General features: G+C 67.7%; 54 protein-coding genes and 2 tRNA genes (1 of these 56 cut by a window edge). 12 read left to right on the plus strand and 44 right to left on the minus strand.

From position 1 onward, the window contains the following. Positions 1 to 29 precede the first annotated feature (29 nt). Positions 30 to 704 (plus strand): CueP family metal-binding protein, encoded by a 675-nt coding sequence (locus AAY78_RS15710; protein WP_046749228.1) that lies wholly within the window; start codon positions 30 to 32, stop codon positions 702 to 704. Between the two features lie 103 nt (positions 705 to 807). Here AAY78_RS15710 and AAY78_RS15715 read toward each other — a convergent pair whose 3' ends face one another. The 8 genes from AAY78_RS15715 to AAY78_RS15750 all read right to left on the minus strand — a co-directional run bounded on the left by AAY78_RS15715 (position 808) and on the right by AAY78_RS15750 (position 9,054). Then, positions 808 to 1,092 (minus strand): hypothetical protein, encoded by a 285-nt coding sequence (locus AAY78_RS15715; RefSeq protein WP_046749229.1) that lies wholly within the window; start codon positions 1,090 to 1,092, stop codon positions 808 to 810. A 99-nt stretch (positions 1,093 to 1,191) separates the two neighbouring features. Continuing rightward, positions 1,192 to 2,226: an Lrp/AsnC family transcriptional regulator gene (locus tag AAY78_RS15720; RefSeq protein ID WP_046749418.1), complete on the minus strand. Its 1,035-nt coding sequence runs from the start codon at positions 2,224 to 2,226 to the stop codon at positions 1,192 to 1,194. Continuing rightward, complete coding sequence (locus tag AAY78_RS15725) at positions 2,223 to 3,122, minus strand: alpha/beta fold hydrolase (protein WP_046749230.1); 900 nt, start codon at positions 3,120 to 3,122, stop codon at positions 2,223 to 2,225. The genes AAY78_RS15720 and AAY78_RS15725 overlap by 4 nt, the downstream gene beginning before the upstream one ends. A gap of 28 nt (positions 3,123 to 3,150) precedes the next feature. Next, a complete protein-coding gene (locus tag AAY78_RS15730) occupies positions 3,151 to 4,329 on the minus strand; it encodes a M24 family metallopeptidase (protein WP_046749231.1) in 1,179 nt (392 codons plus the stop codon). Between the two features lie 9 nt (positions 4,330 to 4,338). Further along, positions 4,339 to 5,238 carry an ABC transporter permease gene (locus AAY78_RS15735; protein ID WP_171010996.1) on the minus strand — a complete coding sequence of 300 codons (900 nt, stop codon included), beginning with the start codon at positions 5,236 to 5,238 and terminating at the stop codon, positions 4,339 to 4,341. After that, entirely contained in the window at positions 5,235 to 6,197 is a 963-nt protein-coding gene (locus AAY78_RS15740; protein WP_046749232.1) for an ABC transporter permease, read from the minus strand. The genes AAY78_RS15735 and AAY78_RS15740 overlap by 4 nt, the downstream gene beginning before the upstream one ends. Before the next feature lie 32 nt (positions 6,198 to 6,229). Continuing rightward, complete coding sequence (locus AAY78_RS15745) at positions 6,230 to 7,849, minus strand: ABC transporter substrate-binding protein (protein WP_046749233.1); 1,620 nt, start codon at positions 7,847 to 7,849, stop codon at positions 6,230 to 6,232. Beyond that, positions 7,849 to 9,054 (minus strand): dipeptidase, encoded by a 1,206-nt coding sequence (locus AAY78_RS15750; protein ID WP_046749234.1) that lies wholly within the window; start codon positions 9,052 to 9,054, stop codon positions 7,849 to 7,851. The genes AAY78_RS15745 and AAY78_RS15750 overlap by 1 nt, the downstream gene beginning before the upstream one ends. Positions 9,055 to 9,223: 169 nt before the next feature. Between AAY78_RS15750 and AAY78_RS15755 the strand changes: the two genes are divergently transcribed. Beyond that, positions 9,224 to 10,879 carry a dipeptide ABC transporter ATP-binding protein gene (locus tag AAY78_RS15755; protein WP_046749420.1) on the plus strand — a complete coding sequence of 552 codons (1,656 nt, stop codon included), beginning with the start codon at positions 9,224 to 9,226 and terminating at the stop codon, positions 10,877 to 10,879. An 18-nt stretch (positions 10,880 to 10,897) separates the two neighbouring features. On the opposite strand, the gene AAY78_RS15760 is transcribed toward AAY78_RS15755, so the two are convergent. The 10 genes from AAY78_RS15760 to rplU form a co-directional block, all read right to left on the minus strand. Further along, positions 10,898 to 11,587 carry an SDR family oxidoreductase gene (locus AAY78_RS15760; RefSeq protein ID WP_046749235.1) on the minus strand — a complete coding sequence of 230 codons (690 nt, stop codon included), beginning with the start codon at positions 11,585 to 11,587 and terminating at the stop codon, positions 10,898 to 10,900. A gap of 1 nt (position 11,588) precedes the next feature. After that, positions 11,589 to 11,972, minus strand: coding sequence for a ribosome silencing factor (gene rsfS, locus AAY78_RS15765; RefSeq protein ID WP_046749236.1), 384 nt, complete (start codon positions 11,970 to 11,972; stop codon positions 11,589 to 11,591). Beyond that, positions 11,972 to 13,132, minus strand: coding sequence for a hypothetical protein (locus tag AAY78_RS15770; RefSeq protein WP_046749237.1), 1,161 nt, complete (start codon positions 13,130 to 13,132; stop codon positions 11,972 to 11,974). The genes rsfS and AAY78_RS15770 overlap by 1 nt, the downstream gene beginning before the upstream one ends. Further along, positions 13,129 to 13,734, minus strand: coding sequence for a nicotinate-nucleotide adenylyltransferase (gene nadD, locus AAY78_RS15775; RefSeq protein ID WP_021198523.1), 606 nt, complete (start codon positions 13,732 to 13,734; stop codon positions 13,129 to 13,131). The genes AAY78_RS15770 and nadD overlap by 4 nt, the downstream gene beginning before the upstream one ends. A gap of 6 nt (positions 13,735 to 13,740) precedes the next feature. Then, entirely contained in the window at positions 13,741 to 13,965 is a 225-nt protein-coding gene (locus tag AAY78_RS15780; protein ID WP_021198522.1) for a hypothetical protein, read from the minus strand. Between the two features lie 65 nt (positions 13,966 to 14,030). Next, the gene (locus tag AAY78_RS15785; RefSeq protein ID WP_046749238.1) at positions 14,031 to 15,284 is read right to left on the minus strand and encodes a glutamate-5-semialdehyde dehydrogenase; all 1,254 of its coding nucleotides are present in this window, start codon (positions 15,282 to 15,284) and stop codon (positions 14,031 to 14,033) included. Between the two features lie 9 nt (positions 15,285 to 15,293). Then, complete coding sequence (gene proB, locus AAY78_RS15790; RefSeq protein ID WP_046749239.1) at positions 15,294 to 16,079, minus strand: glutamate 5-kinase; 786 nt, start codon at positions 16,077 to 16,079, stop codon at positions 15,294 to 15,296. Then, on the minus strand, positions 16,076 to 17,575 hold the full coding sequence (gene obgE / locus AAY78_RS15795; RefSeq protein WP_046749240.1) for a GTPase ObgE: 1,500 nt from the start codon (positions 17,573 to 17,575) through the stop codon (positions 16,076 to 16,078). Before obgE ends, proB begins: the two co-directional genes overlap by 4 nt. 101 nt (positions 17,576 to 17,676) lie before the next feature. Beyond that, positions 17,677 to 17,934: a 50S ribosomal protein L27 gene (gene rpmA / locus AAY78_RS15800; protein ID WP_046749241.1), complete on the minus strand. Its 258-nt coding sequence runs from the start codon at positions 17,932 to 17,934 to the stop codon at positions 17,677 to 17,679. A gap of 18 nt (positions 17,935 to 17,952) precedes the next feature. Next, entirely contained in the window at positions 17,953 to 18,261 is a 309-nt protein-coding gene (gene rplU / locus AAY78_RS15805; protein ID WP_028501602.1) for a 50S ribosomal protein L21, read from the minus strand. Positions 18,262 to 18,507: 246 nt separating this feature from the next. Between rplU and AAY78_RS15810 the strand changes: the two genes are divergently transcribed. Beyond that, on the plus strand, positions 18,508 to 18,774 hold the full coding sequence (locus AAY78_RS15810) for a DUF4031 domain-containing protein (protein ID WP_046749242.1): 267 nt from the start codon (positions 18,508 to 18,510) through the stop codon (positions 18,772 to 18,774). Here the strand turns inward: AAY78_RS15810 and AAY78_RS15815 are convergent. Then, entirely contained in the window at positions 18,739 to 21,345 is a 2,607-nt protein-coding gene (locus AAY78_RS15815; RefSeq protein ID WP_046749243.1) for an Rne/Rng family ribonuclease, read from the minus strand. The two genes, AAY78_RS15810 and AAY78_RS15815, sit on opposite strands and share 36 nt — an antisense overlap. Positions 21,346 to 21,628: 283 nt before the next feature. Here AAY78_RS15815 and AAY78_RS15820 point away from each other — a divergent pair, with 283 nt between their 5' ends. Continuing rightward, positions 21,629 to 22,246, plus strand: a complete 618-nt coding sequence (locus tag AAY78_RS15820) for a vitamin K epoxide reductase family protein (protein WP_046749244.1) — start codon at positions 21,629 to 21,631, stop codon at positions 22,244 to 22,246. A gap of 68 nt (positions 22,247 to 22,314) precedes the next feature. On the opposite strand, the gene ndk is transcribed toward AAY78_RS15820, so the two are convergent. From ndk to ileS, 4 genes are read right to left on the minus strand one after another with little or no spacing between them, the layout of a single operon-like run. Further along, positions 22,315 to 22,731 carry a nucleoside-diphosphate kinase gene (ndk, locus tag AAY78_RS15825; RefSeq protein WP_017830321.1) on the minus strand — a complete coding sequence of 139 codons (417 nt, stop codon included), beginning with the start codon at positions 22,729 to 22,731 and terminating at the stop codon, positions 22,315 to 22,317. A gap of 1 nt (position 22,732) precedes the next feature. Continuing rightward, positions 22,733 to 23,164: a DUF4233 domain-containing protein gene (locus tag AAY78_RS15830; RefSeq protein WP_231589730.1), complete on the minus strand. Its 432-nt coding sequence runs from the start codon at positions 23,162 to 23,164 to the stop codon at positions 22,733 to 22,735. Continuing rightward, positions 23,161 to 24,513 (minus strand): bifunctional folylpolyglutamate synthase/dihydrofolate synthase, encoded by a 1,353-nt coding sequence (locus AAY78_RS15835; protein ID WP_046749246.1) that lies wholly within the window; start codon positions 24,511 to 24,513, stop codon positions 23,161 to 23,163. Before AAY78_RS15835 ends, AAY78_RS15830 begins: the two co-directional genes overlap by 4 nt. Then, positions 24,510 to 27,899: an isoleucine--tRNA ligase gene (gene ileS, locus AAY78_RS15840; protein WP_046749247.1), complete on the minus strand. Its 3,390-nt coding sequence runs from the start codon at positions 27,897 to 27,899 to the stop codon at positions 24,510 to 24,512. Before ileS ends, AAY78_RS15835 begins: the two co-directional genes overlap by 4 nt. 309 nt (positions 27,900 to 28,208) lie before the next feature. Between ileS and AAY78_RS15845 the strand changes: the two genes are divergently transcribed. Further along, a complete protein-coding gene (locus AAY78_RS15845) occupies positions 28,209 to 28,859 on the plus strand; it encodes a pentapeptide repeat-containing protein (RefSeq protein ID WP_046749248.1) in 651 nt (216 codons plus the stop codon). Here AAY78_RS15845 and AAY78_RS15850 read toward each other — a convergent pair. From AAY78_RS15850 to AAY78_RS15865, 4 genes are read right to left on the minus strand one after another with little or no spacing between them, the layout of a single operon-like run. Beyond that, positions 28,849 to 30,357, minus strand: a complete 1,509-nt coding sequence (locus AAY78_RS15850; protein WP_046749249.1) for an ATP-binding cassette domain-containing protein — start codon at positions 30,355 to 30,357, stop codon at positions 28,849 to 28,851. The two genes, AAY78_RS15845 and AAY78_RS15850, sit on opposite strands and share 11 nt — an antisense overlap. Continuing rightward, the gene (locus AAY78_RS15855; RefSeq protein ID WP_046749250.1) at positions 30,354 to 31,166 is read right to left on the minus strand and encodes an ABC transporter permease; all 813 of its coding nucleotides are present in this window, start codon (positions 31,164 to 31,166) and stop codon (positions 30,354 to 30,356) included. Before AAY78_RS15855 ends, AAY78_RS15850 begins: the two co-directional genes overlap by 4 nt. Then, the gene (locus tag AAY78_RS15860) at positions 31,163 to 32,107 is read right to left on the minus strand and encodes an ABC transporter permease (protein ID WP_046749251.1); all 945 of its coding nucleotides are present in this window, start codon (positions 32,105 to 32,107) and stop codon (positions 31,163 to 31,165) included. Before AAY78_RS15860 ends, AAY78_RS15855 begins: the two co-directional genes overlap by 4 nt. A 28-nt stretch (positions 32,108 to 32,135) precedes the next feature. Beyond that, positions 32,136 to 33,746 carry an ABC transporter substrate-binding protein gene (locus tag AAY78_RS15865; RefSeq protein ID WP_046749252.1) on the minus strand — a complete coding sequence of 537 codons (1,611 nt, stop codon included), beginning with the start codon at positions 33,744 to 33,746 and terminating at the stop codon, positions 32,136 to 32,138. Positions 33,747 to 33,916: 170 nt separating this feature from the next. On the opposite strand from AAY78_RS15865, the gene valS reads away from it, so the two are divergent. Beyond that, a complete protein-coding gene (gene valS, locus AAY78_RS15870; protein ID WP_046749253.1) occupies positions 33,917 to 36,532 on the plus strand; it encodes a valine--tRNA ligase in 2,616 nt (871 codons plus the stop codon). Further along, positions 36,532 to 36,747, plus strand: coding sequence for a hypothetical protein (locus tag AAY78_RS15875; RefSeq protein WP_046749254.1), 216 nt, complete (start codon positions 36,532 to 36,534; stop codon positions 36,745 to 36,747). The genes valS and AAY78_RS15875 overlap by 1 nt, the downstream gene beginning before the upstream one ends. A gap of 83 nt (positions 36,748 to 36,830) precedes the next feature. On the opposite strand, the gene AAY78_RS15880 is transcribed toward AAY78_RS15875, so the two are convergent. Genes AAY78_RS15880 through tdh form a run of 4 tightly spaced genes read right to left on the minus strand, consistent with a single transcriptional unit; the run spans position 36,831 to position 39,939 of the window. Further along, complete coding sequence (locus AAY78_RS15880; protein ID WP_046749255.1) at positions 36,831 to 37,049, minus strand: hypothetical protein; 219 nt, start codon at positions 37,047 to 37,049, stop codon at positions 36,831 to 36,833. Beyond that, the gene (locus AAY78_RS15885; RefSeq protein WP_046749256.1) at positions 37,046 to 37,663 is read right to left on the minus strand and encodes an ArsR/SmtB family transcription factor; all 618 of its coding nucleotides are present in this window, start codon (positions 37,661 to 37,663) and stop codon (positions 37,046 to 37,048) included. The genes AAY78_RS15880 and AAY78_RS15885 overlap by 4 nt, the downstream gene beginning before the upstream one ends. 54 nt (positions 37,664 to 37,717) lie before the next feature. After that, a complete protein-coding gene (locus tag AAY78_RS15890; RefSeq protein ID WP_046749257.1) occupies positions 37,718 to 38,896 on the minus strand; it encodes a glycine C-acetyltransferase in 1,179 nt (392 codons plus the stop codon). Continuing rightward, complete coding sequence (gene tdh, locus AAY78_RS15895) at positions 38,896 to 39,939, minus strand: L-threonine 3-dehydrogenase (RefSeq protein ID WP_046749258.1); 1,044 nt, start codon at positions 39,937 to 39,939, stop codon at positions 38,896 to 38,898. The genes AAY78_RS15890 and tdh overlap by 1 nt, the downstream gene beginning before the upstream one ends. Positions 39,940 to 40,038: 99 nt before the next feature. On the opposite strand from tdh, the gene AAY78_RS15900 reads away from it, so the two are divergent. The 3 genes from AAY78_RS15900 to AAY78_RS15910 are packed head-to-tail and all read left to right on the plus strand — an operon-like array spanning position 40,039 to position 43,556. Beyond that, positions 40,039 to 40,956, plus strand: coding sequence for a LysR family transcriptional regulator (locus AAY78_RS15900; RefSeq protein WP_046749259.1), 918 nt, complete (start codon positions 40,039 to 40,041; stop codon positions 40,954 to 40,956). A 31-nt stretch (positions 40,957 to 40,987) separates the two neighbouring features. Then, positions 40,988 to 43,039: a M3 family metallopeptidase gene (locus tag AAY78_RS15905; protein WP_046749260.1), complete on the plus strand. Its 2,052-nt coding sequence runs from the start codon at positions 40,988 to 40,990 to the stop codon at positions 43,037 to 43,039. 19 nt (positions 43,040 to 43,058) lie between these two features. After that, positions 43,059 to 43,556, plus strand: a complete 498-nt coding sequence (locus AAY78_RS15910) for a GyrI-like domain-containing protein (RefSeq protein ID WP_052748812.1) — start codon at positions 43,059 to 43,061, stop codon at positions 43,554 to 43,556. Positions 43,557 to 43,589: 33 nt separating this feature from the next. Here the strand turns inward: AAY78_RS15910 and AAY78_RS15915 are convergent, their stop codons facing one another. From AAY78_RS15915 to AAY78_RS15965, 11 genes are all read right to left on the minus strand, one after another. Further along, complete coding sequence (locus AAY78_RS15915; protein WP_046749261.1) at positions 43,590 to 44,126, minus strand: NUDIX hydrolase; 537 nt, start codon at positions 44,124 to 44,126, stop codon at positions 43,590 to 43,592. Then, positions 44,123 to 45,391: an ATP-dependent Clp protease ATP-binding subunit ClpX gene (clpX, locus tag AAY78_RS15920; RefSeq protein WP_046749262.1), complete on the minus strand. Its 1,269-nt coding sequence runs from the start codon at positions 45,389 to 45,391 to the stop codon at positions 44,123 to 44,125. Before clpX ends, AAY78_RS15915 begins: the two co-directional genes overlap by 4 nt. 176 nt (positions 45,392 to 45,567) lie before the next feature. Continuing rightward, positions 45,568 to 46,419: an aldehyde dehydrogenase family protein gene (locus AAY78_RS15925; RefSeq protein WP_046749263.1), complete on the minus strand. Its 852-nt coding sequence runs from the start codon at positions 46,417 to 46,419 to the stop codon at positions 45,568 to 45,570. Continuing rightward, positions 46,416 to 47,858: an aldehyde dehydrogenase family protein gene (locus AAY78_RS15930; RefSeq protein WP_046749264.1), complete on the minus strand. Its 1,443-nt coding sequence runs from the start codon at positions 47,856 to 47,858 to the stop codon at positions 46,416 to 46,418. Before AAY78_RS15930 ends, AAY78_RS15925 begins: the two co-directional genes overlap by 4 nt. Positions 47,859 to 47,871: 13 nt before the next feature. Next, positions 47,872 to 48,873, minus strand: a complete 1,002-nt coding sequence (gene deoC, locus AAY78_RS15935; RefSeq protein WP_141369326.1) for a deoxyribose-phosphate aldolase — start codon at positions 48,871 to 48,873, stop codon at positions 47,872 to 47,874. Continuing rightward, positions 48,870 to 49,805, minus strand: a complete 936-nt coding sequence (locus AAY78_RS15940; RefSeq protein ID WP_231589731.1) for a sugar-binding transcriptional regulator — start codon at positions 49,803 to 49,805, stop codon at positions 48,870 to 48,872. The genes deoC and AAY78_RS15940 overlap by 4 nt, the downstream gene beginning before the upstream one ends. Before the next feature lie 148 nt (positions 49,806 to 49,953). Beyond that, a complete protein-coding gene (locus tag AAY78_RS15945) occupies positions 49,954 to 50,595 on the minus strand; it encodes an ATP-dependent Clp protease proteolytic subunit (RefSeq protein WP_046749265.1) in 642 nt (213 codons plus the stop codon). A 20-nt stretch (positions 50,596 to 50,615) separates the two neighbouring features. Beyond that, a complete protein-coding gene (locus AAY78_RS15950) occupies positions 50,616 to 51,212 on the minus strand; it encodes an ATP-dependent Clp protease proteolytic subunit (RefSeq protein WP_017830295.1) in 597 nt (198 codons plus the stop codon). 81 nt (positions 51,213 to 51,293) lie between these two features. Continuing rightward, a complete protein-coding gene (locus AAY78_RS15955; protein ID WP_046749266.1) occupies positions 51,294 to 51,788 on the minus strand; it encodes a tetratricopeptide repeat protein in 495 nt (164 codons plus the stop codon). A gap of 72 nt (positions 51,789 to 51,860) precedes the next feature. Continuing rightward, positions 51,861 to 53,351, minus strand: coding sequence for a trigger factor (gene tig, locus AAY78_RS15960; protein ID WP_046749267.1), 1,491 nt, complete (start codon positions 53,349 to 53,351; stop codon positions 51,861 to 51,863). A 63-nt stretch (positions 53,352 to 53,414) separates the two neighbouring features. Then, positions 53,415 to 53,488: transfer RNA gene (locus AAY78_RS15965), tRNA-Pro, on the minus strand. Between the two features lie 109 nt (positions 53,489 to 53,597). Here AAY78_RS15965 and AAY78_RS15970 point away from each other — a divergent pair. Together AAY78_RS15970 and AAY78_RS19330 are read left to right on the plus strand one after the other, a co-directional pair. Continuing rightward, positions 53,598 to 53,671 (plus strand) — tRNA-Gly (locus AAY78_RS15970). Positions 53,672 to 53,780: 109 nt separating this feature from the next. Next, positions 53,781 to 54,983: a hypothetical protein gene (locus AAY78_RS19330; protein ID WP_052748813.1), complete on the plus strand. Its 1,203-nt coding sequence runs from the start codon at positions 53,781 to 53,783 to the stop codon at positions 54,981 to 54,983. Between the two features lie 67 nt (positions 54,984 to 55,050). Here the strand turns inward: AAY78_RS19330 and AAY78_RS15980 are convergent, their stop codons facing one another. Both AAY78_RS15980 and secG read right to left on the minus strand, forming a co-directional pair. After that, positions 55,051 to 55,404, minus strand: coding sequence for an RNA polymerase-binding protein RbpA (locus AAY78_RS15980; RefSeq protein ID WP_017830291.1), 354 nt, complete (start codon positions 55,402 to 55,404; stop codon positions 55,051 to 55,053). Beyond that, a protein-coding gene (gene secG / locus AAY78_RS15985) for a preprotein translocase subunit SecG (protein WP_017202783.1) crosses the window boundary here: on the minus strand, positions 55,404 to 55,608 show its 3' portion. The gene runs 44 nt beyond the window's last position; 205 of the gene's 249 nt are visible here — the last part of the coding sequence; its start codon lies off the right edge, out of view; its stop codon occupies positions 55,404 to 55,406. The genes AAY78_RS15980 and secG overlap by 1 nt, the downstream gene beginning before the upstream one ends.

Consider the following 55,608-nt stretch of genomic DNA (forward strand, 5'->3'; position numbering starts at 1 on the left):
GGCCCTCCTCCGCACGAAGGAACCACGCCATGAACCTCCCCACCATGCCCGCCGTCGTCCACACGCTCCAGCGGCGTCGGCTGTCCGTCACGCTCGCCGCCCTCGCTGCCACCGGTATCGCCCTGACCGGATGCTCGGCCGGCGTGCAGACGACGCCCTCGCAGACCTCACCCTCGCAATCGGCCTCCACGCCATCGACGGACGCCGGCTCGGCGGCAGTGGCACAAGAGCTGCTCGCCGTACACGATCTGGCGGCGCTCGACGTCCGCGAGGTGATCGCGCGGCTCGAGGCGACGGCCCTCGTGGATCGTCCTGATGACCTCCTCGCCTCGGTAGAGCCCGACACGCTCGTGCTTCGAGACGCCAGGGGCAGAGAGGGCAGACTTCCCCTGCCCGACGACGCCGTCTACGTCTCGATCGCGCCGTTCCGCGATCAGACCCACGAGTGCCACTTCCACAGCCTCACGACGTGCGTGGGCGAGCTCGCCGACACGGAGGTCCGTGTCACCCTGACGACCGACGACGGGAGCATTGTCGTCGACGAGACCCGACGAACCCAGGACAACGGCTTCGTCGGCGTATGGGTGCCCCGCGGCCTCGAGACGACGCTGACCGTCGAGAGCCAGGGGCTGACCGGCTCCGTGCCACTGTCGACGACCTCTCCCGACGACCGCACCTGCATCACGGATCTCCAGCTGCGGTGAGCCGACCGACGACGCTCTGAGCTCGTCCTGCCGCCGCGTGGCATGAAGAAGCGCACCCCTCCGTGTACGGAGGGGTGCGCTTCTGCTGTCGACGTGCGGCCTGCTAGGTCGCGAGCAGCGGCGGCACGTGCGAGATCGAGATCGGACGCGTGGCCCTGCTCGACCCGCGCATCCTCTCGACGTCCTCCAGCACTTCGAAGGCCGTACCGTATCGGGACGCGAGGGGAAGGTCGCGAAGCCACGTGACCTCGACCTCGGTCTCGGCCAGTTCGTACACGCACGCCACCACATGGCGCGGATCGTTCGGCGAGTAACGGAGGTCGTTGATCACCCACTCCGACGCGGTGATGCGATTCAGTATGAAACGTGGATCCGGAAGTTCAGACATGTGCGGGCCCTCCAGGACTCTCTCTTCCTCAAAGAGTGCGCCACGGTTCGGCTCACGCAAAGCCCCTTGACACTGCTCGCGAAGGATGCCGCCGCGGGGTCAGGAGGCGTTCTCGGCGGCCTCGGCCGAGGCGACCTGCGCGCGCCACCAGGGTGTCTCGATGAATCCTCGCTTCATGAACACCAGTTCCATGGCCGCGTTCCATCCTCTGACTCCCTTGAGGTGCGCGATGGTCCCGGTGAGGAAGTCGTGGAGCGTCTCGGTGCTCGGCAGGATGATCTCGCAGTAGAGGGAGTTCTCCTCGAGCGCTGCGGCCAGGAAGCGCACCGAGACGTGCTGGGCGAGGGTGCGTGCCACCGAGGCGATCCGAGAGGGTTCCACCCGAAGGATGAGAAGTGTCTCGGCGCTCATGCCGAGTGCGGACGCCGGAACCATGGTCACGGTCGTCAAGCACCCGCCGTTGCGCATGCGTTCGTACCGGCGACGGACGCTGCTCTCGTTCATGTCCAGCTTGTCGCCGATCGACTGGAAGGAGGCACGACCGTTGTGTCGAAGCTCCTCGACGATCGCGCGGTCCGCGTCATCGAAGTGCGTGGGATCGCAGGTGTTCGGCGCGGGCATGTACGACTGCGGATCGCTCGCGGCTTCGGCGTGCGCGTCGTAGAGCTGCCTCCCCCAGTCGAAGCTCACCTTGTAGGTGTGCACGACCAGGTCGCTGCGCCAACGCTCGACACCCGGTATCGCCTGCAGGTCCGTGAGGACGTGCGCGTAGGTGGCGGAATCCCCCGGGATGACGACCTCGGCGAACACGTCGAACTTGCCGGTGACCAGCGTCACGAACCGCACGTAGGGCGAACCGATCAGAGCCTGCGCGACGCTCAGCTGGGAACCGGGCGTGCAGTTGATCCGGACGAAGAAGGTCTCGACATGGCCTTCACTGCCCAGCGTCGGAACGATCCCGACCCGCACCAGCCCCTCGGCGAGCAGCTGCTGTCCGCGTCGGGTGACCGTGGAGACGGCGGCTCCGGCGAACTCGGCGATCGACGTCCAACTCGCTCGGCCGTCCTGCTGCAGCGCGACGACGATCCGTCGGTCGAGGTCGCTCACTTCCCTCGTGAGATCGACGCTGCTCATCGGGTCGGCGGGTACACCCGGTGCAGGAACGTGCGCACGGTCTTCGTCCACGCCTCTGCCTCCTCGATCTGCGGGGAGTGCCCCGACTTCTCGAACACCACCATCTCGGAGTCCGGGATGAGATCGGCGATCGTCTGGCTACACGATACTGGCGTGATCCAGTCCGTCCGGCCCACGGTGATGAGTGTCGGCACACCGATCTCGGGCAGGCGCGGTTTGAGGTCGTAGTTCGGGAGGTTCACAGAGAAGGCGTAGTTGTGCGCGCGATAGCGGTACGGCGTCGCCTGCACCTTGCGCTCGGTCGCTTCCGGGTCGTACACGAAGTCGTACAGGGGCAGGATCTCGCGCCAGCAGTCCTTCAGGTCCTCGTCGTCGTGGACCTGTCCGACGTCGATGCGGTCGAACTTCTCCATGTCGATCGTGACACGGTCCGAGGCGAGGGCGTTCTCACGCGCCAGGTGCGCGTTGGAGTTGTCCGGAGAGGTGTCGCGCAGCACGATCGCCCGCACGCGCTCCGGGTATCGCAGTGCGTACTCCATGGCCATGAAACCGCCGTACGAGCCACCGGCGATCACGATCCTCTCCGCACCGATCCACTCCCGCAGACCGTCGATGTCCGCCGCCCACTGCTCGTGGCTGTAGGTGCCGAGGCCCTCGCTCGCTCCGCTGCCGCGCGCATCGAACACCACGACGCGGTATTCGTCGGCGAGTCGACCGAAACTGGCTCGCGGTTCGGCGCGGGACCCGAGGCCGGGGGCTCCGTGATGGGTGATGATGACCGGAGCGCCCTCGGGACCGAGGACCTCGACGGCCAGGTGGTTCCCGTTGATCTCGACCCATTCGTGGTCACTGGTGGCTGCGGCGAACTCCGGGGATACCGGCGGGGTGGATGTCATGTTCTCTGCTTCTCTGGGATTCCGTGGGTCAGAGCGCGATCGTGCACTCGTCGAGGCTGCGCGGGAAGGTGGTCAGGGGTTCGGCGCCGGTGGCCGTCACGAGCATGCTGTCGCTGATCCGGTAGCCGGCGTGGCCCGGCACATAGATACCGGGTTCATTCGAGACGACCATTCCCGCCTCGAGCTGCGTGGCGTCTCCGTCTTCCAGCCATGGCGCCTCGTGCATGCCGAGACCGATGCCGTGCCCCTGCCGGTGCCGGATGTACTCTCCGAGTCCGGCGTCGCGGATCACATCGAGGCACAGGCGGTTGGCCTCACGGCACTCGAGCCCCGCACGGATGGTCTCGCGACCGCGCAGCTGTGCCGCGTGGATCGCGTCGTGGTACCGCCGCTGCTGCGCAGTGGGTTCGCCCAGCACGAAGGTGCGCTCCCCCTCGATGAACCGACCGCCGACCGCGCAGCCCAGGGAGAGCATGAAGGTGTCGCCGGCCTTGAGACGGTTCACCGAGGGGAGCCCGTGCGGGAAGGCGGAATTGGGCCCTGAATAGACCAGTCCCCCGGCCAGCAGTGACGCGACGACGACATTGCGGTGCTCGGCGTACATGATGCCGGTGCCGGTCGCGGTGACGTGTCGCTCGAGCTCGGCCTCGGTCGGAAGATCTCCCCCGGCCGCGACCGCCGCCTGCACCAGCTGCACGCCGGCGTCGAGCATCCGGTCGGTGACACGGGCCGCTTCACGGTGCAGCTCCACCTCCTCGGGGAACTTCACGTAGCGGGCACGGGTGAGCAGCCCCGAGGCGACGAGATCGGCATCGGGCATCGCCTCCCTCGCCGCAGACAGGCGGGCGGACGGCATCGACGCCGCGAACCCGACCCGCCCGCGAGGTGAGACCGCACGGGCGAGCACTTCGAAGGGCGCGACGACGCCGGGATACTCGAAGAACGCGACCAGTTCCGCACGGGAAGACTGCGATTCGGCGTACTCGCGTTCCAGCTCGGGCAGCAGCATGACCACGCGGCCTCCCGCCTCGAGCCAGATCGCCACCGGACGCTCGGACGGGTGGTGGAAGAAACCGGTGAGGTACGCGATGTCCTCGGGGTGATCGGTGAGGAAGGCATCGAAACCCGCTTCGGCCATCCGCTCGCGCACCCTGGTCTGTACCCGGTCGAAGAACTCGGGCGCGAGACGCTGGTCGAACTCGGTCATCACGGACTCCTATCGGGCGAGGTGGCGCGGGTTGCGCGCGTCGTTGTAGGCGATCGAGAGCAGTGTCGCGGAGAGCACCAGGATGAGGATCGCGATCGAGGGGAAGAGCGTCAGCCACCAGGCGCTGACCATCGCACCGGCCTGCTGCGCCTCGTAGAGGATGCGCCCCCAGGACCAGGTCGTCGGGTCGCCGAGGCCGAGGAAGGCCAGTCCCGCGGCCGAGAGCACAGCCCGTGAGGCCGTCACCACCACGGAGACGACGACCACCGGGGTCACAGCGGGCAGCACGTGCTTGGTGATGATCCACACCGGAGACGTGGTCATCAGCCGCGACGCGTCGACGTAGGGCAGACCGACCACCGTGAGCGCTTGAGAACGCACGAGGCGGGTGACCTCCGGCCAGGAGAACGCAGCGACCACGAAGATGATGGTCGATGTGCTCGGCCCCACCAACGCGGCGATCAGGATCATGAGCGGCAGCACGGGGAGCGAGAGCGTCATGTCGACGATCACGCTGATGAAGCTGTCGAGCTTGCGGAAGTACGCTCCGAGGACCGCGATGATCGTGCCGAAGACGATCGCGATCAGCGAGGCCGCCACGGCCACCAGCACACTCTGCTGCGTGCCCCAGATCACCTCGGAGAACACGTCCCGCCCGAGAGCATCGGTGCCGAACCAGTGGTCACCGCTCGGCGGACGCAGTACGTCGGGTCCGTAGCTGGCCGGATACGGAGCGATCAGAGGCGCGGCGAGAGCCACGATCACGAGCAGGACCAGCAGTCCGAGGGAGATCATGCCGAGCGGGTCACGGCGGAACGCACGCCAGGTGTGGGCGCTCGCCCGCTCGCTGCCTGCAGCGGTCGGCTCACTCGGGGTCAGGGCCTCTGCGGAGGGCATCGGAGCGGTCATGAGGTCTTCACTCTCGGGTCCAGGTAGCCGTAGATGATGTCGGTGATGGTGTTCGCCACGACCACCGTGACGGCGAGCATGAGGAACGCACCCTGCAGGACGGGGAAGTCGAGCTGGGTGACTGCTTCGTAGATGCCACGGCCGATGCCGGGGTAGGCGAACACCGTCTCCGTGAGCACGGCGCCGCCGACCAGGAAGCCGAGCTGCAGTCCGATCAGGGTGGTGGTCGGGAGCAGGGCGTTGCGCAACGCATGCTTCCAGAGGATGCGGCTGCCGCGGATGCCGTTCGCCTTGGCGAGGAGGATGTAGTCCTCGCCGAGCGTCTCGATCAACGTCGATCGCATCGTCAGGACGTAGGAGCCCACCTGGATCAGCATGAGCGACACCGCCGGCAGGACCAGGTGCTGCGCGACGCTCAGATACCACTCGAAGCCGTAGGTGTTGTTGGTGTAGGCCCCACCGATCGGGAACCACCCCAGATTCAGACCGAACACGAACAGCAGCAGGATCGCGACGCTCGGCACGAACAGCGACTGCCCGGTGACTCCGAGCACCTGCACCGCCCTATCGACGAACCGTCCCTTGTGGGAAGCCGCGGCCACACCCAGCGGTACTCCGATGAGGATCGTGAGCACCAGCGCCGTGATGGTCAGCAGGAGCGTCCACGGCAGCCGCTGCAGCAGGACGTCCGTGACCGGGATCGACTGCGTGAAAGAGATGCCGAGGTTCCCCTGCAGCAACTGCCACATGTAGAGCCCGTACTGCACGATCAGGGGCTGGTCCAGACCGTACTGCTCGAGGATGGTCGCCCGGATGTCGTCCGTCATGTTCGGACTCGCCAGCGCCAGCGCCGGGTCACCGGGAAGCAGACGCAGCAGCAGGAACGTCACGGTCACGGCGAACCAGATCGTGAGCAGACCGCGACCGGCGCGACGGAGAATGAACGATGCTCGGGACACCCGGGCGACCTTCCTCGAGATTTCGGTGGTTGTTACTCGACCGGGTGCGCGCTCGCGAGCGAGAGCGGGTTCACGATCGAGAGCAGCTCGCTCGGCTTCGCGATGAAGCCGGCCCACTCGTCGCTGGCTGCGAAGAACAGGTTCTGCGTGTACATGATGTTGTCGTAGACCTGCTCATGGACGATCTTGTTCGCCTTGCGCATGATCGAGATCTTCTCGTCCTGGTCGAAGGTGACCATTCCCTCCTCGATCAGGGCGTTGAGGTCGGGATCGTCCACGTGCGTGTAGTTGATCGCCCCGCCGGGGAGATACGACAGCGAGAAGTTCGTCACCGGGTCGTCCATGATGGCGAAGTTGCCCGCATAGATGTCGTAGTCGCCCTCGCTTGTCATGGAGAGGTAGGTGTTGCGCTCGGTGCCCTGCAGCTCGATCGTGATGCCGGCTTCTGCCGCGCTGTCCTTCACCATCTGGGCCCACTGGCTGGTGACGCTGTCCTGCAGCGAGTAGATCAGCCGGAACGAGACCGGGAACTTCCCGCTCGCGTCCGCCGCGTAGCCGGCCTTCTCCATGAGCGAGCGCGACTTCTCGGGGTCGAACTCGTACTCCTTGACCGACTTGTCGTAGTACTTCGCGAGCACCGGCATCAGCGCACTGGAGCCCGTCGAGACGGCCTGCCCTTGCAGCACGACAGTGCGGATCGCGTCGTAGTCGACGGCATGGGCGAGTGCCTGACGGACCTCGGTCTTCGCGAGGTCCGGCCTGTCCATGTTGTAGACCAGGTGGGCGTAGCCGAGCCCCGGAGCCTCGATGACCTGCAGACCGTCGGTGTTGCCGAGCTGCTCGACCTGTGCCGGCGGCAGCGCGTTCGCGATCACATCGATCTCGCCGCTCTGCAGTGCCAGGATCTCGGTGTTCACGTCCGGATACACGCGATACACGACCTCGGCGGGTCCAGGGACGCCGCCCTTGACGAGCGGGTAGTCCTCGACGCGCTTCAGCGTGTAGTGCTGACCCACCTGGAAGTCGCTCATGATGAACGGGCCCATGCCCACCCATCCCCCGTCGCTGCCGTCGTTCGCGAACTCGGCGATCGATCCCTTCGGCTCGAAGACGTGCTGCGGGACGACGACACCCCAGAACCCGATCTCCTCGACGATGGACGAGTCCGGCTGGGTGAGAGTGAGCTCGACACGGGTGTCCGACACGGCTGTCGCGGTGTCGAGGTTGCCGAGCTGTCCGTAGAACGTGCCGGGGGCCTGATCGCGCTTGACCGCGTTCAGGGTCCACGCCACGTCTTCGGCGGTGAGGGGCTCGCCGTCGCTCCAGGTGAGGTCGTCGCGGATCTCGTAGAAGCCCGTGGTGTCATCCACGTAGCCCCAATCCGTGGCCACGTGGGCTTCCTTGCTGCCGTCATCGCTGATGCTCAGCAGGTGCGGATACATCAGGTTCGTGATCCACGAATCCGTTCTGCTGTTGCCGAGCACCGGGTTGAAGTTCACGACATCCGTCGTCGTGCCGATGCTGATCGTCTCGTCGCTCGGACCGGCGGAGCCGGACGACTCCCCCGGTTCCGGCGCGGACGGGGCGCACGCGGCGAGACCGACGGCGAGAGCCGCGGCCGCACCGAGGGCGAGGAACTTGCTGTACTTCATCAGACCCAGACCTCCTCGAGTACGCGCATGGTGTTCCCTCCGACGACGGCGCGAATCTCGTCGTCGGAGTAGTCGTGCTTCACAAGCCAGCCGATGATGTTGTAGAAGGCTTCGGCCGGGTTCTCGATGCCGTCGACGTACGGCTGCTTCTCGTAGTCGACGTTGGCGTGCGCCTGCCCCAGCGACAGGTTCGACGAGAACGCGTCGTGAAGGCCGACATGGTCCCCGAACAGCGTGTCCGGTCCGAAGCTCACGTGCTCCAGGCCCACCAGGTCGACGCAGTACTGGAAGTGATCCATCACTGACTCCAGCGAGTGCTTCGGGTGCTGGGGCGAGATGGTGGTGTGCGGAGCCGCCTCGATGCCGATCACACCGCCGCGCTTGGCGCACTCGATGATCGTCTCGTCGGTCTTCATGCGGTTGGTCGGCCACAGCCCACGAGCACCGGCGTGCGTGATGAAGACCGGCTTCGTCGAGTGGGCGATCACATCGAGGCACGTCTGGTCCCCGGAGTGGGAGATGTCGATCGCGATGCCGAGCTTGTTCATCCGCTCGACCGCGCGCTCGCCGAAGTATGTCAGTCCGCCGTCGCCCCGCTCCTTCAGTCCGCCTCCGAGCATGTTGGCCTCGGAGTAGGCGATGCCCATCTGACGCACGCCGAAGCCGTACAGCACGTCGAGGCGGTCGACCTCGTTCTCGATCATGGTCGACGCCTCGAGCGCGAAGATGTGCGCGACTCGGCCGGTCTCCGCCGCGTGGCGGATGTCCTTGATCGACTCGGCCTTGATCACGAAGTCCTGGTGCGCGAGGTCGGCCATGCGAACACCGAGGTCGAACAGCACGTCCTGGTACTTCCACCCTGCGTCGCTCGAGATGCAGCAGGTGCCGTCCATACCGTTGTCGAACACGGCCGTGAGTCCGGAACGGGCGAGACCCTGGTAGCCGGTGGGTTCGCGACCCTGGCGGATGTGGTCGCGTAGCTCGCCCATGTCCTCGGGGAAGACCTGCACATGCTCGTGCAGGGAGATCACGGTCTCCTCGCGGAGCAGGCGCTCGGTGCGTTCGCGCTGCGCATCGCTCAGGCCGAGATCGTAAGCCGGGACGCGGCCGATCTGCTTGGCGTAGCGGAATTCGCGGTAGTCCTTGCCGGCTTCCAGATAGTCGTACGCGGTGTAGCCGGTGTACCGGCCAGCTTGTTCAAGCACGGATGCGCTCCTTCGGTTCGATGATGCGGGTGTCCCACTCGGTCACCAAGCGGGAGTTTCCTCGAATCTGGAGGATTTCGGCATAGATGTCAACCTCTGTGATTATTTCCAGACGAAATGTTTCCTGTTCGAAACAATTCAGAGGCTGGAAGCTGGCATGATGGCACCCATGGAGAACGCACCCGCCCCCCGGAACACCGTCGTCCTGGACGTCAAGAGACTCACCGTCACCCTCACCGGCGAAGGCCGGCGCAACCGCGTGGTCGATGGCATCGACATCACCGTGCGCCGGGGCGAGGTCTTCGCGCTGCTGGGCGAGTCCGGATCAGGAAAGTCCATGACCGCCCGCGCGATCATGGGCCTCATCGACAACGGGGATGTGGAGGCGGACACCCTGACGCTCAGCGGGACCGATCTCCTCTCCCTCTCCGCCGAACAGCACAGGCGCCTGCGGGGTGTGCACGTCAGCCTGGTCATGCAGGACGCCCTTTCCGCGTTGAATCCGGTCCTCAGCATCGGCGATCAGATCATCGATCTGATCCGTGCTCACCGCAGCATCGGCCGGAGCGCCGCCCAGGCGCGCGCGGTCGAGCTGCTGGCCCTCGTCGGTATCCCCTCCCCCGACAAGCGTGTGCACGATTACCCGCACCAGTTCTCCGGCGGCCAGCGCCAGCGCATCCTGATCGCCATGGCGATCGCGCTGGACCCTGATCTCATCATCGCGGATGAGCCGACGACCGCGCTCGATGTGACGGTGCAGGCCCAGATCCTCGATCTGCTGCTCTCTCTGCGTGATCGACTCGGAATGGGGATCCTGCTCATCACGCACGACCTCGGTGTCGTGATGGAGGTCGCGGATCAGGTCGCCGTCATGCGCACCGGTCGCATCGTCGAAACGGGATCCGCCGACGTCGTGCTCACCGAGCCGCAGCATCCGTACACGGTGCAGCTGCTGAACTCGATGCCGCGAGATGTGAGCCCGGCGGCGCAGGATGCCGACACCCCGCCGATCCTGGAGGGACGCGGCCTCGAGCGCACCTTCCGTTCGGGAAGCGGGCGCCGTGCGCACCGGGTCGCCGCGGTAGCCGACGTCGACCTCGACCTCCGCCAGGGCGAGATCCTGGCGATCGTCGGCGAGTCCGGAAGCGGCAAGTCGACTCTGGCGCGGATGCTGGTCGGGCTCGACTCCCCCGATGCGGGAACCCTGCGCTACCGCGACCAGGATGTGACGAGAGGGCGGCTCCGCGATCGGAAGATCCTGCGGCGTGGGGTGCAGATGGTGTTCCAGGACCCCTACATGTCACTCAACCCTCGGATGACCGTGCAGCAGATCATCGCCGAACCGCTCGCCGCGACGCACTCGGGAACGCCGTCGAGCAGGCGCGAGCGCGTCGCCGAGCTGCTGGAACTCGTCGGCCTCACCGCCGAGATGGGTTCGCGTTTCCCGCACCAGTTCTCCGGCGGACAGCGTCAGCGCATCGGCATCGCTCGGGCACTCGCACTCGACCCGGACGTTCTCGTGTGCGACGAACCCGTCTCGGCGCTGGATGTGTCGATCCGCGCACAGATCATCGACCTGCTGTGCGAGCTGCGGGAGCGACTGGGAATGTCGATCGTCTTCATCGCGCACGATCTCTCCCTCGTGCGGCACATCGCCGACCGCGTCGCGGTCATGTACCTGGGCGAGATGGTCGAGATCGGTGAGACCGAAGACGTCTACCTTCGCGCAGATCACCCCTACACCCGGTCGTTGCTCTCGGCCATTCCTCCCCAGACACGCGCCGACCGGGGCATGCTCGCGCGCCGCACCCGAATGAGCGCGTGAACGCGGAGCAGCGCGGAGTCAGCGCCCCGGTCGCACCGTGAGGTCGGTGATCTCCGCATCGCGTGGAAGATCGAGCGCCGTGAGGATGGTCGTGGCGACCGCGTCCGGCGTGATGAACCGCTCGGCGTCGTAGTCCTGGCCCTCCTGCTGGTGCACGCGCTCCTGCATGGGAGTGGCTGTGCGGCCGGGATAGATCGACGTCACCCGCACTCCGTGCGCGGCCTCCTCGGCGCGCAGCGCATCGGCAAGCGCACGGAGACCGTGCTTCGACGCCGCATACGCCGACCACCCGGCGTTGGCGCGGAGGCCCGCTCCCGAGTTGACGAACACGATCTGCCCCTGTGACACGCGCAGGACGGGCAGAAGCAGGCGCGTGAGCTCGGCAGGGGCGATGAGATTCACGGCGAGCTGCTGCTCCCACAGCGCGGGAGCGAGATCAGCCACATCGCCGAGGTCGACGACGCCGGCGACGTGGACGAGCGCATCGATCCGGTCGGGCAGCTGCTGCTTCGACAGCGCCCACGACAGTCGCCCCGGCTGGGAGAGGTCTCCGACGAGGACAGAAGCTCCGGGAAGCGTCTCCGCGATCTGCCTGGCACGCCCGGCATCGCGGGCGAGCGCCACGACGTCGTCGCCGCGATCCAGGAGCCGCCCAGCGAGAACAGCCCCTATGCCGGAACCCGCACCGGTGACGAGGTGCGTTGACACGTCAGCCCTGGTCGGTGGCGGCAGGCACCGCCACGTCGATCGGAACGACGGGGCAGTCCTTCCACAGACGCTCCAGCCCGTAGTACACGCGCTCCTCCTGGTGGAACACGTGCACGATCAGGTCACCGAAATCGAGCAGCACCCAGCGAGCCTCCGCCCGACCCTCTCGGCGGACGCGCTTGTGCCCGGACTCGATCAGGCGGTCTTCGATCTCGTCGGCGATCGCGGCGACATTGCGCTCGCTGTTTCCGGTGACGAGCAGGAAGATGTCGACGAGCGGAAGCGGCTCGGAGACGTTGAGTGCGACGAGATCCTCTCCGCCCTTGTCGACGGCGGCCTGTGCTGCCAGACGCAGCATCTCTTCGGCGGTTTCAGGTGATTGCATCAGAACACATTCGTGGTGATGGCGATGATGACGACGACACCGACAGCGAGGGCAAGCCCTCCGGCGACGATCGCCAGGGTGATCATCAGCCGGTTGCCCTTCTCAGGCGCCGGCGGACGGATCACCTCGCCGGCGGGCTTGATGGTGCTGACCGCCGAGCTGGCGGCGATCGGCGTAGGCGACGACGCGGGGGGAAGCTCGCCGTCGATGAGAACGGCGTCGACATCCTTGCCGTCGGTGGTGCCGAGTGCGTGGCCCTGCGAACCCATGCCCTGCGGCAGTTCGTACGACCCCGTCACGAGGATCTCGCCGGTCGATGCGACGGGACCGGAGAGCGATCCCTCTCCGGGAGAGGGTGTGAAGATCAGCGCATTCGGCGCGGAGTGCTGGGAGCCGGTCGAGTCGCCGACCGTGAGCAGCTCATCGAAAGACGGGCGGAAGGGCGCGTGCGGGTCGGGAGCGTCTGCGAGCAGCCCCTCGCCGAAAGCGGAGTTGACGGTCGGGCGTGCGTCGCCGACGACCTCATCCCCGGCGTCGTCGACATCGGCGAGCACGTCGTCGGGATCCTGCTCGCCGGCGTCCTCTGCCTGGGCGGGAAGCCCGAGGGCCGCAGCCACATCGTCCTCATCGCCCGTGGACGCCGCCGTGGTCTCCAGCGGGACCTCGCCCACCGCGTCTGCGGCGACCGATGCCCGGACGGGCTCGACGGCGACGTCATCATCATCGTCGTCGTCGGCATCGCCCGGCTCTTCGTTGCGGGTGAAGTCAGGAACGCCAGACACGATCTCCGCGGGCGCGGCGGCGGCGTCGGAGGGGCCCGCTTCGGCGGGCTGCTCCGCTTCCCCGTCGCCGGCAGCAGCGACGCCGTCTTCCGAGGTGCCTTCCGGTGTGACCACCGGCACGGAGGCCGTGCGGACCTTCTCGAGCTCGCGCACCTGACGACGCGTGAGCGGTGCGTCACCGTTCGCGGCGTCGACGACCGGTGCCGGTGCGACCTCCACGGGGTCGGCGGCCCGAGGCAGCGGCGGCGCGGGGGGCGCGGCTTCCGCCGCGGCGGCGGCCTCCTCGCTGGTGATGACGGGGGTCGAACCCGTCAGACGGATCTCCCGTAGCTGCTTGCGCGTCAGCGGACCCTGCTCCTGGCGATCCGATGTACTCATGCCTTGCTCCGATACAGATGATGCTTCGCTATGTACTGAACGACCCCATCAGGGACCAGATACCAGACCGGCTGATCGTCGCGAACGCGTTCACGGCAGTCCGTCGATGAGATCGACAGCGCCGGCACTTCCAGTTGGCTGACGTTGTCGCTCGGGAGGCCGTCGGTGCTCAGGACATGTCCCGGGCGCGAGACCGCGACGAAGTGGGCCAACTCCCACAACTCATCATGGTCCCTCCAACTGAGAATTTGCGCCACGGCGTCGGCTCCGGTGATGAAGAAGAGGTCCGCATCCGGGCGATCACGCTTCAGATCGCGCAGCGTGTCGATCGTGTAGGTGGGCCCCTCACGGTCGATGTCGACCCGGCTCACGGTGAACTGCGGATTCGACGCGGTGGCGATCACCGTCATGAGGTACCGATGCTCGCTCGGCGAGACGCCCGACTTCTGCCACGGGTGACCGGTGGGAACGAACACCACCTCGTCGAGGCCGAAGGAGTTCGCCACCTCGCTGGCTGCGACCAGGTGGCCATGGTGGATGGGGTCGAACGTGCCGCCCATCACACCTATGCGCGGGGGGCGCGTGGTCGCAGCGTCGTTCATGGGGGCCTAGTGGCCGTGTCCCGCCTCGTGGCCGTCCTTGCCGTGCTGTGCGGCCCAGGCCTCGGCCTTGGCCGAGTGGCGGTTGGCGACGTTCTTGTAGGAGAAGGTCACCAGTCCGAGGAAGGCGAACACGACCGCAGCGATGGCTCCGAAGATCACCGTTTCGAGCGCGACGTTGCCGTGGTGCTCTGTTTCGGCAGCGGCCATCGCGATCTGTGCGACGAGGTTCATCCTGACTCCGTTTCGTGGCGTGCTGTTCGGGATCCTGTGAGGTACAGCGTCCCCCAGTCTAGCCCTCAGCTGCGGGTCTGCCCCGACCCACGCGCGAGCCATTTCGTGCTGGTCAGCTCTGCGACGCCCATCGGCCCTCGAGCGTGCAGCTTCTGGGTCGAGATGCCGACCTCCGCGCCGAAGCCGAACTCGCCGCCGTCCGTGAAGCGGGTGGACGTGTTCACCATCACGACGGCGGAATCCACCTCGGCCAGGAAGCGCTCCGCATTGCGCGTGTCGGTCGTGATGATCGACTCCGTGTGACCCGTGCTGTAGCGGCGGATGTGGTCGAGCGCCTCGTCCAGGGACTCCACGACCTTGATCGCGATGTCGAGGCTGAGGTACTCGGTCTTCCAGTCCTCCTCCGTGGCGGGGATCACGTTCGACATGAGGCCGACGACCATGTCATCGCCGTGGATCGCGACGCCCTCGCTCTGCAGCGCGCTGGCCACCAGCGGGATCAGACGCGGTGCCGCCTGTCGATGCACGAGCACGGTCTCCACCGCATTGCACACGCTCGGCCGCTGCACCTTGGCGTTCACGACGATGTCGCTCGCCCAGTCGTCCGGGGCGGTCTCATCCAGGAAGATGTGAACGTTGCCTGCCCCGGTCTCGATCACAGGCACGGTCGATTCGGTGACGACGGTCTCGATGAGGCCGGCACTTCCCCGCGGCACCAGGACGTCGATGAACCCTCGCCCGTGCATGAGCGCCTTCGCGCCGTCCCGGCCGAAGTCGTCAACCGTCTGGATCGCCTCGGCTGTGAGCCCTGCACTCTCCACCGCCCGCCGCATCACGTCGACGAGCACGGTGTTCGACTCACGGGCGGCGCTCCCGCCACGCAGCACGACGGCGTTGCCCGACTGCAGCGCCAGAGCGGCGATGTCGACCGTCACGTTGGGCCGGGCTTCGTAGATCGCGCCGACGACGCCGAAAGGTACGCGCACCTGCTCGAGGGCGACACCGTTGGGCATCCGGTGGCCGCCGACGACGCGCCCGACCGGGTCACCGAGAGCGGCGACCTCACGCACGGCGGCCGCCAGTGCCGCGACACGCTTCTCGTCGAGACGCAACCGATCGATGAGTGACTCCCCGATGCCCTCCGCGCGTCCGCGGGCGATGTCACGACCGTTCGCCTCGATGATCTGCACAGCGGAATCGCTCAGCGCCACAGCGATCGCTTCGAGCACTCGCGCCTTCTCATCGCTCGTGAGCGCAGCCGTGGCGCGAGAGGCCTCTTTGGCGCGCTCCAGGCGCACCTGCGGGGTCTGGTCGGTCATCCGCCCAGTTTATGAGGTGGCCGGCTCGAACCAGGTCCCTATTTCGGCGCCGGCCAGGGCCTGCGCTACGAGGTCGGCGCTGGTGACCAGCACACCGATGCCAGATGCCGCGGCAAGACGGGCGGCGGAGACCTTGGTCGCCGCTCCCCCGGTGCCCACGCTGTTGACGACGGTCGCCCCGAACTCCAGGCCGGTGAGATCGGCGTTCGGCGCGACCACGTCGATCGGCTCGGCGCCGGGATCGGTCGGAGGCTTCGTGTACAGCGACTCGATGTCGCTGAGCAGGATGAGGGCGTCCGCCTCGATCAGCTGAGCGACCAGCGCACCGAGTCGGTCGTTGTCACCGAAGCGGATCTCCTGTGTCGCGACCGTGTCGTTCTCGTTGACGATCGGAAGCGTGCGCAGGCCGAGCAGGCGCTCCATCGCGCGACGGGCGTTGGAACGCGACGTCGGGTTCTCGAGGTCACCGGTCGTCAAGAGCACCTGGCCCGCGACGATGTCGAACGGACGAAGTGACTCCTGATAGCGGTACATCAGGATGTTCTGGCCGACGGCGGCCGCGGCCTGCTGGGTCGCGAGGTCGGTCGGACGAGCATCCAGCCGCAGGAAGGGGATGCCGGACGCGATGGCACCCGACGACACCAGCACGACCTCGATCCCCCGCGCGTGCGCCGCAGCCAGGGCTTCGACGATGACGGGGATCCGCCATGAGGAGTCCCCGCTGATCGAGGACGACCCGACCTTGACGACGATGCGGGACGCGGTGGCGAGGTCCGCGCGGGTGCGTGCTGTCACTCGCCGTCCTCGCGGTACGCGGCGAGACGCTGCGTCTCCACCTCGGCGCGGGCTTCGGCCTTCGCGTCCATGCGCTCGTAGTACTGCTCACGGCGCTCGGAGGTGGTCCGGCGTGCGTTCGGAGCCAGACGCGGGTCGGTTCCGCGCGGCGCGGCCATCGCCTCGGCGGCGGACGTCATGGTGGGCTCCCAGTCGAACACGATGCTGTCGCCCTCGCCGATCACGACGGTCGACCCCTGCACGGCGCCGAGTCGGAACAGCTCGTCCTCCACGCCGAGCTTCTCGAGTCGATCCGCGAGGTAGCCCACGGCCTCCTCGTTCTGGAAGTCGGTCTGCTGCACCCAGCGGACCGGCTTCTCGCCAAGGATGCGATACACGTTGCCGTAGGTGCCGCCCTCGACCCGGATGGTGAAGTCCTTCTTGGAACCACGCGGGCGGATCACGACGCGCTCCGGCGGTGTCTCGAGCGCCGCTTCGGCGCGGGCCTTCTCCACCAGCTCACCCAGTGCGAAGGTGAGCGGGCGCAGCCCCTCGTGCGAGACGGTGGAGATCTCGAACACGCGGAACCCACGAGCCTCGAGATCGGGGCGGACGAGGTCGGCGAGGTCGCGCGCCTCCGGCACATCGATCTTGTTCAGCGCGATGAGCTGCGGGCGCTCGAGCAGCGGAGTCTGTCCCTCGGGGACCTCGTACGCGCCGAGCTCGGCGAGGATGACGTCGAGATCGGAGATCGGATCGCGCCCCGGCTCGAGAGTCGCGCAGTCGAGCACGTGCAGCAGTGCGGAGCAGCGCTCGACGTGGCGGAGGAACTCGAGACCGAGCCCGCGGCCCTCGCTGGCGCCCTCGATGAGACCGGGCACGTCCGCGACGGTGTAGCGGAAGTCGCCCTGCTGAACGACGCCGAGGTTCGGGTGCAGGGTCGTGAAGGGGTAGTCGGCGATCTTGGGCCGCGCGGCCGAGATCGCGCCGATCAGGCTCGACTTGCCGGCGGACGGGTAGCCGACGAGAGCGATATCGGCGACCGTCTTCAGTTCGAGGACCACGTCGCCCTCGTATCCGGGCGTGCCGAGCAGGGCGAAGCCCGGTGCTTTGCGCTTGGGGGTGGCGAGAGCGGCGTTGCCCAGCCCGCCCATCCCGCCCTTCGCGACGACGAACCGCTCACCAGGGATGATCATGTCGATGAGGACTTCACCCGCGGTGTTCTTCACCACGGTGCCGACCGGCACGGGGAGCTCGAGCGTCTCACCCAGGAAGCCGGAACGGTGATCGCCCATGCCGGGACCGCCGTTGCCGGAGGACCGGTGCGGCGAGTGATGGTACGACAGCAGCGTTCCGGTCTGCGGGTCCGCCACGAGGACGACGTCTCCGCCGTCGCCGCCGTTGCCCCCATCGGGACCACCCAGCGGCTTGAACTTCTCGCGGTGCACGGAAACGCAGCCGTTGCCGCCCTTACCCGCACGAAGGTGCAGTGTGACGGTGTCGACGAACGTGACCATGTGCGGATTCCCCTGTATGTGAGTGGTGTTTCGGTGTGCAGATACACGGACGGGGCGAGCCGAAGCCCGCCCCGAACCGGATAACTAGTGTCGCGCTGTGATCACTCAGCTGCGGCGACGATGTTGACGACCCTGCGGCCGCCCTTCGCGCCGAACTGGACCGCACCGGCGGCCAGAGCGAACAGCGTGTCGTCGCCGCCACGGCCGACGTTGACGCCGGGGTGGAAGTGCGTGCCGCGCTGGCGGACGATGATCTCGCCGGCGAGGACCTGCTGACCGCCGAAGCGCTTCACGCCGAGGCGCTGAGCGTTGGAGTCACGACCGTTACGGGTTGAGCTTGCGCCCTTTTTATGTGCCATGTCCTGGTCCCCTCTGGCTTACTTGATGCCGGTGATCTTGACGCGCGTGAGCTCCTGACGGTGGCCCTGGCGCTTCTTGTAGCCGGTCTTGTTCTTGTACTTCTGGATGATGATCTTCGGGCCGCGGAGGTTACCGATGACCTCAGCCGTGACCTTGACCTTGGCCAGCGAGTCAGCGTCGGTGGTCACCGTGGCGCCGTCGACGAGCAGCACAGCGGCCAGCTCGATCTTCTCGCCCTGGGCAGCCTTGACACGGTCGAGCTGAACGATCGTGCCGACCTCGACCTTCTCCTGCCGCCCACCGGCGCGCACTACTGCGTAAACCACTTCATACCTGTTTCGTTGGGGAGCTCGCGGCTCCGAGATCTCACGGGAAGACTGTTGCTTGCATGCACCGTGGAACGGCGGGCGCGAACGCAAGGCTCTCCGCTTCGACCGACGAGGACGACGCGGCATACGCACCAAGGGACTACTTTACCGGATGCGGGTCGGTGTCGCAAAGCGAGGTGGGTCCGTGCATCGCGGCTCGCTCCATCAGCCCCTGCCCCACCGGCGCGGACCTAGGCTGAAAGGGTGACCGTACTCGTCGACGACCCGCTCTGGCCCGCCCACGGACGCCTGTGGGCGCACCTCGTGAGCGACGAGAGCCTCGACGAGCTGCACGCGTTCGCGCGCGAGAACGACGTCGCCGCACGCGCTTTCGATCTCGACCACTACGACGTGCCGGAGGAGATCATCCCCCGGCTCGTCGCCGCCGGCGCCCAGCACGTCGCGGGCAAGGAGCTGGTGCGCCGGCTGATCGCCTCAGGACTCCGAGTCCGCAGCCGCGACCGGCGCTGACGGCTCGTTGTTCACCGAGACGGGCGTGCCGGTGAGCGCCGCTGTGCTCACCCGACGACGTCCTCGTCCCTGACCCGGCGCCTTCGGCTCCGGGAGAGCGTCGAGGACGGAGTCGAGCAGCGCCTCGGCGGGAGACTTCGGGCCCTTGCGGTCGCCGCCTCGCTTCTTGCGAGCCTTCTTCGGACGATCGGCACCTGCGGACGCTTCCGACGTGACGTCGGCCGCCTCGGCTTCCGGCGCCCCATCCGCCGCCGGAGCGATGGTGGAGGCGGCGATCTGCGCGAGGGCCGACTTCGCCCCCTCCGTGATGCTGTGGGTGACCGCGGAGGCAGCCGGAGCGCTCTGGTTCTGACCGTTCCCGTTGCCACCGCCGCCGCGCTGACGACGCCCGCTCTGCCCGTTGCCGCCGTTGCCGCCGCCGTTGTTGTTGCCGTTGGAGCGGTGCTTCACGACCGGGTCGTGGTGCACGATGACGCCGCGGCCGGCGCAGACCTCGCAGGCCTCGCTGAAGGTCTCGAGCAGGCCGAGCCCCAGCTTCTTGCGCGTCATCTGCACGAGCCCGAGCGAGGTGACCTCGGCGACCTGGTGCTTGGTCCGGTCGCGGCTCAGGCATTCGATCAGGCGCCGCAGCACGAGATCGCGGTTGGACTCCAGGACCATGTCGATGAAGTCGACGACGATGATGCCGCCGATGTCGCGCAGGCGCAGCTGGCGGACGATCTCCTCCGCTGCCTCGAGGTTGTTCTTGGTGACCGTCTCCTCGAGGTTTCCGCCCGAGCCGACGAACTTGCCGGTGTTGACGTCGACGACCGTCATGGCCTCGGTGCGGTCGATCACGAGCGAGCCACCAGAGGGCAGCCACACCTTGCGATCGAGAGCCTTCTCGATCTGCTCCGTGATGCGGAACGCATCGAACGGATCGGTCTCGTCCTCATACGCCTCGACGCGCTCGAGCAGGTCGGGAGCCACGCTCTCCAGGTAGGCGCGGATGGTCTGCTGCGCATCCTCGCCCTGGATGAGCATCTTGGTGAAGTCCTCGTTGAAGACGTCGCGGACGATCTTCACGAGAAGGTCGGGCTCCGCGTGCAGGAGCGCGGGCGCCTGCTGGTTCTCGACCTGCTTCTGGATGTGCTCCCACTGCGAGGTGAGACGCTGCACGTCACGCGTGAGCTGGTCCTCGGTGGCACCCTCGGCCGCCGTGCGGACGATCACCCCGGAGGACTCCGGCAGCACCTCCTTGAGGATGCGCTTGAGGCGTGCCCGCTCGTTGTCGGGAAGCTTGCGGCTGATGCCGTTCATGGAACCGCCCGGCACGTAGACCAGGTAGCGGCCGGGCAGGGAGATCTGGCTGGTGAGACGAGCACCCTTGTGGCCGACCGGGTCCTTGGTGACCTGGACGAGCACGCGATCGCCGGGCTTGAGCGCCAGTTCAATGCGGCGCGGCTGGTTGCCCGTCTCGACGCCGTCCCAGTCGACCTCGCCGGAGTACAGCACGGCGTTGCGTCCACGACCGATGTCGACGAACGCGGCCTCCATGCTGGGAAGCACGTTCTGCACGCGTCCGAGGTAGACGTTGCCGATCAACGACGCGTCCTGGTTCCGGGCGACGTAGTGCTCGACCAGCACGCCGTCTTCGAGGACACCGATCTGCGTGCGGCCGTTCTTGGAGCGCACGACCATCTTGCGGTCGACGGACTCGCGACGTGCGAGGAACTCGGCCTCGGTCACGACGGGGCGACGACGACCAGCGTCACGCCCGTCCCGGCGACGCTGCTTCTTCGCCTCGAGGCGGGTGGATCCCTTGATGGCCTTCGGCTCGGTGATGTACTCGACGACGCGCTGACGCTGACGCGGCTCTTCGCGCTGGTCGTCACCCTCGGAACCGCCACGGCGGCGACGGCCGCGGCCACGACCCGCAGGCTCGTCCTGCGACTGCTCGCGCTCGGCGATCCGGTCGAAGATGCGCTCGCGCCCCGGCTGCGCGGGGAGCGGGACGATCTCAGGCGCGTAGAAGTGCAGCTGTGTGGAGACCTGCGAGACGAACACCTCGGGAAGCAGACCGAGCGACACAGCAGTCACCGGACCCGGAGCTTCGGGAGCGGCCGGAGCTTCCTCCTCGGTGACGGTCGCCTCGACGGCGGTCGTCGACTGCGCGACCGACTCCTCTGCGGTGGCTTCCTCGACGACTCCGGCTTCCGAGAGCTTCTCCGCGACGGCGGACTCCCTCTCCGGCACCTCGAGCGCCTCAGCAGCAGCCTGGGCCTCGGCAGCCGCTTCCGCGTCAGCGGCAGCTTCGGCTTCCGCCTCAGCCACGGCATCAGCGACGGAATCGGCCGCAGCAGCGGCATCGTCGGCAGCAGCCGCGGCATCGTCCGCTGCGGCGTAGCCGGCGGCGACAGCATCGGCAGCGGCGTCCTCGGCCCGTTCAGCGGCGTCGGAGTTCTCGTCACCCTCGATCGACGGCTCTGCAGGGCCGTCGACATCCGGAGCGGTGGGCTCCGTCAGCTCTCCCGCGGCGTCAGCCGGGAAGTCGAGGGTGGGGGCGTTGTTGTCATTGTTCTCATCGGCCATCTCTGGCTTACTCCCTGCACGGGACACTCGGTGCCCCGTGAAATCTCATGCGGTACCCGCGGGTTCCGCGAACTCACTCGGTCTGCGACCGGCTCATGGCTCTGATCGCGTGGGGCATTGGACCCCGAAGTCTTCTCGACGCGTGTCGCGGCAAACGCCGTTCATCGCATCACAGGCCATTATCGCACCAAGTGGGTCGGTTCGCGGCATCCCGTCGTCCGCAGCGAGTTTTGTCCGGCCTGTTCTCGCCCCATCCATAGCAGTCGCTGGGATAATCCCCAGTATGAGCGAGCAGCGCACCCGCCCCGTCGTCTACGCCGTCTGGCTGATCATCGCGAGTGTGGTGGGCTGGTTCGCCGCATTCCAGCTGACGGTCGAGAAGTTCGTCCTCGCGGCCAATCCCGACGCCGTGCTGAGCTGCAACGTCAGCGTGATGATCCAGTGCGGGAAGAACCTCGAGTCGTGGCAGGGAGAGGTCTTCGGCTTCCCCAACCCGATCCTCGGTATCGCGGGGTGGATGGCACCCCTCTTCGTCGGCGTCGCGCTGCTCGCCGGCTCACGGTTCCCCCGGTGGTTCTGGCTGACCTTCGGCGCCGGCGTGACCTTCGCCTTCGGCCTCGTCTGCTGGCTGATCTGGCAGAGCATCTACGCCCCCAACCTCGGCGTGCTCTGCCCGTGGTGCATGCTCACCTGGTCCGTCACCATCCCGACGTTCTTCGCGACCATGCTGCACCTGACACGCAATGGCAGCTTCACCGGCAACGAGAAGGTGCAGGAGCGCGCGAATCGGTTGATGGCCTGGGTTCCGCTCGCCACGATCCTCGCGTACGCCGTCGTGATCCTCCTCGCTCAGCTGCGCGGCCTCGACCTCCTCGGCGAGGTCATCGGCATGATCTTCTGAGGCCGCAGCACGGAAAGAGCCCGTCCACCGAGATTCGGTGAACGGGCTCTTTCCATGTGGGCGGGTTCTCAGTCGAACCAGATTCCCAGCTCGCGCGCGGCGGACTCGGGGCTGTCGGAGCCGTGCACCAGGTTCTGCTGCACCTTGAGGCCCCAGTCGCGACCGAAGTCGCCACGGATCGTGCCCGGTGCGGCGGTCGTCGGGTCAGTCGTGCCTGCGAGAGAGCGGAAGCCCTCGATCACGCGGTTGCCCGCGAGCCGGATCGCGACAGACGGGCCGGAGAGCATGAACTCGAGCAGCGGCTCGTAGAACGGCTTGCCCTCGTGCTCGGCATAGTGCTCGGCGAGCAGGTCACGGTCGGGCTCCACGAGGCGGATGTCGACGAGGGCGTAGCCCTTCGCCTCGATGCGGGCGAGGATCGCGCCGGTGAGGCCGCGAGCGACGCCATCGGGCTTGACGAGGACGAGGGTTTCTTCGGTGGCCATGTCATTCACTCTCTGTGTCTGAGATCTGCGTGGTCTGAGTCTCGGTCATGGGCTCGGCGGGGCGTCGTGCGTCCAGTCGGGCCCCTCCGATGGTCGCATACGCCCACATCCCGCCGAAAATCAGGACGACGAGCAGGATGGAGGGGACGAAGAACGCCGACAGCGCGACGAGAGCCTGGACGACCCACCCGGCGGTGAGTGCCCAGGGCTTCGTGATCATCCCCGCGATCACGATGCACGCGAGGGCGAGCACCGCCCCTGCGACGATCGCCCACCACTGCTCGACGCCATCGGGGAGCTGACGCAGCCCGAAGATCGTGAGTCCGACGAGGAAGACCACGATCGCCTCGAACCCCAGCACGACGGGTGCGAGCTTCTGCACGAGGGTGCGCGGCGGGCGCGGACGACGCACTGGTGCGGCATCGTCGCTCATGCGCGCCATCCCGCCTTCCAGTCCTCGTCCTGCGACAGCGCGATCGCCTCTCCGGCGAGCACCACCGAGCCCGCGATGATCACCGCGCGGCGGTCGGAGGAGGCGGCCCACTCGCGCGCGGCGTCGGCGGCGTCGGCGAGAGAGTGGTGCACGGTCGCCCGCTGGCCGCTCTGCTCCACGAGATCGGCGATCGCATCAGCATCGCTCGCTCGATCCGAATCCGGAGCGGTGGCGAAGACGTGTGCCGCCCTCGGGGCCAGCTCGGCGACGATGCCCGCGGCATCCTTGTCGGCGAGCACACCGAGCACCAGACCCCACTCGTCGAAGTCGAAGCTGTCGTCCAGTGCCTGCGCGAGCGCCTTGGCGCCGTGCGGGTTGTGCGCCGCGTCGACGATCACGGTCGGCGCGATGCCGAGCAGCTGCAGTCGGCCGGGAGAAGTGCTCTCCTGCAGGCCCGCGGTGACGATGTCGGCCGCGATGCGCTGCGTGGCGCCCCCGATCAGCGACTCCACCGCGGCGACAGCGAGGGCGGCGTTGTGCCCCTGATGCGCCCCGTACAGCGGGAGGTACTCCTCGGTGTAGTCCCCCGCCAGGCCACGGATCGTGAGCAGTTGCCCACCGACCGCGAGTTTCTGCTCGGTGAGACCGAACTTCTCGCCCTCGAAGGCGATGGTGGCGTTGCGCTCCGCAGCCACCCGGCGCAGCACCTCGGCGGCCTCAGCGGGCTGCTGAGCGGACACCACGGCGGCGCCCTCCTTGATGATGCCCGCCTTGACCTCGGCGATCTCGGCGATCGTACTGCCGAGGCGGTCGGCGTGGTCGATGTCGATCGGCGCGAACACCGCGACGTCGCCGTCGGCGGTGTTCGTGGAATCCCATTCGCCGCCCATGCCCACCTCGAGCACGAGCACATCGATCGGCGCGTCGGCGACCGCGACGAATGCCAGCACGGTCAGCAGTTCGAAGAAGGTCAGCGGAGCGTCACCGGCTGCCTCGAGCTCGGCGTCGACGATGTCCACGAACGGCTCGATCTCATCCCACGCGTCCGCGACGGCCTCGTCGGCGATGGGCTCGCCGTCGATCATGATGCGCTCGGTGAAGCGCTCCAGGTGCGGACTGGTGAACAGTCCGGTGCGCAGATCGTGCGCACGCAGAAGGCTCTCGATCATCCGGGCCGTCGACGTCTTTCCGTTGGTGCCCGTGATGTGCACGACGCGGTACGTGCGCTGCGGGTCGTCGAGGAAGGCAAGGATCCGGGCGGTGCGCTCCTTGCGCGGCTGCACCCAGCGCTCTCCCGCTCGGCTCAGCAGTGCCTCGTAGACGGCATCCGCCCTGTCAGCAGCACTCATGCTCCCGCTTCCATCCTGGTCACGTCGATCGTGAAGTCGCCGATGTTCGCATACGTCCCGGCGGAGATCACAGCGGAGAACTCCGGCGTCGCGCTTCCCGCACCGGCGAGGACCGCACCGTGACCGAAGATCGAGTCGCCCTGCGCATCGATCACGAAGTACTCCTCGGCGAGGGTCTCCGCAGCGATGCCTGCCAGCTCGAACGCCGAGACCACGGCCGCGGTGTCCGCATCGTCCTGGAATCGGAGCACCAGCCGGATGCGGTCGCTCACGTCGAAGTCGGCGTTCTTGCGCGTCTCCTGCACGGCGCGGATCACATCTCGAGCGAGCCCCTCCGCCTCGAGCTCGGGGGTCGTCCTGGTGTCCAGCAGCACGAAGCCGCCGCTCGGCACGATGGCCAGAGCCTCCCCCTCCGGGCGGCCGGTCGTCTCGAGCACGAGCTCGTACTCCGACGGCTCCAGCGCGATGCCGCCGGCTGTGATGACGCCGGCTTCCTCGGTCCAGTCGCCCGCGCGTGCGGCCTGGATCGCCTTCTGCACGTCCTTACCCAGACGCGGACCGGCCGCGCGGGCGTTGACGCTGAGGCGGTGCGCGATGCCGTACTCCGCTGCGGTGTCATCGGCGAGCGCGACGAGTTCGACCGACTTCACGTTGAGCTCCTCGCGGAGGATGTCCTCGAACTGCCCGAGCGACGCCGCGAGAGGCGAGACCACGGTGAAGCGGGCGAGCGGGAGACGCACACGCAGCTTCTCCTTCTTGCGCAGTGCGTTGCCCACGCTCGACAGCTCGCGCACGGCGTCCATGGCGTCGCGGATCTCGTCCGCTGCGGGGAACTGCGCCTCGTCCGGCCAGTCGGTCAGGTGCACGCTGCGTCCACCGGTCAGACCCTGCCACACGCGCTCGCTGATGAGGGGCACGAGAGGCGCTGCGACGCGGGTGAGCGTCTCGAGCACGGTGTAGAGGGTGTCGAACGCCTCACGGCTCTTCGGGTCTTCCGTCACGCCCGTCCAGAAGCGATCGCGCGAACGTCGGATATACCAGTTCGTCAGCACCTCGGCGAAGTCGCGCAACCGCGCGGACGCCGTCGTGGAGTCGAGACCCTCCAGGTCGGCACGCACCTCGCGGACGAGGTCACCGAGACGAGCGAGGATGTAGCGATCGAGCACATCGGTGGAATCGGTGCTCCACTGCGCCTCGTAGCCGTCAGCTCCCGATGCATTCGCGTAGGTCGCGAAGAAGTACCACGAGTTCCACAGCGGCAGCAGGAACTCGCGGACCCCGGAGCGGATGCCCTCCTCCGTGACGATGAGGTTCCCTCCGCGCAGCACGGAGCTCGAGATCAGGAACCAGCGCATCGCATCGGAGCCGTCGCGGTCGAGCACTTCCGATACATCCGGGTAGTTGCGCAGCGACTTCGACATCTTGTAGCCGTCGCTGCCCAGGACGATGCCATGGCAGCTGGCCCCCGTGAACGCGGGACGATCGAACAGCGCGGTCGAGAGCACGTGCATGACGTAGAACCAGCCGCGGGTCTGGTTGATGTACTCGACGATGAAGTCAGCCGGCGCGTGAGTATCGAACCATTCCTGGTTCTCGAACGGGTAGTGCACCTGGGCGAATGGCATCGAACCCGAGTCGAACCACACGTCGAAGACGTCTTCGATGCGGCGCATCGAGCTCTTACCGGTGGGGTCGTCGGGATTCGGCCGGGTGAGATCATCGATGTATGGCCGGTGCAGGTCGACCTCACCCTGTGCGTTGCGCGGCAGGGCGCCGAAATCGCGCTCCAGCTCCTCCAGCGAGCCGTAGGTGTCGACGCGCGGGTACTCGGGGTCGTCGCTCTTCCAGACCGGGATCGGCGATCCCCAGTAGCGGTTGCGGCTGATCGACCAGTCGCGTGCGCCCTCGAGCCACTTGCCGAACTGTCCGTGCTTGACGTTCTCCGGCACCCAGGTGATCTGCTCGTTGTTGGCGAGCATGTCGTCCTTGATGTCCGTGACGCGGATGAACCAGCTCGACACCGCCTTGTAGATCAGCGGGTTCCGGCAGCGCCAGCAGTGCGGGTACGAGTGCTCGTAGCTCTGCAGGCGGATCAGACGGCCGTTCTCGCGGATCAGCCGTACGAGGGGCGTGTTCGCGTCCATCCACAGCTGGCCGGCGACGTCGGTGACGTTCGGGAAGAAGCGCCCGCCATCGTCGAGCGACAGAATCGTCGGGATCCCCGCAGCACCGGCGACCCGCTGGTCGTCCTCGCCGTAGGCCGGAGCCTGGTGGACGATGCCGGTTCCATCGCTGACGGTGACGTAGTCGTCCACCAGGATGCGCCAGGCGTTCTCGGTCCCGTAGGTCTCGGCGTCGGCGTAGTAGTCGAACAGCCGGTCGTAGGTCACGTCCTGCAGGTCGGCACCGCGCACCGTCGCATCGACGGCGGCCAGCGCGTCATCGGCACTCTCGTAACCGAGGTCCTTGGCATAGCCTCCGATGAGCTGCTTCGCGAGCAGGTATCGGTGGGCCGACGCCTCGACAGCGGCATCCGTCGTCCCCGCGGCCTGATGCACGTCCGCCGCGCCGTGAGGTCCGGCTGGCAGCACCACGTACTCGATGTCGGGACCGACGGCGAGCGCGAGGTTGGTCGGGAGAGTCCAGGGCGTGGTGGTCCATGCGAGGGCACGGACGCCGGTGAGCCCGAGCGATTCTGCCTTGGCTCCGGTCAGCGGGAAGGTCACCGTGACCGAAGGGTCCTGGCGCATCTGGTAGACGTCGTCGTCCATGCGCAGCTCGTGTGCGCTGAGCGGGGTCTCATCGCGCCAGCAGTACGGGAGCACCCGGTATCCCTCATAGGCGAGGCCCTTGTCGTACAGCGTCTTGAACGCCCAGAGCACGCTCTCCATGTAGCCCAGGTCGAGCGTCTTGTAGCCACGGTCGAAGTCCACCCACCGCGCCTGACGGGTGACGTAGTCCTGCCACTCGTGCGTGTAAGCCAGGACCGAGCTCCTCGCCTTCGCGTTGAAGACATCGATGCCCATCTCCTCGATCTCGGCCTTCTCGGTGATGCCGAGCTGCTTCATCGCCTCGAGCTCGGCGGGAAGCCCGTGCGTGTCCCACCCGAAGACACGATCGACCTTGTGGCCGGTCATCGTCTGGAAGCGCGGGAACACGTCCTTCGCGTACCCCGTGAGCAGGTGGCCGTAGTGCGGAAGGCCGTTCGCGAAGGGCGGGCCGTCGTAGAACACCCACTCCGGCGACCCCTCGCGCTGCGCGATCGACGCGCGGAAGGTGTCGTCCGCTTCCCAGAACGTGAGCACCTCCTCCTCGATCTGCGGGAAGCGAGGGCTGGGCGCGACGGAGTCGGCGGCGGGGCCGAAGGCGGAACGGGGGTATGTCATCGTGGCTCGCAGTGGTCGTCGTGGCGGATGCTCATGCGAGGACGACCCTCACGGACCGCGGTACCACCTCGCGTGCCGCGCCCTGCGGCGCGACCACTCTCACTGCGGCTGTGACGGGCCTGCCCCGCTCGGTTCTACTGAGCGCGGCCCGAAGGTCACGCCGTTCTTCCGAGAGCTCCCCGGTGATGGCCGGATCGATGCTCGTCCCACCAGTGTACGCGTGCCCACCGCTCCCCGGCGCATCGCCTTCCCGGATGGCGACCGCGCACGGCCGCGCGCGATGTCGTCGGCCCGCCCTACGCTCGGAACATGGCCCGCACCTCCGACTCCCCCGCGTCTCCACGCGTCACGGCGCCCGATCTGCCGCCGGTGCTCGAACCGGCTCGGGCTGCCCGCAGTGCCGACCTCGTCGCCGCTCGACTCGATCTGGCCGGTACCGTCGACCTCGCCTATTCGACGGTCGAGCAGTGCGCCGTGAGCGCAGACGCCGATGCCGTCGACCTCACCGGGGCATCGGTCGTCGACGTCGACATGTCGGGGGTGCGCATCGCCTCGCTGCGCATGCGCGACGCGGGTGTGCGGCGAGTGCGGATCAACGGCGGCCGCATCGGGACCCTCGACCTCAGTGAGGCGCATGTCTCGGAGCTCGACCTGCGCGATGTGCGCATCGACTACCTCAACCTCGGTGCGGCGAAGGTCACCGATCTCGAGATCACAGGGTGCGCCATCCGCACGATCGACATGCCGCGGGCCGAGCTCACGCGAGTGCGCTTCACGTCCACATCGAGTGACGAGGTGGACTCGCGGGGCATGCGGGCGAAAGACCTCGATCTGCGCGGGCTCGACGCTCTCGGCTACCTCGACGCCAACAGCCTGCGCGGTGCCACGCTCACCTCGGTCCAGGTGCAGCAGCTGGCACCCGTGCTCGCGGCGGGAATCGGCATCCTCGTCAAGGACTGACGGCGCCGCTCGCGTCGATCAGCTCTCTCGTGAACGGGTGCTGCGGTGCCGCGAACACCTCCGACGTCGGCCCCTGCTCCACGATCCGGCCGTCCTGCATCACCAGCACGTCATCCGCGACCGACCCCACGACATCCAGATCGTGGGAGACGAGGATCATCGTCAGCCGACGTTCGCGCTGCAGCCCGTCGAGCAGACGCAGCACCCGCTCCCGCACCGAGGGGTCGAGCGCGGACACGGGTTCGTCGAGCACCAGCACGTCAGGGTCGGCGGCGAGGGCACGGGCGACAGCCGCCCGCTGCCTCTGCCCGCCGGAAAGGGCACTCGGACGTCTGCCGGCCAGTGCGGGAGCGAGGCCGACCTCGGCGAGAAGCTCGACCACCCGAGCAGGGCGCGCGGTGCGCGGCACACCGCCGGCCTCCAGCGCTTCCTGCAGCGATCGACCGATCGTCCAGCGCGGGTCGAAGGCGCCGAGCGGATTCTGATGCACCAGCTGCACCCGTCGCGGTGCGTTCCACTCCACGGCGCCGCTGTCCGGGGCGTCGATACCGACGATCATGCGGGCGAGAGTGGTCTTGCCCGACCCCGACTCCCCCACGATGCCGAGCGTCCGCCCGTCCCTCACGACGAACGAGGCATCGACGACCGCCGGCACGGTGCCGAAGCTCCGTGACACGCCGTCGACTCTCAGCACCGACGCGGAATCCGTCGGCGTAGCGGTTCGGGGTTCGTGGATCGTCGCGGCGATGAGCTGCTTCGTGTACTCGTGTCGAGGGTTCTCGAGCACATCGGCCACCGGACCGGACTCCACGACCACGCCGCTCCGCATCACCAGGACACGATCGGCGATCCTCCGGACCGCTGCGAAGTCGTGGCTGATGAACACGAGGGCCGTCCCCGCGTCGGTGATCTCACGCAGCAGTCCGAGGATCCGCGCCTGCACGGTGGCGTCGAGCGCGGTGGTCGGCTCGTCCGCCACGAGGACGGCCGGGTTCGCGGCGAGTGCGGACGCGATGAGCGCACGCTGCCGCAGACCTCCGGAGAGTTCGTGCGGGTGCTGTCGCGCGCGGCGCTCCGGTTCGGGCATCCACACGCGCTCCAGCAGCTCCCGCACACGTGTCGCTCGCGGCGCCCGCCCCCGGACGACCCTGTGGAGGAGGAGCGGCTCGGCGATCTCCGCCTCAATGCGCCGCAGGGGATCGAGGGAGACCAGCGCGTCCTGGGAGATGAGCGCGATTCCCGATCCGCGCACGCCCCTCCACGCCCGATCGGAGAGACCGGCGACATCCCTCCCGTCCACCACGAGCCCGTCCAGGGTGACGTCAGCGGCTGCGGGAGTCAGCCCCAGCAGGGCACGCGCCGTGAGGGACTTGCCGGCGCCGGACTCCCCCACGATCGCGACGCACTCACCGCGGTCGACGGCGAAGGACACGTCGTCCACGACCTGCTTCCCGTCGAACGAGATGCGGAGTCCTCGAACCTGCAGTGCAGCGTTCATCCTGTCCTCCCGTCTGCGCGAGCCCGAAGGATTCGCCCGATGACGGTGGCCGAGACCACGGTCAGCGTGATCGCGACGCCGGGGAAGAGGGAGATCCACCAGGCCTGGCCCAGCACATTGCGGCCCCCGGCGAGCATCAATCCCCACTCGGGCGTCGGCTCTGAGGGACCCAAGCCCAGGAAGCTGAGTCCCGCGGCCGCGAGGATGCTCGAGCCGATGCCGATGGTGGCGAGCACGCTCAGCGCACCGAGCACGCCCGGCAGCACGTGCCTGCGGAAAGCGCGCCAGCGCGGGACGCCGAGGATGCGCGCGGCTTCGACGTGCTCGGTGACGCGGAGCGTCTGGGTCTGCACGCGCGCCAACCGGATGTACACCGGCAGGGCGGCCAGGGTCACCGCGATCGCGATGTTCACGGGTCCCGGTCCCAGCACGGCGACGACGACCAGCGCGACCAGGAACTCGGGGAACGCCATCAGCACGTCGTTCACCCGCATCACGGTGGTGTCGACGCCCCGCGGTGCGACCCCGGCGAGCGCGCCGATCATGAGCCCGAGGACCAGAGCCACCCCGGTGGCGAAGAGCCCGATACCCAGCGATCTCCCCGCGCCGTGGACCACCCGCGAGTAGACGTCGCGCCCGCTCTGATCGGTGCCGAAGAAGTGCTCCGCGCCGGGCGGCAGCAGGGCGGAGCGGACATCGGTCTGCAGTGGATCGTGCGTGGCGAGGACGCCGGGCCAGAGCGCCGCGAACACGATCACGGCGCTCACCACGATGGCCGACCAGAGGAGCACAGTCTGCGCGCGCCTCATCGGGTGCTCCGGTCACGTGCTGCCCTGATACGCGGGTCGATCAGGGGGTGCACGATCTCGACCAGCAGGTTCACGGTGACGAACACCACGGCGCTCAGGAGGATGATCCCCGTGATGACCGGAAGATCGCGGTCGCTGATCGCCGCGAGCGTCACGCGTCCGAGACCGGGTCGGGCGAACACGGTCTCGACCAGCACCGCTCCGCCGAGGACGGAGCCGGTCAGATAGGCGGCGAGCGTGACGGCGGAGGCTGCGCCGTGACGCAGTCCGTGCCGGAGCGTGAACCACGAAGGACTCGCCCCACGCGCGCGCACCGTCTCAGCGAACGGCATGCGCTCGGCTTGCACGAGGCCGTCCCGGAGCACCTGACTGAGCAGCGCGGCCACCGGGAGCGCGAGCGTCACCGCGGGGAGGACGATCGTGGCGGGGTTGCGGGCTCCGGAGACCGGAAACCACCCCAGTCCGAAGGCGAAGACGCTGAGGAGGACCAGTCCGATCCAGAACACCGGAGACGAGAGCACCACCAGCTCCACCGCCGCGGCGGCCGTGCGTCCTGCATCGCCGCGTACGAGGACGGCGACCCCGACGGCGAGCACGACGGCGATCACCAGTGCGAGCGCGGAGAGCTGTACCGTCGCTCCCAGCTGGCGTCCGATCACCTCTGTGACCGGCATCCGCAGCTGGTACGACTCCCCCAGGTCCCCGCGGGCCAGCTGGCCGATGAAACCGAGGTACTGCTCCCACGGCGGCCGGTCCAGTCCCAGGTCGGCGCGGATGCCGTCCTTGACCGCCTCACTCACCTGTGCCTGAGGTCCCAGCATCACCGACACGGGATCTCCGGGGATCACTCGGAACGCGAGGAATGCGACGGTGGCGGCGCCCCACAGGACGATGACGACGGAGGCGATCAGGCCGGCGATGCGGACGAGAGCAGCCTTCACTACCCGTGCCCTCCGCTCAGCCGGCGGTTCAGCCGACGGTCACATCGTAGAACAGCGGACGGCCGTACAGGTCGTACTCGACGCCCTCGACGCGGTCGCCGACGGCCGTGATCGCCGACGGGCTGTACAGCGGCACGATGGCGGTGTACGTGGCGTTCCACTCCTGCAGCTGGGTGTAAAGCCCGTTCCGCGTGTCCTGATCGCTCGTCGCGACGGCCTGTTCCAGCAGCGCATCGACCTCGGGGTCGCTGACCTGTGAGGCGTTCTGGAACCCGTCGGTGTGCAGATGACTGCGCAGCAGGTCGGGGTCGACACCGGAGAAGCCCCAGTCGGTCAGGTCGAACGTCTTCGGCTCGTACTGCTCGTTGTAGGCGCCCGGTTCGAGCACCTCGCGCTCGACCTCGAAGCCGATCCCCTTGAGGTCGGACTGGATCGCGTTGGCCAGCGCGGCACGGTCGTCGGGAACCGGAGTCCAGGCGATCCAGCGCACCGAGAGGCGCTTGCCGTCCTTCAGGCGGATCCCGTCGGTGTCGCGGGCCGTCCAGCCGGCCTCGTCGAGGAGCGTGTTCGCCTCATCCTGGTCGAACGGCCAGCTGCCCTCGAGGGACGCGTCGTAGCCCGGAGTCGTCGACCCGAGGATGCTCCACGCCCGCGAGAACTGCCCGAAGTAGATCTCCTCCACCGCGGCGTCGATGTCGATGCCGCGGGCGAACGCCTGACGCACCTTCTCGTCGGCGAAGACTCCGTACTTCTCGTTCAGATACAGCGAGTACGGCAGACCCGGGTACTCGATCGAGTCGACCGTGACGCCGTCGCCGAGGTCCTTCGCGAGGTTCGGCGGGATGTTGCTGGCCAGGTCGGCTTCACCGCTTTCGACGACGCCCGCGCGCACCGACGCCTCCGGCTGGATCTCGACGCGCAGGGTCTCGAAGTTCGGAGCCTCAGCGTCGTGCGGGCCCCAGGCGTAGTCGTCGTTGCGGGTGTAGACGATCTCCTGGTCGGGCGTGTACTCGGTGAGCTCGAACGGGCCGGTGCCGACGGTGATCCCGGGGCCGCCCGCTTTGAGCTTGTCGGCCGACTTCTCCAGCACGGCAGGCGAGTAGAAGCCGAGCTGCGGCGTGCTCGCCGCCTGCAGGAACGGCGCGTAGGGCTGCGTGAAGGTCACCTTGACGGTGTGATCGTCGACGACCTCGGTGCCGTCGTAGAAATCGGCGCCGAGCATGCTGGCTGCCTGGGCCGACGCGGTCTCGGGGTCGACGATGCGGTCGAAGTTCGCCTTGACGGCGGCAGCGTCGAACTTCTCGCCGTCGGTGAAGGTCACGTCGTCGCGGAGCGTGAAGGTGTACTCCGTGCTGTCCGGTGAGACGTCCCAGCTCTTCGCGAGCCACGGGCTGAACGATCCGTCGTCCTCCTGGAAGACCAGGGAGTCGAGCACCGCCCGCTGCACCATGCCGGAGACATCGAGCTGGCTGACCTGCGGATCCATGTGCCCTGCGGACAGATTCGCGCCCTCGATCGACCACACGAGCTCCCCGCCCTCCCCATCGGCGCCGGGCGCAGCACACGCACTGAGTACCAGCGCAGCGGCGGCGGTGAGCGCCGCGAAGGGCAGGAGACGGCGCACAGATCTTGCGGGCATGACGGTTCCTCTGGACGAGCGGGTCGGGGTCCCTCCATCCTACGGCTGATTCTTGGACGGGGTCGATCTGCGCAGGCGACCCGTCACCGTGACGCTCGGTAGACTGTTCGGCACACCCCACACTCAGGCACGCTCACACAGTGCCGCATACATCGCTCGAGGAGACCTCCATGCCTGCTTCCGAAACGGCGCAGAACCCCATTCCCGACAAGCCAGCACTCGAAGGTCTCGAAGCGAAGTGGGACGCCGCCTGGGCTGAGCAGGGCACGTACCTGTTCGACCGGCTGCGCGCCGCCGAGCTCGGCCGTGAGGGCGTCTACTCGATCGACACCCCGCCGCCGACCGCCTCCGGCAGCCTCCACATCGGCCACGTGTTCTCCTACACGCACACCGACGTCAAGGCGCGGTACGAGCGCATGCGCGGCAAGACCGTGTTCTACCCGATGGGCTGGGATGACAACGGCCTACCCACCGAGCGCCGCGTGCAGAACTACTACGGCGTGCGCTGCGACCCGTCTCTCCCCTACGACGCCGACTTCACCCCTCCCTTCGAGGGCGGCGACAACAAGTCGAGCCGGGCTGCCGACCAGCGGCCGATCAGCCGCCGCAACTTCATCGAGCTGTGCGAGCGCCTCACGATCGAGGACGAGAAGCAGTTCGAGGCCCTGTTCCGTCAGCTCGGGTTGAGCGTCGATTGGACGCAGACCTACCGCACCATCTCCGACGACACGATCCGGCAGAGCCAGCTCGCGTTCCTCCGCAACATCGAGCGCGGCGAGGCATACCAGGCCCTCGCGCCGACGCTGTGGGACATCGACTTCCGCTCCGCGATCGCGCAGGCTGAGCTCGAGGACCGCGACCAGCAGGCCGCGTACCACACGATCGAGTTCCCCTTCGCTGACGGCTCCGGCTCCATCGCGATCGACACCACGCGCCCGGAGCTCCTCCCGGCGTGCATCGCGATCGTGACCCACCCCGAGGGGCCGCACAAGCACCTCATCGGCACCAAGGTGCGCACGCCGTACTTCGGCGCCGAGATCGAGATCCACGGCCACCACCTCGCCCAGCCCGACAAGGGCACCGGTGCGGCGATGGTCTGCACCTTCGGCGATGTGACCGACATCATCTGGTGGCGCGAGCTGCGCACCACCGCCGGCGAGTCCCTGCCGAACATGACGGCGATCGGTCTCGACGGCCGCTTCCTCGCCGAGGCGCCGTCGATCGTCACAGACCCCGACGCGCGTTCCTGGTACGTGGAGAACGTGGCGGGCAAGACCGTCTTCAGCGCCCGCAAGGCGATCGTGGAGAAGCTGCAGGATACCGGCGACATGACCGCCGTCGGCAAGCCCTTCCAGCACGCCGTGAAGTTCTTCGAGAAGGGCGACCGCCCGCTCGAGATAGTCTCGACCCGGCAGTGGTACATCCGCAACGGCGCCCGCGACGGCGAGCTGCGCGACCAGCTCCTCGCGCACGGAACCGAGCTGGCGTGGCACCCCGACTTCATGCGGGTCCGCTACGAGAACTGGGTCGGCGGCCTCACCGGCGACTGGCTCGTGTCCCGGCAGCGGTTCTTCGGCGTGCCGATCCCGCTCTGGTACGCGTTGGACGAGAACGGCGAGCGCGACTACGACCGGGTGCTCACCCCGGATGCGGCCGCGCTGCCCATCGACCCGACCACGGATGTCCCGGCGGGCTACACCGAGCAGCAGCGCGGGGTGCCGGGCGGGTTCGATGCCGAGGCCGACATCCTCGACACCTGGGCGACGTCCTCCCTGACCCCGCAGCTCGCGGGCGGCTGGCAGCGGGACGAGGAGCTGTGGCAGCTCACTGCTCCGTTCGATCTGCGCCCGCAGGGACAGGACATCATCCGCACCTGGCTCTTCTCGACCATGCTGCGCTCCACGCTCGAAGACGGCCGCACCCCATGGAAGAACGCCGCCATCTCCGGCTTCATCGTCGACCCCGACCGCAAGAAGATGTCGAAGTCGAAGGGCAACGTCGTCACCCCGGCCGACGTGCTCGACACCCACGGCTCTGACGCGGTGCGGTACTGGGCGGCCTCGAGCCGACTCGGCATGGACGCGGCCTTCGACCCGCAGAACCCGACCCAGGTGAAGATCGGCAGGCGTCTCGCCATCAAGGTGCTCAACGCCGCGAAGTTCGTGCTGTCGTTCCCGGTGCCCGCGGGCGCGCAGGTGACGCACGCGCTCGACGCCTCGATGCTCACGGCGCTCGACGGGGTGGTGGCCGAGGCGACCGCTGCCTTCGACCGGTACGACGCGGCCAGGGCGCTGGAGTTGACCGAGGCGTTCTTCTGGACGTTCTGCGACGACTACCTGGAGCTCGTGAAGGAGCGCGCCTACAACCAGAACGACGTGGGCCAGGCCTCGGCCGCCCTCGCGCTGCGTCTGGCGCTGTCCACGCTTCTCCGCCTGCTCGCGCCGGTGCTCTCCTTCGCCACGGAGGAGGCCTGGTCGTGGTTCGAGGCGGGCTCCGTGCACACCGCAGCGTGGCCCGAGAAGCTCGGCATCGAGGGCGACCCGGCCGTGCTGGCCGCCGCGAGCGAGGCGCTCATCGGCATCCGGCGCGCGAAGACCGAGGCGAAGGCGTCGCAGAAGACCCCGGTCTCCCGTGCCGCCATCGCCGCTCCCGCAGCGAAGGTCGAGGCCCTGCGCGCCGCGGCGGACGACCTCCGCGCGGTCGGCCGCATCGCCGAGCTCGAGATCACCGAGGCGGAGGAGTTCGCGGTCACCGCGATCGAGCTCGCCCCGGTCGAGGCCTCCTGATGCAGCTCGGCACGCGCTGGGCCGCGGGTGCACAGCCGCCCGCCTCCGTCCCCGAAGCGCTGCGTCCCGCCATCGCCGAGGTCGAGTCCCAGGGCCTCACCGGCCACTGGACCCTCACCTGGCTGGAAGGGCGTGCGATCGCCGAGCTCGACGCCGGCTGGGAGGTCCTCCAGACCGCGTCCGGTGAGGTCGTCGCCCGCCCGTTCGCCGACTGAACCGGGCCCCACCACCGGGACGAGACCCCCTGACACCCGTGCGGATATCAGGGGGTCTCGTCGCGCGGCCCCGGGCCACGACGTCAGCGGCGGGTCACTCCCAGTTGCGCGAGGGCATGGTCGACGGCACGGGGGTCCTGCCGTCGGGTCTGTTGTTCGCGCAGCAGATCGAGCGAGAGCTCACGCCGCTCCGCGCGATGTGAGATCCGATTCTCGACGTACGCCGTCAGCCGATCGGCCAGTCGGAGCAGCCGACGCTCGGTTCGCGTCGGTGCGACGAGATGGAGAGTTGCCGCGGTCATGATGCCTCCTCGTTGTCGACGGCGGGCGAGGTCGTGCGCGGGGTCGGCAGATCGAAGAGCTCGGCGCGGAGCGAAACCCGCCGCACGTCCGGCCCCTCCTGGCCCCGGTACCGCTCGATGGCGCTCTCGACGATGGCTTCGAGTTCCTCGCGGAGCGACATCGCCTGCTCCGGTGTCATGTCGAGGTGCGTGGTGATCGTGATCCCGACGTCTCGCCACGCTTCGGGGACCTCGGCCTGCGGTCGGTTCAGGTAGCTCATGAGGGTCTCGTGGCGGACGCGGAAGAACTCCGAGGTGACGATCTGCGCCGCGGCGCGGTTCGCCGGCGAGGTCATCTCATCGGGGCCGGGCACGTCGATGCGCCCCTTGGGCCGTTCCCACCATCGCTCCCTCGCCGTGCCTCGCCCCTCCACCTCTCGGATCAGGTCGTGAGCTGCAAGCGCACGCAGGTGATAGCTGGTGGATCCCGATGTCTCTCCCACGAGGGCCGCAAGGGAGCTGGCGGTCTGCGGACCTCGCGCCGCGAGGATGTCGAAGATCTTGACCCGCAGTGGGTGTGCCAGCGCCTTGAGCGCGCTGGCGTCGAGCGTCCTGACCTGCGTCTCGTTCGTCATGAATGCAAAGATACGCTTGCAAAGGGTTCTTTGCAAGCGTATCTTTGCATGTGCTCAGTCGATTGCGTCGCGCGCGGCGACGAAGGCACCGACGCAATACTCGATCTGCTCCGCCGTGTGCGCCGCCGACAGCTGCACGCGGATCCGTGCCAGGCCGCGCGGCACGACGGGGAAGCTGAACGCGGTCACGTAGATGCCACGCGCCTGCATCTCCTGAGCGATCTGCGCCGTCTTCGCCGCGTCCCCGAACATGACGGGGACGATGGGGTGTTCGCCCGGAAGCAGATCGAAGCCCTCCGCCGTCATGCGCTCGCGGAACAGCGACGCGTTCGCACGCAGCCGCGCCCGAAGGTCCGCGGACCCTTCGACGAGATCGAGGGCGGTCAGCGTGCCGGCGACGATCGCGGGGGCGAGAGTGTTCGAGAACAGGTAGGGACGAGAACGCTGGCGCAGCAGAGCCACGATCTCGGCGTGCGAGGCGACATACCCGCCCGATGCGCCCCCGAGTGCCTTGCCGAAGGTTCCGGTGTAGATGTCGACACGATCGGCTACTCCGCAGAGCTCCGGTGTGCCACGACCGTTCTCGCCGACGAAACCGACCGCATGGGAATCGTCGACGAAGACGAGGGCGTCGTAACGGTCGGCGAGATCGCAGATCTCGGCGAGGGGCGCGATGTAGCCGTCCATCGAGAACACGCCGTCCGTCACGATCACACGGAATCGGGCGTCCGTTGCCGCCTGCAGCTGCGCCTCGAGATCGGCCATGTCCCGGTTGAGGTAACGAAGCCGCCTCGCCTTCGAGAGTCGGATGCCGTCGATGATCGAGGCGTGGTTCAGCTCATCGGAGATGATGGCGTCCTCGGGTCCGAAGAGTGTCTCGAACACTCCCCCGTTCGCGTCGAAGCACGACGAGTACAGGATGGCCTCGTCCGTGCCGAGGAAGTCGGCGAGGCGGCGCTCCAACTCGAGGTGCTGCTCTTGCGTGCCGCAGATGAAGCGCACACTCGCGAGGCCGTAGCCCCACTCCTCCAGGGCCGTCGTCGCGGCCGAGAGGATGCGCGGATCGTCGGCGAGACCGAGGTAGTTGTTCGCGCAGAAGTTCAGCACGTCAGCGCCGTCAGCGGTGATCTCGGCGTTCTGCGGCCCGCGGATACCGCGCTCGCGCTTGGTCAGGCCGGCCTCCTCGATCGCCGCCAGCTCGTCCGACACATGCTTCTGAAAGGTCCCGTACATCACAACTCCGTCCAGTCGAGGATGATCTTGCCCGTTCCCGCCGATTCGGCGGCGGCGAATCCGCGTTCCCATTCACGAGCGGGGACGACTTCGGCGATCACTCGGCCGATGGCATCCCGCAGGGGCGCACTGGTCTGCAGCATCGCCCCCATGGCGTTCCACGTCTCGAACATCTCGCGTCCGTAGATCCCCTTGATCGTGAGCATGTGGGTGACGAGCTTGCCCCAGTCGATCCCGAACCCGGCACTCGGCAGACCCAGCATCGCGATACGCCCACCGTGGTTCATGTTGTCGATCATGGCGGGGAGGGCGGATGGCGCACCGCTCATCTCGAATCCGATGTCGAAACCCTCGCGCATTCCGAGCGCCTGCTGCGCCTCCCTGATATCGCGGACCGAGACGTCGACGACTTCGTCGGCGCCCATCCGACGAGCCATCTCCAGACGCGGTGCGCTGACATCTGTCGCGGTGATGAACCGCGCCCCGGCGTGCCTGGCGACGGCGATGGCCATGAGCCCGATCGGGCCGCAGCCGGTGACGAGCACGTCTTCTCCGACGAGCGGGTACGTGAGCGCCGTGTGGACCGCGTTGCCGAGCGGATCGAAGATCGCGCCGAGCTCGGGAGTCACCTCGGCGTGGTGCACCCACACGTTCGCCGCAGGGAGCGCGAGGTACTCCGCGAACGCACCGTCCCGCTGCAGACCGAGACCGATCGTCCGGATGCACATCTGCCGGCGCCCTGCCCGGCAGTTGCGACACGTCCCGCAGACGATGTGGCCTTCACCGGAGACGCGATCACCCACGGAGATGTCGTGCACGCCGGGTCCGACCTCCACCACTTCGCCGTAGAACTCGTGACCGGGGATCAGCGGGGCGGCGATCGCCGACGCCGCCCAGTCATCCCAGCGGAGGATGTGCAGATCGGTTCCGCAGATGCCGGTGCGCAGCACCCGGATGACGACCTCGTCGGCGCCGGCCTTCGGTTCGGGACGCTCGACCAGCTCGAGCCCCGCGCCAGGCGCGCCTTTGAACAGTGCTCTCATGCGGACAGTGCCTTCATGATCTCGATCACATCGCATCCACGGTTGTAGATCAATCGGCATCGTCTGCACCGTTCATGTAGCCGCCGCTAAACTGTTCTCGTGGAACTCCATCAGTTGCAGATCCTGAGAGAGCTCGGCGCCCTCGGCAGTGTGACCGCCGTGGCCGACGCGCTCCGAGTCACTCCTTCTGCCGTCTCCCAGCAGCTCGCAACCCTGCAGCGTGGTGTGCCGACACCGCTGACCCGCAGAGTCGGGCGCACGCTCGCCCTCACACCCGCCGGCGAAGTACTGGCGACTGCCGGCGCCGAGGCGATCGACGCCATGGCGGCGGCACGACACGCCCTGGACGACTTCGAGGGTTCTGCGACGGGAGTCGTGAGCATCAGCGGGTTCCACAGCGTCGGGCAGGCGCTGTTCGGAGCACTCGTGCGGGAGCTGTCGTCCGCAGCGAACGCGCCATCGGTTCAGCTCACGGACGAGGATGTCGCGCAGACGGATTTCCCTGCGCTCACAGCACGCTACGACCTCGTGCTCGCGCACCGCATGGAGCATTCCGAACCGTGGCCCGCGCAGGGTGTGCGCAGCCTCACCCTGATCCGCGAGCCCCTGGACGTGGCGGTAGCGGCCTCACATCCGCTCGCCGGTCGTGCCAGCCTCACACCGGCCGACGTCGCAGGAGAGCGATGGGTCACCAGTCGCATCGGCTACTCCCCCGACGACGTGCTCCGTGCCGTATCGGCGGTGGCCCATCGGCCCGTCGACATCCAACACCGCATCAACGACTACGGCGCGGTGTCGGCCGTCGTGGCCGCCGGAGGGGTGATCGGGATGCTACCGCGCTTCACCTCGCGCAGCGTCGACGACCGCGACCTCGTGCGCGTCCCTCTCGAAGGTGTGAGCACGCACCGGATGATCGACGTGCTCGCGCGGCCCGAGACACTTCGTCGTCGATCGGTCCGCGTGGTCGTGGAAGCCCTTCGCGGCGTGATGACGCGCCTGAGCGAGAGCGGGTCCTGAACACGCCCGGCGCGGTGGATAGGCTCGGAGGATGACCGACGCCACCAATCCGCTGCTGCAGCCGTCGACGCTTCCCTACGGGCTCCCCGACTACGCCGCGATTCGGCCGGAGCACTATCTCCCCGCTTTCCAGGCGGGTTTCGAGGAGCAGCTCCGCGAGATCGAGCGCATCACCGTGGTGCGCTCGATGCCCACGTTCGAGAACACCCTTGAGGCGCTGGAGCGATCCGGCGAGCTGCTGGATCGTGTCGCGCACACCTTCTACACGGTGAGTTCGGCCGATGCGACGCCCGAGATCCAGGAGATCGACGAGCAGCTCGCGCCGCTCATGGCAGCGCATGAGGATGCGATCACGCTCGACAGCCGGCTCTACTGGCGTGTGCAGCAGGTGTACGAGCAGCTCGACGCGCTGAACCTCGATCCGGAGCAGCGGTACCTCGTGGAGCGCCGTCATCGCGAGATGACCTTGGCCGGTGCGGGCCTCGACGACGAAGCGAAGGCGCGGCTGACCGCCATGAACCAGAAGCTGTCGACCCTGACCAACACGTTCGAGCGCAACCTGCTGAACGACACCAACGACCTGGCCGTGGTGTTCGACACGGCCGACGAGCTCGACGGATTGAGCGCGGGAGAGCTCTCCGCTGCCGCACGTGCCGCGACGGACAGGGACTTGGACGGAAAGCTCCTGATCACTCTCCCGCTCTTCACAGGCCACCCTGCTCTGGCGCAGTTGCGCCCGCGGGAATCGAGACGTCGCATCATGGCGGCCTCGCTCGCACGCGGGTCTCGCGACAACGCGAACGACAACCGTCCGGTCCTTCTCGCGATCGTGCGTCTGCGGGCGGAGCGTGCACAGCTGCTCGGCTACGACTCGCACGCTGCCGCCGTGACCGCGGATGAGACGGCAGGAAGCCCGGAGGCGGTCGAGCGGATGCTCCGACGCCTCGCCGGACCATCCGCGCGCAACGCCCTGGCCGAACGCGCAGCTCTGCAGACGATCGTCGACGAGACCGAGCAGCTCCCGTTCCCGGTCGAGGCGCACGACTGGGCCTTTTACACCGAGCGGGTGCGCACTGCACGATACGACATCGACTCCAGCGCGCTTCGGCCCTGGTTCGAAGCGGAGCGCGTGCTCCAGGATGGCGTCTTCTTCGCGGCGACGCAGCTCTACGGCGTCACGTTCTCCGAGCGCGATGACCTCGCCGCGTATCACCCCGGCGCGCGCGTCTTCGAGGTGCGCGACGCCGACGGCTCGCCGGTCGGTCTCTACGTGCTCGATCTGTACACGCGCGATTCCAAGCGCGGCGGCGCGTGGATGAATGCGATCGTCAGCCAGTCGCGACTTCGCGGCACCGCTCCGGTCGTGGTCAACAACCTGAACGTGCCGCTTCCCGGAGAAGGGGAACCGACGCTCCTGACGCTCGACGAGGTGACCACGCTGTTCCACGAGTTCGGACACGCTCTGCACGGCCTCTTCGCGTCTGTCACCTACCCACACTTCGCGGGGACGAACGTGTTCCGCGACTTCGTCGAGTTCCCGAGCCAGGTGAACGAGATGTGGATCCTGTGGCCGGAGGTCCTCGAGAACTACGCGCGTCACCACGAGACCGGCGCTCCACTCGATCCCTCGATCGTCGAGCGCCTGCGAGCGACCGAGACGTTCGATCAGGGGCACGCGACCAGCGAGTATCTGGCTGCCGCATGGTTGGACCAGGCCTGGCATCGTCTGGGCACGGATGCCGAGGTCGACGACGTCGCCGCTTTCGAGGCCGCCGCTCTGGCGGACATCGGTCTGAAAGACCCGACCGTGCCGACGCGGTACTCATCCACCTACTTCGCCCACGTGTTCTCCGGCGGCTACAGCGCGGGGTACTACTCGTACATCTGGAGCGAGGTGCTCGACGCCGACACGGTCGACTGGTTCCGAGAGAGCGGTGGTCTCACCCGGTCGAACGGCGACAGATTCCGCGCACGACTCCTCGGCGTGGGAGGTTCCAAGGATCCTCTCGAGGCATACCGCGACTTCCGGGGCCGCGATGCGGATATCGATCCGCTCCTGAAGAGGCGTGGACTGGCCGACTGAGGCGTGAGACGCTGAGCGCATGAACGCCTTTCGCGACGCCCCGTTCGGTCCTGCGGACCGCCTCGACCTCGAGTCCGTCCCCCTCGCCGTCATCCGCCACGAGGGTATCCGCCTCGCCGATCTCCCGGAGGCGTTCGACGCCGGCTACTCGGCGATCGCGCTCACCTTCGCCGGAGACGTGCTCGTCCCGACCGGCCCGGCACTCGCGGTGTATCACGGCGATCCGATGGGCGTCTTCGACCTGGAACTCGGCTTCCCCGTGCAGACGGCACCGGCGAACCCCATCCCCACCGCGAGCGGCCGCGTCATCGTCGCTTCGACACTGCCCTCAGGACCCGCGGTCGCGACCACGCTGTTCGGCTCCTATGAGGAACTGGGTGGCGCATGGGCCGCCCTCGTCGAGCGCGCGTCGGCGCAGGGGCTTCGTCCCGGGGGGATCTGGATCGAGATCTACGTGTCCGACCCGAGCGCTCCGGCACCAGAACTGCGTACGGACCTGATCATGCCGATCGGCTGACGAAATCCGTCACGCGCGGAGCCTCGTTCGGAGTCACCGTCCGAGCTGGTCCAGGGCTTTGTACCAGGTGAGCTGGTGGTAGCTCTGCGGGAGGAGGTCGCCGAGTCCATCGAGCGACAGCACATGTACGACGATCGACTCGCTGTCGTCGAGAGACTGCTCCGCGACGCGCGCACACCCGCGCGCGAGGAAATGATGCACCCGGTTCGTGTGGTTGCCGAAATTCGCCCAGGTCGATCCGAGATCGATGAGATCGTCGGCGGCATACCCGGTCTCCTCGAGCAGCTCACGGCGCGCCGCAGCCTCCGGCGACTCACCAGGCTCTACTCCCCCGCCGATGGTGCCGACGGCCACGACGCCTGCACCGTGCCGATACTCTTCGACGACGATGGCGTCATCGTTGAGGTCGAGGGCGAGGACGGAGATCCAGTCCCCGTACTCCAGCACGTAGTACGGAGCGATCGACACACCGCTGCCATTCACGCACTCGTCGGCGTGGAGGCGGATCCACCGGTCGGCGACGAGCGTCTCGCGCGCCACCGTCTTCCAGGGAGCCGGCTCCGCGCTCATGCGCTCTTGCGCTTGCGCTCCATCACGATGGTGGGCGGTGCCCCTTCGTCGACGGCAGCGCGGGTCACGATGACCTTCGCCACGTCCTCGGCGGAGGGGATCTCGAACATGATGGGTCCGAGCACGTCTTCCAGGATCGCCCGAAGACCGCGAGCACCAGTCTTGCGCTCGACGGCGAGGTCGGCGATGGAGCGCAGTGCCTCTTCTTCGAACTCGAGCTGCACGCCGTCGATCTCGAACATCCGCTGATACTGCTTCACCAGCGCGTTGCGCGGGCCCGTCAGGATGTCGATCAGCGCATCCTGGTCGAGCGGTGACACGTTGGTCACGACCGGCAGACGCCCGATGAACTCGGGGATCAGCCCGAACTTGTGCAGGTCTTCCGGAAGCACCTCGCTGAACAGGTCGAGGTCCTTGCCCTTGTCGTGCAGCGGAGCACCGAAGCCGATTCCATGCTTGCCGACGCGGGCCGACACGATGTCTTCGAGACCCGCGAAGGCTCCGGCGACGATGAACAGCACGTTGGACGTGTCGATCTGCAGGAACTCCTGGTGCGGGTGCTTGCGACCGCCCTGGGGCGGCACCGAGGCTACCGTGCCCTCGATGATCTTCAGGAGCGCCTGCTGGACGCCCTCGCCCGAGACGTCGCGCGTGATGGAGGGGTTCTCCGCCTTGCGGGCGATCTTGTCGACCTCGTCGATGTAGATGATGCCCTGCTCGGCGCGCTTGACGTCGTAGTCGGCGGCCTGGATGAGCTTGAGAAGGATGTTCTCGACGTCTTCGCCGACATAGCCGGCCTCGGTCAGAGCGGTGGCATCGGCAACGGCGAACGGGACGTTCAGCCGCTTCGCGAGCGTCTGTGCGAGGTACGTCTTCCCACAGCCGGTCGGGCCGATGAGCAGGATGTTGCTCTTGGCGATCTCGACCTCTTCGGCCTTCTGCTCAGCGGTCTGAAGAGTGCCGTGGGCGCGAACGCGCTTGTAGTGGTTGTAGACGGCGACGGAAAGAGCGCGCTTGGCCGGCTCCTGGCCGACGACGTACTCCTCAAGGAAGGAGAAGATCTCACGCGGCTTGGGAAGCTCGAACTCGGCGACCCCGTCGGCAGACGACTCGGCCATGCGCTCTTCGATGATCTCGTTGCACAGTTCGACGCACTCGTCGCAGATGTACACACCGGGGCCGGCGATGAGCTGCTGCACCTGCTTCTGGCTCTTTCCACAGAAAGAGCATTTGAACAGGTCAGCGCTTTCACCGATGCGGGCCATGCGCGTCCTCCTAGGGGGGATCAGAGATCGTCCTTCGAGCCTAACCGCTGCTTACGACACCGGGCCGCATTGAGGGCACTCGACATCGCGCCCATTGGACGGCGAAGGGATCGACAGCCGTCTGGCGCCTTCTCCGGGCGATGGCTGCCGACCCCTTCACGAGATCGACTGTTCGGTCAGACCATGCTCTTCGTGTGCCAGACGGTCTTCACCTCGGTGAAGGCGCCGATCCGTTCCGGCGAGGCGACGACCTCACCGGGGGTAAGCACACGCTTGAGCGTCTCCGCTGCGGCGATCTGCATGTCCACCCAATCCAAGGCGCCGGCACCCGCGAGGTCGAGGGCGTTCACGTCCTGGTGGGATGCCAGCCATGGAGCCATCTCCGCCGGCGAACCCGTCAGCACGTTGACGACGCCACCGGGGACATCGCTGGTGACGAGGACCTCGGCGAGGCTGATGGCCGAGAGCGGGTGCTGCTCACTCGCGATGACGACCACGGTGTTCCCGGCGACCAGCGCGGGAGCCACGACCGACACCAGGCCGAGCAGCGCCGAGTCCTGCGGTGCGATGATCGCGACGACGCCCGTCGGCTCCGGCACGGAGATGTTGAAGTACGGCCCGGAGACGGGGTTCGCGTTGCCCGCCACCTGGGCGTACTTGTCGCACCAGCCGGCGTACCAGACCCAGAGATCGATCGCCTCATCGACCTGCGCGGCCGCAGCGGCGGACGACACGCCCTCCTGCGCCGAGATCTCGTCGATGAACTGCGCACGGCGACCCTCGAGCACCTCTGCGACGCGGTACAACACCTGTCCGCGGTTGTAGGCGGTCGCCCCCGACCAGCCCTTCACCGCCGCGCGAGCGGCGACGACGGCGTCACGGGCATCCTTGCGAGAGCCCTTCGCGGCGTTCGCGAGGAAGGCCCCCTTGGAGGAGAGCACCTCGTACGTGCGGCCGGACTCGCTCCGCGGGAACGCTCCGCCGATCGCGAGCTTGTAGGTCTTCGGCACGGTCAGTCGCTTGCTCATGCTGCGGCTCCCTTGAGGTAGGCGGTGAGCCCCTGACGGCCGCCTTCGCGACCGTATCCGGACTCCTTGTAGCCGCCGAACGGGCTCGACGGGTCGAAGCGGTTGAAGGTGTTCGCCCAGATGACACCGGCACGCAGGCGATCGGCCACCGCGAGGATGCGCGATCCCTTGTCGGACCAGATACCCGCGGAGAGCCCGTACGGCGTGTTGTTCGCCTTCGCGATCGCCTCGGCGGGGGTGCGGAACGTGAGCACCGAGAGCACAGGCCCGAAGACCTCGTCGCGGGCGATGCGGTGTGACGCCTCGACGCCGGTGAAGATCGTCGGCGCGAACCAGAAGCCCTGCTCCGGGATCGCGCAGTCCGCCGTCCAGCGCTCTGCGCCCTCGGCCTCGCCGATGTCGCTCAGCTCACGGATGCGGGCGAGCTGCGCTGCGGAGTTGATCGCGCCGATGTCGGTGTTCTTGTCGAGAGGGTCGCCGAGGCGGAGGGTCGACAGGCGCGACTTGAGCCGATCGACGACCTCGTCGTGGATCGACTCCTGCACGAGCAATCGGCTTCCGGCGCAGCAGACGTGGCCCTGGTTGAAGAAGATGCCGTTCACGATGCCTTCGACCGCCTGATCGATGGGGGCGTCGTCGAACACGATGTTCGCGGCCTTGCCGCCCAGTTCGAGCGTCAGCTTCTTCGGAGTGCCGGCGACAGCCCGGGCGATGTCCCGTCCGACACCGGTCGAACCGGTGAAGGCCACCTTGTCGACGTCGGGGTGACGCACGAGCGCAGAGCCCGTCGCTCCGGCACCCGTCACGATGTTGACGACACCGGCCGGAAGGTCGGCCTGCTGCAGGATCTCGGCGAAGATCAGCGCGGTGAGGGGCGTCGTCTCGGCCGGCTTGAGCACCACCGTGTTGCCGGCGGCGAGAGCGGGAGCGATCTTCCACGCCAGCATCAGCAGCGGGAAGTTCCACGGGATGATCTGACCCGCGACGCCGAGAGCCCGCGGGTTCGCGCCCAGTCCCGCGTGATCGAGCTTGTCGGCCCAGCCCGCGTAGTAGAAGAACCAGGAGGCGACGAGCGGCACGTCGACGTCGCGGCTCTCCTTGATCGGCTTGCCGTTGTCGAGGCTCTCGGCGACGGCGAGCTCACGGGCGCGCTCCTGCACGAGGCGGGCGATGCGGAAGAGGTACTTCCCTCGGTCGCGACCGCTCATCTTCGACCAGGTCTTCTCGTAGGCGCGACGCGCGGCGGAGACCGCACGGTCGACGTCCTCATCACTCGCCGAAGCGATCTCGGCGATGTGCTTCTCGGTCGCCGGTGAGATGGTGTTGAACGGCGTGCCGGAGCCGTCGACGAACTCGCCGTCGATGAACAGCCCGTAGCTGTCCTTGAGGTTCAGGACCGCGGTGGACTCCGGTGCGGGAGCGTATTCCAGAAATGACATGTTCGTCTTCCCGTCAGTCGATCGTGACGTAGTCGGGGCCCGAGTAGTGGCCGGAGCTGAGCTTCTGTCGCTGCAGGAGCACGTCGTTGAGGAGGCTGGAGGCGCCGAAGCGGAAGAGGTGCGGCTGGAGCCACTCCTCGCCGACAGTCTCGGCGACGGTGACGAGATACTTCACCGCATCCTTCGACGAGCGGATGCCACCGGCCGGCTTCACACCGATCTTCTCTCCGGTGCCGCGGTACCAGTCGCGCACGGTCTCCAGCATGAGGAGCGTCGTCGGGAGGGTGGCTGCGGGCTGCACCTTGCCGGTCGAGGTCTTGATGAAGTCCCCTCCCGCCAGGATGCCCAGCCACGAGGCGCGCTTGATGTTGTCGTAGGTGTTCAGCTCGCCGGTCTCCAGGATCACCTTGAGCGAGGCGTACGAACCGTCCTCACGACGGCAGGCCTCCTTGACCTGGGCGATCTGGTCGAAGACCAGGCCGTACCGGCCGGACAGGAACGCTCCACGATCGATCACCATGTCGATCTCATCGGCGCCCGCAGCCACCGCCTCGGCGGTGTCGGCGAGCTTGATCGCAAGCGAGGAGCGTCCGCTGGGGAATGCCGTGGCGACGGCCGCGACGGAGATCAGGCCGTCATCGGGGTCACCGTGCATCCCGCCGAGCGCGGTCACCGCGTCGCCGACCATGTCACCGTACACGCAGACCGCTGCGACCCGCGGGGTCGAAGGATCCGCGGCGTCCGGATTCTTCGCCTTGGCCACGAGAGAGCGCACCTTTCCGGGAGTGTCAGCTCCCTCGAGCGTCGTGAGGTCGATCAGCTTGATGATCGTGTCGAGCGCCCACGCCTTCGAGGTGGTCTTGATCGACCGGGTGCCGAGCCCGGCAGCGCGCTGCTCCAGACCGACGGCATCCACGCCGGGAAGTCCGTGCAGGAATCGCCGGAGCGTGGCGTCGTCGGGCTCGCCGCCCAGAACGTCCACCGCCGCCCTGCGACTGAGTTCTTTGGTCGTCACTGTTCCTCCAACAATGCTCGTGCTGTGGTCTCATCGGTCACCAGAACGCCGCACAGGCCGCTGGTGACCACGGTGCGTGCGATGTCGTGCTTGGCGGGGCCCGCCGTCACGAAGATCGCACGAGCGGCTCCGCGCAGACGGTCGAGAGAGACTCCGACGGTCCGTGCATCGAGCTGCGAGTCGACGACGTTGCCCTCCGCGTCGACGTAGCGCCCGAGGACGTCGCCGACGGCGCCGCGTCGTGCGAGCTCTTCGACATCCTCCGCACTGAGGTAGCCGTTCTCGACATGGGCGGACGAGGCATCGCAGGGTCCGGCGGTGAACAGGAAAGCCTGGGCCTCGGCTGCCTCTTCGAGGACGGCGGCGACGGTGCGGTCGGACTCGATCGCCTGCTTCGTCTCCACGCGCTCGAGGATGGCCGGGCTCGGCAGCAGGGAGACTTGCCCCGAAGCGCGCTGGGCGATCGTGACGGCGAGGCCTGCTGCGCCTCCGGAGCGTCGGTTCAGGCTCACTCCCCCGTTGAGCTGCACCACGGTCACGCCGTTCGCCCAGCCGTCCGGAAGCGCCTCGGCCACGGCACGGAGTGTACGGCCCCAGCTCACCCCGAGGGTGCGGGGAACGGGGCGCAGCGCGGTCAGGAAGTCGGCTGCGGCCTGAGCGACGCGTTCGAGGGTGCCGTCATCGCCTTCCGGAGCCGGCACGACCACGGCATCGGTGAGGCCGAAGCGTTCGACGAGAAGCCGCTCCAGGCCGAGTCGGCGGGCGCGCGGGTGCACGATCTCGATGCGGACGATGCCGCGTTCGCGGGCCTGGGTCAGCAGACGGCCGACCTTCCAGCGCGAGATCTTGAGGAGTCCGCCGATCTCGTCCTGGGTCTTGTCCTCGTCGTAGTACAGCTCGGCGACGCGGACCATGAGCAGATCTTCTTCCACGGCTTCCTCCTTCCTCCTCCAGAGTAGGCCCTCGTCAGCGTTCGCGCACCACAGTGCTCATATGCGCACTTTGTCGTCGGGTCGTGCACATCCGCCGGGCACGACGAAGGGCGCCCGTCGGATGACGGACGCCCTTCGATCGATCGGGTCAGACGCGCTTGCGCGTCGTGAGCACCTGGTCGACGATGCCGTACTCCAGCGCCTGTGCGGCGGAGAGGATGTTGTCACGATCGATGTCGCGGTTCACCTGCTCCGGGGTGCGGTTGGTATGTCCCGCGAGCGTCTCCTCCAGCCAGGTGCGCATGCGGAGGATCTCCGCGGCCTGGATCTCGATGTCGGACGCCTGGCCGTGGCCGGCCTCCCCCATCGCGGGCTGGTGGATGAGCACGCGGGCGTTCGGGAGCGCGAGACGCTTGCCCGGCGCACCGGCAGCGAGCAGCACGGCCGCAGCCGAAGCCGCCTGGCCGAGCACCACGGTCTGGATCTGCGGCGCGACGTACTGCATCGTGTCGTAGATCGCCGTCATCGCGGTGAACGAGCCACCAGGCGAGTTGATGTACATCGTGATGTCGCGCTCGGCGTCCTGGCTCTCCAGAACGAGGAGCTGCGCCATCACGTCGTCGGCCGAGGCGTCGTCGACCTGCACGCCGAGGAAGATCACGCGGTCTTCGAACAGCTTGTTGTACGGGTCCTGGCGCTTGAAGCCGTAGGCGGTGCGCTCTTCGAACTGCGGCAGCACGTAGCGGCTGGAAGGCAGGTCACCGGCTGAGCGGAAGGTGGGTGTGTACATGAGCGTCCTTTCGCTTTCCGTTACTCGGTGTCCTGGTCGGTTCCGCCGCCGCCGATGACGTCGGAGGCCGATTCGCGGATGTGATCGACGAAGCCGTACTCGAGCGCTTCCTCGGCCGTGAACCAGCGGTCGCGGTCACCATCAGCGTTGATCTGCTCGACCGACTTGCCGGTCTGGGCAGCGGTGATCTCGGCGAGGCGGTTCTTCATCGACATGATGAGCTGCGCCTGCGTCTGGATGTCGCTCGACGTTCCGCCGAACCCGCCGTGGGGCTGGTGCAGCAGCACGCGTGCGTTGGGCGTGATGTACCGCTTGCCCTTTGTGCCGGCGGTCAACAGCAGCTGCCCCATGGAGGCGGCCATTCCGATGCCGACCGTGACGATGTCGTTCGGCACGAACTGCATCGTGTCGTAGATCGCCATGCCCGCGGTGATCGATCCGCCGGGCGAATTCACGTAGAGGTAGATGTCTCGCTCGGAGTCTTCTGCGGCGAGGAGAAGGATCTTCGCGCAGATCTCGTTCGCGTTCTCGTCGCGCACCTCCGACCCCAGCCAGATGATGCGGTCCTTCAGCAACCGGTCGAAGACGCTCGTTGCGAGGAGGGGTTCTGCAGCCATGTCAGCTCCTGATTCCGTGTTTCAGTGATTCGAATCTACCGGCGACAACGCAGCGCCCAGGCCGTGTTCGCCGTCGGCATATCAGGTGTCGGCGTCCGCGATCTCGTGGGCATAGGCCGTCATCGAACGGTGGTAGCGCGGCAGATGCGGGACGAGGGCGAGCAGTGCCACGGAGAGACCCTCTGCCGGGCGCCCGGCGCTGGCCAGGATGAGGGCATGCACGCAGGCGACGGCGTCGCGATAGGGGCCGTCGGGCGCGAGCTCCTCCTCGGCACGGATCACGGCGAGTGCTTCGTCGTACTCGCCGAGGTTCCGGAGCGAGCTGGCCATCTGGATCACGCACTGCGGACGATGCTCACCATCCAACCCCAGAGCCAGCGCGCGTCGATACAGGGCGACAGCCTCCGCCGGCCGGCCAGCGGAATCCCGTGCACCAGCGCGCTCGAACTCCGCGCGAGCGTCGTCAGGGCCGCGCTCAGCGGCGAGGGCGTCGATGCGGCTGATCGTGTCGTCACTGACCTCTTCGCCCGTCGCGTCGTCCCACACCTCGTCGATGCGCTCATCCCACGTCTTCATCGCTGCCCTCTCCTCGGATGGAAAAGAGGGCGGATGCCGCAGCACCCGCCCTCTTCACTGGATCGTGTTCGATCACTCGGCCTTGTCGGCCGCCTTCTTGGCCGGAGCCTTCTTGGCAGCAGGCTTCTTGGCCGGAGTCTTCTCGGCAGCGGGCGTCTCGGCGTCGTCGGCCTCGGCGGCCTTCTTCGCCGGAGCCTTCTTGGCGGCGGGCTTCTTGGCAGGAGCCTTCTTCGCCGGCTTCTCCTCGGCTTCCGCGGAGTCCGCGTCTGCAGAATCGGCCTCGTCGTCGGTGACGATGAAGTCGGACAGATCGACGGCCTTGCCGTTGCTGTCGACGACCTTCACCTTGCCGAGCGCGATCGCGAGCGCCTTGTTCCGGGCGACCTCGCCGACGAGCGCCGGGAGCTGGTTCGAGGACTGCAGCGCCTCGACGAACTCCTGCGGGGCCATGCCGTACTGGGCAGCCGACTGGATGAGGTACTGCGAGAGCTCCTCCTGCGAGACCTGCACGTCGGCCTGCTCGGCGATCGTGTCGAGAAGAACCTGCGTGCGGAACTGCTTCTCGCTGGCCTCGGTGACCTCGGCGCGGTGCACGTCGTCCTCGAGACGGCCTTCGCCCTCGAGGTGGTTGTGCACCTCGTCCTCGATGAGCTGCGGCGGAACCGGGATCTCGATCTGCTCGAGCAGCACCTCGACGAGCTTGTCGCGTGCGGCGGAGCCCTGAGTGAACACGCCCTGCTGAGCGACGCGCTCCGCGAGGCTCGCACGGAGCTCGGCGATCGTGTCGAACTCGCTCGCGATCTGCGCGAAGTCGTCGTCGGCCTCGGGAAGCTCGCGCTCCTTGACCGCCTTGACCGTCACGGAGACCTCGGCCTCGGACCCGGCGTGGTCGCCACCGACGAGAGCGGAGCGGAACGTGGTGTCCTCACCCGCGGTGAGCGACTCGATCGCGTCGTCGATGCCCTCGAGCAGCTCGCCGGAGCCGATCTCGTAGGAGACGCCCTCGGCGCGGTCGATCTCGGCGCCGTCGATCGTGGCGACGAGGTCGAGCTCGACGAAGTCACCCTTCGCGGCAGGCCGGTCGACCGGCACGAGCGTGCCGAAGCGGGCGCGCATGTTGTCGAGCTCTGCATCGAGCGCAGCGTCATCGGCCTCGACAGCGTCGACGGTCACGGTGATGCCGTCGTAGGAGGGCAGCTCGATGTCGGGACGGACGTCGACCTCGATGTCCACGAGCAGGTCACCCGAGAAGTCCTTCTCGTTCGGCCACTGCGTGATGTCGGCCGCCGGGCGCCCCACGACGCGCAGCTTGTGCTCGTTGGTCGCCTCGCGGAAGAACTTGTCCAGGCCTTCGTTCACGGCGTGCTCGATGACGGCGCCACGACCGATGCGCTGGTCGATGATCGGTGCCGGGACCTTGCCCTTGCGGAAGCCGGGGATCTGGACGTCCTGAGCGATGTGCTCGTACGCGTGAGCGATGCTGGGCTTGAGGTCGTCCGGGGTGACCGTGATGGTGAGCTTGACCCGGGTCGGGGTCAGCTTCTCGACGGTGCTGTTCGCCATGCTGGTGTGTTCTCCTTGTGATTTCCGCTTCGAATCGCGGCTGTAAGGTCCGTGGGGGCCGTGTCGGGGCGACAGGAGTTGAACCTGCGACCTCCCGCTCCCAAAGCGGGCGCTCTACCAAACTGAGCTACGCCCCGGGGAATCCGCATGCGGATTCAGCCCCACCGAGTCTAACGGACAGGAGCATGCGTCAGAGTCCGGTATAGTCGATGAGTCGGTAACCGAACCTTTCGAGGCTCGGATTCCGGGGCTGTAGCTTAGTGGTAAAGCCTTAGTCTTCCAAACTAATGATGCGGGTTCGATTCCCGTCAGCCCCTCCACTCGAGAAGGCCCCCGCCATACGGCGGGGGCCTTCCGCATTTCCGGTCGCCTCGTCGAATACGCTGACAGCATCGCTGCACGCAGGCTCCGACCGGAAGGCATCATCGAATGGGTCAGTCGCCCCGCGACGACGGGCATCAGCTTCCCGTCGTCTTCTCTTCCGGGGCCTCGTCCTCCACGCCGACACGGTCGCGTCGGAGGAGACGGCCGGGGCTCGTCATCGGCCTGCTCGGCGGCGCCGCACTGATCGCGGCTTTGGCCATCGTCCAGGTGAGCGCGAACCTCGGTTACGACGATGCGGCGTCCCGTTATGAGAGCGCAGCTCAGACGACATCGACCGCGAAGACGCAGCTCCGCGCCGACACCGCTGAACTGCGAACCGTCACCGACGCAGCGGGCCAGGTGGCTGCAGGGGGCGATCAGCCGATCTCCGTGCCCGACGAACTGCACGCGAGCTTGGCCTCTGCCGTCGAGGCGGGCACCGCTACCGCGTCAGACGCGGACGGCGTGGTCTCCGTGGCGATCGCTCCGGTGAGCGAGAAGCCCGACTGGTTCTGGGAACTGTTCGGTGCCACCTCGGAGCTCGAACAGCGACGTGACGAAGTGGAGGACCTGTCCGTCGACGTCGCCGGCGCGGCCGGCGACGTCTCGTCGGCGCACACGGCGATGACGGAGAGCGGCCTCGCGGTAATCACGACGGCCGGAGCGGCTGCGCCTGGATTCGAAGCGGCACATCTGTCGGCCCGCAACGACGCGGTGATCGCGCTACGCGACGCCGCCGCCGATGCCACCGCCGCGACGACGCTCGACGAAGGCACCGCAGCCGCCTACCTCGCCCTGCAGACCGCGGCGGCGCAGGTCGTCGCCACCGAGAGAGAAGAACTGGCGGAGAAGGCAGGCCCGCTCCTGAACTCCCGGCTCGAGATCGAAGCGTTCGCCCGCTCCCTCGCGCCCGGCGTGCTCCTGGACTTCGACTGGGCGCCGGTCGTCAGCGGCGCCGGTTACAACGGCAGCATGGGCGGCTACACGACCTGGTGGTGGGGCGAGTCGGGGCGGGCGACCATCGCGTTCTCGAACTCGGTCGCCGAGCAGTGGCCGGCCGTTCGCAGCAAGGCACTGATCGCGCACGAGGTGGGGCACGCGATCAGCGTGAGGTGCCAGAGCATGTACGACTCCTCCACGCAGGACAGCATCGAGAAGTGGGCGACGGCGTGGGCCATCAGCATGGGCTACACCGATGATGCGAACGGCGTCTGGGCGTATGGGTACCCGCCGCAGAGCTACATCGATGCGGCGGCGGGCTGCCGCTGACCGCCGCCTGATACGGAAGAAGCCGCCGCGATCGCTCGCGACGGCTTCTTCGATGTCAGCCTCGAGGTCACTGCCCCCGACGCTCGCGCAGCTGCGTGAGCGCGTCGTCGAGCAGCTGGACGGCTTCCTCGTCCGTACGGCGTTCCTTCACGTAAGCGAGGTGCGTCTTGTACGGCTCCGCCTTCGCGAGCGCAGGAGGATTCTCCTTGTCGCGACCGGCGGGGAGCCCGGACTGCGGGTGGTCGATCGTCTCCGGGATCTCCTCTTCGGGGAGACCAGCGGCGAAGTAGCGGACGGTCTCGTTGCCGAGACCATCCCAGTAGGAGACCGCGATGCGGTCGGCGTGATAGCCGTGGTCCTGCTCCCCCATGGGGCCGGAGCCCACGCGGGTGCCACGGATCGCGTTTCCACCGGTAGCCATCAGATGACCTCGAATTTCGTGATGAGGCCCAGCGCGACAATGGAGACGAACCATGTCAGAGCCAGGACGACGGTGAAGCGGTTGAGGTTCCGCTCCGCAAGCCCGGACGAGCCGACCGCAGAGGTCATGCCCCCGCCGAACATGTCGGAGAGGCCGCCACCGCGGCCCTTGTGCAGGAGGATGAGGAGGGTCAGCAGAACGCTG

The sequence above is a fragment of the Microbacterium sp. Ag1 genome, assembly GCF_001005635.1.
GTDB classification, from domain to species: domain Bacteria; phylum Actinomycetota; class Actinomycetes; order Actinomycetales; family Microbacteriaceae; genus Microbacterium; species Microbacterium oxydans.

Bases quoted from the DNA above. Each gene is read 5' to 3' on its own strand.
- AAY78_RS15815 (WP_046749243.1), bottom strand. From the start codon at position 21,345: ATGGCCGATGAGAACAATGACAACAACGCCCCCACCCTCGACTTCCCG.
- nadD (WP_021198523.1), bottom strand. From the start codon at position 13,734: ATGAACGACGCTGCGACCACGCGCCCCCCGCGCATAGGTGTGATGGGC.
- AAY78_RS15885 (WP_046749256.1), bottom strand. From the start codon at position 37,663: ATGACGAACGAGACGCAGGTCAGGACGCTCGACGCCAGCGCGCTCAAG.
- AAY78_RS15830 (WP_231589730.1), bottom strand. From the start codon at position 23,164: ATGAGCGACGATGCCGCACCAGTGCGTCGTCCGCGCCCGCCGCGCACC.
- rpmA (WP_046749241.1), bottom strand. From the start codon at position 17,934: ATGGCACATAAAAAGGGCGCAAGCTCAACCCGTAACGGTCGTGACTCC.
- AAY78_RS15865 (WP_046749252.1), bottom strand. From the start codon at position 33,746: ATGCCCGCAAGATCTGTGCGCCGTCTCCTGCCCTTCGCGGCGCTCACC.
- AAY78_RS15855 (WP_046749250.1), bottom strand. From the start codon at position 31,166: ATGAGGCGCGCGCAGACTGTGCTCCTCTGGTCGGCCATCGTGGTGAGC.
- AAY78_RS15890 (WP_046749257.1), bottom strand. From the start codon at position 38,896: ATGTACGGGACCTTTCAGAAGCATGTGTCGGACGAGCTGGCGGCGATC.
- AAY78_RS15925 (WP_046749263.1), bottom strand. From the start codon at position 46,419: ATGAGCAAGCGACTGACCGTGCCGAAGACCTACAAGCTCGCGATCGGC.
- AAY78_RS15770 (WP_046749237.1), bottom strand. From the start codon at position 13,132: ATGAGTACATCGGATCGCCAGGAGCAGGGTCCGCTGACGCGCAAGCAG.
- clpX (WP_046749262.1), bottom strand. From the start codon at position 45,391: ATGGCCCGCATCGGTGAAAGCGCTGACCTGTTCAAATGCTCTTTCTGT.
- AAY78_RS15715 (WP_046749229.1), bottom strand. From the start codon at position 1,092: ATGTCTGAACTTCCGGATCCACGTTTCATACTGAATCGCATCACCGCG.
- AAY78_RS15980 (WP_017830291.1), bottom strand. From the start codon at position 55,404: ATGGCTACCGGTGGAAACGCGATCCGTGGCACCCGCGTGGGCTCCGGC.
- tig (WP_046749267.1), bottom strand. From the start codon at position 53,351: ATGGCGAACAGCACCGTCGAGAAGCTGACCCCGACCCGGGTCAAGCTC.
- rsfS (WP_046749236.1), bottom strand. From the start codon at position 11,972: ATGCAATCACCTGAAACCGCCGAAGAGATGCTGCGTCTGGCAGCACAG.
- AAY78_RS19330 (WP_052748813.1), top strand. From the start codon at position 53,781: ATGGGTCAGTCGCCCCGCGACGACGGGCATCAGCTTCCCGTCGTCTTC.
- AAY78_RS15710 (WP_046749228.1), top strand. From the start codon at position 30: ATGAACCTCCCCACCATGCCCGCCGTCGTCCACACGCTCCAGCGGCGT.
- tdh (WP_046749258.1), bottom strand. From the start codon at position 39,939: ATGAGAGCACTGTTCAAAGGCGCGCCTGGCGCGGGGCTCGAGCTGGTC.
- AAY78_RS15725 (WP_046749230.1), bottom strand. From the start codon at position 3,122: ATGACATCCACCCCGCCGGTATCCCCGGAGTTCGCCGCAGCCACCAGT.
- AAY78_RS15745 (WP_046749233.1), bottom strand. From the start codon at position 7,849: ATGAAGTACAGCAAGTTCCTCGCCCTCGGTGCGGCCGCGGCTCTCGCC.
- AAY78_RS15850 (WP_046749249.1), bottom strand. From the start codon at position 30,357: ATGAACGCTGCACTGCAGGTTCGAGGACTCCGCATCTCGTTCGACGGG.
- valS (WP_046749253.1), top strand. From the start codon at position 33,917: ATGCCTGCTTCCGAAACGGCGCAGAACCCCATTCCCGACAAGCCAGCA.
- AAY78_RS15785 (WP_046749238.1), bottom strand. From the start codon at position 15,284: ATGACCGACCAGACCCCGCAGGTGCGCCTGGAGCGCGCCAAAGAGGCC.
- AAY78_RS15730 (WP_046749231.1), bottom strand. From the start codon at position 4,329: ATGACCGAGTTCGACCAGCGTCTCGCGCCCGAGTTCTTCGACCGGGTA.
- AAY78_RS15820 (WP_046749244.1), top strand. From the start codon at position 21,629: ATGAGCGAGCAGCGCACCCGCCCCGTCGTCTACGCCGTCTGGCTGATC.
- AAY78_RS15780 (WP_021198522.1), bottom strand. From the start codon at position 13,965: ATGAACCTCGTCGCACAGATCGCGATGGCCGCTGCCGAAACAGAGCAC.
- ileS (WP_046749247.1), bottom strand. From the start codon at position 27,899: ATGACATACCCCCGTTCCGCCTTCGGCCCCGCCGCCGACTCCGTCGCG.
- AAY78_RS15915 (WP_046749261.1), bottom strand. From the start codon at position 44,126: ATGAGCGCGGAGCCGGCTCCCTGGAAGACGGTGGCGCGCGAGACGCTC.
- AAY78_RS15905 (WP_046749260.1), top strand. From the start codon at position 40,988: ATGACCGACGCCACCAATCCGCTGCTGCAGCCGTCGACGCTTCCCTAC.
- AAY78_RS15930 (WP_046749264.1), bottom strand. From the start codon at position 47,858: ATGTCATTTCTGGAATACGCTCCCGCACCGGAGTCCACCGCGGTCCTG.
- AAY78_RS15735 (WP_171010996.1), bottom strand. From the start codon at position 5,238: ATGACCGCTCCGATGCCCTCCGCAGAGGCCCTGACCCCGAGTGAGCCG.
- AAY78_RS15845 (WP_046749248.1), top strand. From the start codon at position 28,209: ATGGCCCGCACCTCCGACTCCCCCGCGTCTCCACGCGTCACGGCGCCC.
- AAY78_RS15755 (WP_046749420.1), top strand. From the start codon at position 9,224: ATGGAGAACGCACCCGCCCCCCGGAACACCGTCGTCCTGGACGTCAAG.
- AAY78_RS15910 (WP_052748812.1), top strand. From the start codon at position 43,059: ATGAACGCCTTTCGCGACGCCCCGTTCGGTCCTGCGGACCGCCTCGAC.
- AAY78_RS15720 (WP_046749418.1), bottom strand. From the start codon at position 2,226: ATGAGCAGCGTCGATCTCACGAGGGAAGTGAGCGACCTCGACCGACGG.
- obgE (WP_046749240.1), bottom strand. From the start codon at position 17,575: ATGGTCACGTTCGTCGACACCGTCACACTGCACCTTCGTGCGGGTAAG.
- ndk (WP_017830321.1), bottom strand. From the start codon at position 22,731: ATGGCCACCGAAGAAACCCTCGTCCTCGTCAAGCCCGATGGCGTCGCT.
- AAY78_RS15950 (WP_017830295.1), bottom strand. From the start codon at position 51,212: ATGGCTGCAGAACCCCTCCTCGCAACGAGCGTCTTCGACCGGTTGCTG.
- AAY78_RS15955 (WP_046749266.1), bottom strand. From the start codon at position 51,788: ATGAAGACGTGGGATGAGCGCATCGACGAGGTGTGGGACGACGCGACG.
- AAY78_RS15835 (WP_046749246.1), bottom strand. From the start codon at position 24,513: ATGAGTGCTGCTGACAGGGCGGATGCCGTCTACGAGGCACTGCTGAGC.
- AAY78_RS15875 (WP_046749254.1), top strand. From the start codon at position 36,532: ATGCAGCTCGGCACGCGCTGGGCCGCGGGTGCACAGCCGCCCGCCTCC.
- AAY78_RS15945 (WP_046749265.1), bottom strand. From the start codon at position 50,595: ATGTACACACCCACCTTCCGCTCAGCCGGTGACCTGCCTTCCAGCCGC.
- AAY78_RS15880 (WP_046749255.1), bottom strand. From the start codon at position 37,049: ATGACCGCGGCAACTCTCCATCTCGTCGCACCGACGCGAACCGAGCGT.